We start from the raw sequence: 48,289 nt of genomic DNA, 5'->3' as shown, positions 1-48,289 counted from the left end.
GTATATTGTTTATTATAACTGGGAAAGACCACACCAGGGAATTAATGGTAAAAAACCGGCGGAAATGGCAAATATAAATAACAAAAAATAACTCTAGTTCATTACCGAATTACTAAACCTTTACAGCGATGACGAAAGCGTAAGAATATGAAAAATTACATTAAAGCAGATGAGTGGAATATTATCGAAGAAGGCTTTGATCCACATTTAAATAAAATTTCAGAAAGTATTTTCAGTCTGGGCAACGGCCGTATGGGGCAGCGTGCCAATTTTGAAGAAACCTATACCGGAGAAACCTTACCCGGAAACTATGTTGCAGGCGTTTACTACCCCGACAAAACCCGTGTGGGATGGTGGAAAAATGGTTACCCCGAATATTTTGCAAAAGTTTTAAATGCAGCAAACTGGATAGGTATTGGAGTGAAAATTGATGACGAGATCCTTGATTTGGCAACTGCCGGAGTAAGCGATTTTAAACGTGTGCTGAATATGCACGCCGGATATTTAGAGCGTAGTTTTACTGCGAAATTAAAAAGCGGTAAAACCCTGAAAGTTAAATCAACACGTTTTTGCAGCATAGCCGATGATGAAGTTGGGGCCATCCGTTACAGCATTACGCCGCTGGGTTTTGATGGTAAATTAACTTTAACACCTTTTATTGATGGTGATGTTAAAAATCAGGACAGTAACTACGATGAAAAATTCTGGGATCTGGTTGCTGATGAAATTTCAGGAACTGAGGCTTACATCAAACTAAGAACAAAGAAAACCGAATTTGAAGTTTGCACCGGAAGCAATATAGAACTGTATAAAAATGCAGAAAAATCAGACTTTAATCCGGAAGCTGTGCGCAAAGAGAAATTCGTCGGACAAACTTTTTCGGTAGATGTTAAAGCTAATGAAGAAATCACTCTGGTTAAAATTGCGGCTAATTTATCTTCCGAAAATTATCCAAAAGAATCACTTTTAAAAGAAACCAAATCGGTAATTTCCAAGGCCTCAGCCAAAGGTTTTGATACTTTATTAAAAGAGCAAACCGAAGCCTGGGCAACCAAATGGGAAGAAAGCGATATCATTATCGAAGGCGATGTTTCTGCCCAGCAGGCTATCCGTTTCAATATTTTTCAGCTTTTCCAAACCTACACCGGTAAAGATGACCGCTTAAATATTGGCCCGAAAGGTTTTACAGGTGAAAAATACGGAGGTTCTACCTATTGGGATACCGAAGCTTATTGTGTGCCTTTTTATCTGGCCACGGCCCCGCAGGAAGTAAGCAAAAACTTATTGGTTTATCGCCACAAACAATTGGGTAAAGCCATCGAAAATGCAGCGAAATTAGGTTTTAAAGATGGTGCAGCGCTTTATCCAATGGTAACGATGAACGGCGAAGAATGCCACAACGAGTGGGAAATCACTTTCGAAGAAATCCACCGTAACGGCGCCATTGCCTTTGCCATTTTTAATTACATCCGTTATACCGGCGATGAAAGCTACCTGTCTGATTTCGGTTTAGAGGTACTAATCAGTATTGCCCGTTTCTGGAAACAGCGCGTTAACTGGAGCAGCGATAAACAGCAATATGTAATGCTTGGCGTAACTGGTCCAAATGAATATGAAAATAACGTAAACAATAACTGGTACACCAATATTCTGGCCACGTGGTGCATGAAATATGCCACAGAAGCTGCTAAAATTGTAGAAACACAACAACCAGAAAAATATAACAGCCTGCTAAAAAGCTTAAACTTCGACCAAAAGGAATTTGCAGACTGGGCTGATATTATCGAAAAGATGTATTATCCGCAGGATGAAAAACTAGGCATTTTCTTACAACAGGATGGTTATTTAGACAAAGAACAGATTTTGGTTAAAGATTTACCTGCCAGCGAAAGACCGATTAACCAGAAATGGAGCTGGGACAGGATTTTACGTTCAAACTTTATTAAACAGGCTGATGTATTACAGGGATTATATTTCTTTGAAGAAGATTATGACCTCGAAACCCTGAAACGTAATTTCGATTTCTACGAGCCACGTACCGTACACGAAAGTTCTTTATCGCCCTGCGTACACAGCATTTTAGCTGCGAAGTTAAGCGACGAGGCCCGTGCTTACGAATTTTATTTACGTACCGCCCGTTTAGATCTCGATGATTATAACAACGATACCGAAGATGGTTTACACATTACCTCTATGGCCGGTACCTGGATGAGCGTGGTAGAAGGTTTTGCGGGCATGCGTGTGCGCGACGGTAAACTGCAGTTTAACCCGTTTTTGCCTGGCAAATGGAAATCGTTCTCCTTTACCATTGGGTTTAGAGGGGCAACCTTGAAAATCAATATCACTGAAAACGGTATCAGCATTAAAAACCATGCCGCTGTTGATTTAGAAATCGGGATCCGGAATCAGAACTATAAACTGGCCGGAAATGCCGAAATTGAAGTTAATAACGCCGAGTTGGTATGATTGTAGAGGTAAAATGTAAAATGGAAAATGTCACTTTCTCAACACTTCGTTATTGCGAGGAGGAACGACGAATCAATCTTAATGCGATTGTTTGCATGATGACAATTTTCTATTTATTTATTTCATCATCATCTTTTGCACAAAAACATCCCAAAATGAACGATAAACAGATCGTTATATACCAGTTACTGCCCCGTTTGTTCGGGAATAAAAATACCACCAATATCCCATATGGTACCATTGAGCAAAATGGTTCGGGTAAGTTTAACGATATTACCGATAAAGCACTCGATGGCATAAAAGCACTCCATGTAAACTATGTTTGGTACACAGGGGCTATTGCACACGCCAGTTTAACCGATTATTCTGCTTACGGAATCAAGGTTGATGACGCCGATGTGGTAAAAGGCAGGGCGGGTTCGCCTTATGCCATCCGCGATTATTATGATGTTGATCCCGATCTGGCAGTTGATGTTAAAAACAGGATGAAAGAGTTTGAAGCATTGGTTAAAAGAACACATGCCAAAAATTTAAAGGTGATTATTGATTTTGTTCCAAATCATGTTGCCAGGAGTTACCATTCTTATGTAAAGCCAAATGGCGTAACCGACTTTGGCGCACAGGATGATGTAACCAAAGCCTTTAGCACAAAAAATGATTATTATTATATCCCGGGTCAGGCTTTAACGGTTCCAACAAACGGACAAAAAACGCCGCTTTCAGCGCTTCAGGATGGTAAATTTGTGGAAAATCCTGCAAAAGCCACAGGTAATAATGTATTTTCTGCCCGGCCCAAATATGATGACTGGTACGAAACCATTAAGTTAAATTATGGGGTAGATTATCAAAACGGGGAGAAAACATATTTTGATCCTATTCCTCCGGTATGGCTTAAAATGCGTGATATTTTAATCTACTGGACGCGTAAAGGCGTTGATGGGTTTAGGTGCGATATGGCCGAAATGGTACCTATTGCATTCTGGAACTGGGTAATTCCGCAGGTTAAAACAGTAAATCCCGATCTGATTTTCCTGGGAGAAGCTTACAATCCGAAAGTGTACCAACAATATTTAGAAGAAGGTAAATTCGATTACCTGTATGATAAAGTAGGTTTATACGATGGCCTTAAAAAATTAATCAGAAATGAACCAACTGCAGATGTAGCAGCGATTAAACACGTGTGGCAGGTAGAAAGTGCTGGTTTTGGCAAACACATGTTACGCTTTTTAGAAAACCACGATGAAGAACGCATTGCATCGGCAGGATTTGCAGGTAAAGCTGAACTGGCTTTACCTGCAATGGTTGTTTCGGCAACATTGGGCGCTGGTCCGGTTATGCTTTATTTCGGACAGGAAGTCGGCGAACCGGGCAAAGGTCAGGAAGGTTTTGGCGGCGATGATAACCGCACCACAATTTTTGATTATTGGGGCGTTCCTGATCACCAGAAATGGATGAACGGCGGATTGTTCGATGGAGGAAAATTAAGCCCTTCCCAACAAAACTTAAGGGCTTACTATCAGCAATTGATAAAAGTAACTTCAACGAGTGATGCCGTAGTTAATGGCGAAATTTATGAGGTGCCACTTACCGGAAATATGAATAACCGCATGTATGCTTTTATCCGTTACTCTGGCAAACAGCGTTTATTGATAGTAGCCAATTTCGACCGGACAGAAACTTTAACCGCTAACATCGAAATCCCTGATCAGATTTTAAAAGTGAAAAATTCATCTCCGGTTACGGAACTGTTAACAGATAAAAAATTAAATATTCCCGCAGGAACAAGCATACCCGTAAACCTGGCGCCGGTTAGCGCTCAGGTGATTGAGTTTTAAAAGTCTTTGCTATGCGCCTGGCCCCACTCGTTTAGCGATAAAAAAAGGTGAACAGATGAATAGTATTTAAAATAATTTATTTAACCGAAAGAACGCTATACGCCCTGCGCTAAGCGCTTAAACCAAACAAAATGAGCTTAAAAACAATATTCGAGAACCCCAGATTAACACTCGCACAAATCATTAATATGAGCGTGGGGTTTTTCGGGATCCAGTTCGGTTGGGATTTACAAAGGGCCAATATGGGGCGTATTTACGAAAACCTGGGTGCTAATCCCGATCAGGTTCCATTGTTGTTTTTGGCAGCACCTTTAACCGGATTACTGGTACAGCCTGTAATTGGTTACCTGAGCGACCGCACCTGGCATCCAAAATGGGGGAGAAGAAGACCATATTTTATGATTGGTGCCATTGTGAGCAGTATTGCGCTCATTTTTATGCCGCATAGCAGTGCTTTATGGATGGCTGCGGGATTGCTCTGGATTTTGGATGTTTTCGGCAACATTGCCATGGAACCTTTCCGTGCCTTTGTTACCGATAAATTACCTGATAGTCAGGTTAATCGCGGTTTTATTATGCAAAGCATGATGATTGGTTTAGGTGGAAGCGTGGCTTCAGCATTGCCGTGGATCATGAACAATGTTTTCCATTTAACCAATACCGCAGAACAGGGAAATATTCCCGAAAATGTGAAGTTTTCGTTTTATATCGGCGCATTTTTCTTTTTCGCCGCGGTATTGTGGACGGTTTTTACCACCAAAGAATATCCGCCACAGGATGTTGATTTTAAAGAAAAAATAAAAGAAAGCAACAAAGGTTTTGGAGGTGGTGCCCGCGAAATTTTTCATGCTTTAAGGAACATGCCCAAAAGAATGCAAATCGTTTCTTTAGTACAGTTTTTCACCTGGCCGGGTTTATTTTTAATGTGGTTTTATTACACCACTGCCGTAGCGGTTAATGTTTTTGGCGGTAGAGATGCTGCAGATCCGGTTTATGCCCATGGTGCCGATTTTGGCAGTTTAACCCTGGCTTATTATAGTGTAATTACTTTCTTGTTCGCACTGGTTTTACCAAAAATTGCCGATGCGCTCGGACGTAAAACTACCCATGCACTTTGTTTAATCTGCGGCGCCATTGGTTTGATCAGTGTAGCCTGGGTGCACGACAAAAACATGCTTTACCTGTGTATGACTGGGGTTGGGATTGCCTGGGCCAGTATCCTTTCTATGCCTTATGCCATGTTGAGCGGTTCGTTACCAAAAGATAAAATCGGGATTTACATGGGCATTTTCAACTTCTTTATTGTACTGCCAGAAATCATTGCTTCATTAGGTTTTGGCTGGTTAATGCGTAATGTACTGAATAACGACAGGCTTTTAGCGGTGCAATTAGGTGGTGGTTTAATGATTCTGGCTGCTATAATCTGTTATGTTTTTATTCGGGAAACTAAAAATACAGATGACGCTTTAGCTTCGAAACTCGAAGTAGAAGAAAATCGATCAGTCTAAAACATTAACTCCATGGTCTGTGTCCTCCCAGGCCATTACCCATATTTCGGCCTGTGGCGACACGGATCGAGAACATACATATTTATTTTCAGTGCACGCTGTGAAAAACCCGGTGTTCTCTGTAGTAAAAAAACTCGCTCTGGTTCGTGTCGCCACGAAACAGTATAAGCTAAATCCTGAAATTTTAACCAAATGAAAAAAATAATCAACCGCGTTGCTTTGTGTCTGCACGAAACAAAAAGAGCCAAAACAATCATTTACCTGTTGCTATTGGTAACAGCGTTTAGTACCGCCTGTAAAAAAGCGTCTGATGGTGGTGTTGAGCCAACGCCAACCAACCAAAAAGCCGATTTACCTGCTGGCGCTAAAGATGGTGTCGTGTTTATCAATAACGGAACATCGGCCATTGTAACTTTGTATGCGCCTAATAAAACATCGGTTGCACTGATCGGAGAATTTAACACCTGGTCTGTAACTGCAACACCGATGAAAAATACCACCGATGGAAATTACTGGTGGGTACAAATTGATAACCTAAACCCGGCTAACGAATATGCCTATCAGTTTTATGTAGATGGAAACCTGAAAGTTGCCGATCCTTATTCTGAAAAAGTGCTCGATCCTGATAACGATCAATACATTTCGGCTGCAACTTACCCAAATTTAAAAATTTATCCCACAGGTAAAACCACAGGTATTGTTAGTGTAATGCAGGCCAATCAGCCCACTTATACCTGGAAAAATAACAGTTTTACCCGTCCGGATAGAAATAACCTGGTGATTTACGAATTACTGGTTCGCGATTTTACAACTGATCATAATTATGCTTCAACATTGGCCAAACTCGATTATTTAACCGGCCTGGGCATAAATGCCATCGAATTAATGCCGGTAAATGAGTTTGAAGGAAACTTGAGCTGGGGTTACAATCCGTCATTTTATTTTGCGCCAGATAAGTACTACGGTACTAAAACAGCTTTGCAAAATTTTATTGATGAATGCCATGGCCGGGGTATAGCGGTGATTATGGATATGGTACTGAACCATTCTTTCGGACAATCGCCGATGGTACAATTGTATTTTGATGGTTCAAAACCTACAGCGAATAGCCCGTGGTTTAATGTTGATGCCAAACATCCTTTTAATGTAGGTTATGATTTTAACCACGAAAGCCCGGCCACTAAAAAATTCTCGAAAGACGTAATGAAATTCTGGATGCTGCAGTACAAAATTGATGGCTTCCGTTTCGATCTTTCGAAAGGTTTTACCCAGAAAGCATCAACAGATGATGCGCAGTTCAGGTTATACGATGCCAGCCGTATCGCCATCTGGAAAGATTATAATGCTTTTATTAAAAGTGTGGATGCCAATAATTTTTATGTGATTTTAGAACATTTTGCCGAACAATCAGAAGAAAAGGTATTGGCCGACGATGGCATGATGCTATGGAACAACCTCAATTACAATATGAACGAGGCTACCATGGGCTGGCTGGATAATTCTAACTTTCAATGGGGCTTTTATGCCAATCATGGATTTACCAAATCTGACGGTTTGGTTACCTATGGCGAAAGTCACGACGAGGAGCGTTTAAACTTTAAGAATATCACTTATGGAAATGCTTCTGGCAGTTATGTAATTAAAGGAAACCTGGCCACCTCATTAAAAAGAGAAGAACTAGCTGCCGCCTTTTTATTCAGCATCCCCGGACCTAAAATGGTTTGGCAATTTGGAGAACTGGGTTACGATATCAACATCGATTTTAATGACAGAACGGGCGAAAAACCAATTAAATGGGATTATTACAGCGATCCGAGCCGCAAAGCATTGTACGATGCCTATGCAAAATTTATCCGGTTAAAAAAGAACAACAGCATTTTTAATTCAACCAGTTCAACCTATAACCTGGCAGGCGGAATTAAATACATCAAATTAACTGAAGGCAGCAATACCGTTGTGGTGGTGGGTAATTTTGATGTGGTAAATCAAACTGCCAATATCGATTTCGGATCGGCTGGTAGCTGGATCGATGCAGTAGGTACAGGTATTAATTTAAACACCAGCATTTATGCCCAAACTTTAGCCCCCGGAGAATACCATATTTTTAGTAAAACAGCTTTAAAGTAAATATTTAAACCCATCAGGTTTCCAAAACCAGCAAGGAGTCGTCATTGCGAGAAGGCTTTTTCAGCCGACAAAGCAATCTTACAGCGATCGCTATTAAAGCGTGCTTTAAGATTGCTTCATGCATCGCAATAACGACTTTTTTTATTTATTCAACCTTAGTTGATTATTCCATCTTTCGCTAACGCTCGTTTCTTAACGGGCATTAATTAGTTTATCGTTTGAAAACGAGCGCAAACATTTTTCCCTCGGTTCGTGTCGTCACGAACTGAAACTTAGTAATAATCTTATTGTTTTTAGTTAATATTGCGATAACAACTAACAACTTAATGGATAACAAATTAGCGCATCATTTATTATGGGAACGGTTACGGACTGGCGATAAAAATGCGTTTTTTGACCTCTATGCCGCACTATATTATCCTTTGGTTAATTTCGGGATCAGGGTTTGTGCTGATGCAGATACTGCCAGCGAAGCCACCGACCTGGTTTTTACCACCATTTGGGAAAAACACGAGAGCCTAACCCGCGTTGATAATGTTGAAGCCTACCTGCGCACCTTTTTAAAAAGGAAATTGCTGAGGATTCTCGAAAGAAAGCGCAAAATTAACGATGCGCTTTTTAATGCCGGCGCCGATGGCGATTGGATGGAAATGAGTTACGAAGAGTTTATAGTAAAGGTGCAGAGCGACGAGCTGGTAAAATATCAACTCAAAAATGCGCTGGAAAAACTCACTTTTAAGCAAAAACAACTGATCCATTTAAAATTTTTCGAGGGTTTAAGTTACGAGCAGATTGCAGAACAAAGCAATCAGACAATAAAAACTGCCTACAATACCATTTACGATGCGCTTAAAATCCTGCGGAAGGAATTTAACGCATAAAATCTTCGCGTTACATCATTTGGGGCCTGAGCAAAAGGATGACTTCGTAAATCTTATCGATCCGTCATCTCGATTGGAGCGTAGCGGAATAGAGAGATCTATAGGGGATCAACTGCAGTTGCGATATCTCTTTTTATGTTATTCAGAGTCTAATAGAAAGGTAACGACACTTTTTATCCGAAAACCAGCGGTCTGTTTTTCATCGGTGCTGTTGCCCTGCCATTTGCTATAGCCCTCATGAAAAATTCGGGGCTGTCGCTCCTGTCACGTTTATTTAACAAGGTCCTGTTCCGGCGATAGCCAAAAACCTTTAATAGTTCTGCTCACCCTGCAAGCTAAACCCGGGCACAGTGGAAAACCCACAGCCCGAAGTATGAGGGCGAGGATTTGTAACGCAGCACGGGGCAGGTGAAACCCAAAGGTGATACACTTGCTTTCCAGATCATGAAAAATTAGGTTTCCCATTAAGTGGGATAGAGATTACCTGTCACCCTGCGCGGAATCGAAGGGTAACCAGGAGCTATAGCGGATTAAAACGCCCAAAAAATAATCAGAAAACGCCCAAAGTTATTTCCGTGTTTAACCCCTTTTAAACTTCATAAATTTAGTTTAAACAAATTAAATTTCTTTATTTAAAGCTATTGCAGGGCATATGTTCGGTGATGTTAAAAGAAAGTTAAAATTTCCTTAGGAAAAAGTAAAGCTTTTGGGCACTGTTATATAAAAGGCAAAAAGAATGGTTGATAGAAGTAAATTCAATGCAGAAGATTTTCTTGTCGATAGCACTTTCCAGCAATACTGCGCCGGAACGGATAAGCTATGCATTGGATATTGGGAGAAGTATATTAATGCACACCCTGAGCAGGTGGAAGTAATTGCAGAGGCAAAAAAGCTTTATGCAATATTGAGCGGAAATAAACGTCCGCTGGCCAAGCAGGTAGAAAATTTTAAAGAACATATGTTTCCTGCCCCTGAAGAAAAGGTGGTAAAACTGCACCGTTATTTGTGGGTTAAAATTGCAGCAGCGGTAATTTTGGTGTTTGGTGCCGTTTTAATTTATAATACTTTTTATAAAAACAGTGGGGCAAATAAACCGGCTCAGATGGTTTATACTTTTGCCACAAAAAGCGGCGAGCGGAAAAAAATCATTTTACCGGATGGTACTTCGGTACTTTTAAACGCCAAAAGTGTTCTATCATTAACTAAAGATTTTAACGATAAATACAGAGAAGTTACTTTAACTGGTGAAGCTTTTTTTGATGTAAAGCACAATAAGGATAAACCTTTTAAAGTACATACCAGCGATTTTAACATCAATGTACTGGGTACTGCTTTTAATGTAAAAGCTTATCCGGATGAAATTAGTTCAGAAGCTACCTTAATCCGCGGTTTAATTACCATGGAAGGCGTAAACGGAAACGGCGGTGTAATTACTTTAAAGCCGAGCCAGAAGGTTACGTTTTACAAAGTAATGCCGCAGCAGCAAAAAAACAAACTGGTTAAGCCGATGGCGCCACAGCCCGAAATAACCATTAATCACTATACCAAAATTAAGGACAGTACTATTGTAGAAACGGCCTGGACACAGAACCGGATCGAAATTTACGACCAGAATTTTGATGAGATTAAAAATGTGCTCGAGAAATGGTATAATGTTGAAATCAGATTTACCGATCCGGCTTTGGAAAAATACCGTTTTACGGCAACCATTACCAACGAGAGTATAGAAGAGGTATTACACGCCTTAAAAGCAACTGAAAATAATTTTAAATATGAGATAAAGGGGAAACAGGTAATCATCTCAAAATAGGAAGAAAAAAGGACGGTGTTGGAGCACCGCCCTCTTGAATTTCTTTTTTGATCAATTAATGGCAGTTTATGCGCAAACAGATTGCTGCCAGGAACTTATGCAACCAAAAAAAACAAAAATATGATTTATTATTACTTACTGCAAGGGCGCCCCAAATATAAAGCGCTCCTAAAATTCATTATGCTAATGAAACTAGCCTGTATTATGGTGTTCATTACCTGCCTTAATGTTTCCGCATCGGTTTTTTCGCAGGAAAAAATTTCATTAGATGTTAAGAAAACAAAACTGGCCAGGGTTTTACAGATTATTGAGCAGCAAAGCAGTTACCATTTTGTTTACAGCTCGTCTTACGTTCCTGTTAATAAGGATGTAAGCATTACTGTAACCAATACTTTGGTTACCGATGTTTTGGCAGCCATTTTAAACAGAACAAACCTGAAATATTCTGTTTCTGATGGTGGCTTAATTGTCATTAGCAAAAATAAAGAGGTTCCTATTTCGGGAACGGTAAAAGATGCCCAGGGTGGCAGCTTACCAGGTGCCAGTGTAAGGGTTAAAGGAACGGGGATAGGTACCTCAACAGATATAAACGGAAAATTTGTTTTAAACGCACCTGAAAATGCAGTTCTGGTGGTTTCTTATGCCGGTTTTCAGACCAAAGAAGTAGCCATTGGTTCACAAACTACCATTAATATTGTTTTAACTGAAGATACCAAACAGCTTACCGATGTGGTAGTAACGGCTTTGGGTATTAAAAAAGAAAGAAGGGCTTTAGGTTATTCGGTTACGCAGATTGGTGGCGAAACCTTAACCCAGGCGAGAGAAAATAATGTGGCTAACTCTTTGGTAGGTAAAGTAGCTGGTTTAGATATCAGCTCAACATCTGGTGGTGCTGGTGCCGCAACAAGCGTAACCATTCGTGGGGTATCAAGCTTAAGCCAAACCAACCAGCCTTTATATGTTATTAACGGTGTGCCAATGGAAAATAAACCGGTAGGTTTAAATAACTTAAATGCTAATGGCAATTCGGGTAGTCAGTACGATAATGCTCCAGATTTAGGAGATGCGGTCGGAAACTTGAATCCAGATGATATTGAAAGTATTTCAGTATTAAAAGGCGCTGCCGCTGCGGCCCTATATGGATACCGTGCTAAGGCAGGCGTAATTTTAATTACTACGAAAAGCGGAAAAGGCAACAGCATCGAATTTAATACCAATTATGTTGCAGAACAGGTAATGGACAGAACCAACTGGCAATATGTTTACGGACAAGGCGCCAACGGAGTAAAACCAACTGATGCTGCTGCTGCAGCACAGGTAGGAGGATCAAGCTGGGGTGCAAAATTAGACGGATCTAATGTGGTTCAGTTTGATGGTGTAAGCAGGCCATATTCTGCGCAGAAAAATAATATCGAAGATTTTTACCGCACGGGAGGCACATGGTCTAACACGGTTGCTTTAAACAAGAGTTTTGATGGGGGTACTATCCGTTTATCTGCAAATGATGTTCATAACAATTCTGTTGTGCCAAACTCTGGCTTAAACAGGCAGTCTTTTAACCTGGTAGGTACTTTTAACCCAATTAAACGCTTAACCATTGATGCCCGCATGAACTATATTTTAGAGCAGGCCAAAAACAGGCCAATGGTTTCGGATGGTGCAGGTAATGCCAACTATAACGTAGCTTTTTTACCAACCAGTGTAAGTGTAAAAGATCTCGATCCATGGAAAGATGCCAATGGAAATGAAATCCAGTATAATAAAGGCAATGCATATGCAACTAATCCATGGTTTGCGGCAAACGAATTTGTAAATGATACCAAACGCGACCGTTTGATCAGTTCTTTTAACGCCCGCTATACTTTCGATAACGGTTTATTTTTACAGGGACGTGCTGGTCGCGATGGTTATAACGATACGTATAAAAATGTAGTTCCATCTGGTACAGCGTATTATGCGCCTGGTAAAATTGTAGAACAAGCCACTAAATTTGCTGATATCAATGTGGATGTATTAATCGGAAAGCCTTTTAAAGTAGATGAAGATTTCTCTGTTACACCAAATATAGGTGGTAGTTACCGCAGAACAAGTATAACTCAAACCACAAACAGTGGTTCTGATTTTGCCGTGTTTGGGGTTTATAATATTCTAAATGCTAAAAATAAATCGGTGGCTTATGTGGCATCCGAAGCTGAAACACAATCGGTGTACGGTACGCTTGAACTTGCCTATAAAGATATTTTATATTTAACCGGTAGTGGCCGTACTGATTGGTTTTCTACCCTGGCCACTCCTGGTAAAGATAATAAGTTAAATGTGATTTATCCTTCCATTAGCGGTTCATTTGTTTTCTCTGAACTTTGGAAACCATCATTCTTAAGCTTTGGTAAAGTTAGGGCAGGTTATGCTGTAGTTGGTCAGGCTACCGACCCTTATCAAACCTTGCTGACTTATAGTTTAAGAAGCGAAGTTTTAAACGGACTGCCATTGGGCACCATTTCGAACGTAAATATTCCAAATTCTGCCTTAAAAGCTTCAAAAGCATCAGAATTGGAAATAGGAACCGAAATGCGCTTTTTCGGCGATCGTTTAAATCTTGATTTTACCTGGTATAAAAAAATATCTAAAGATGAAATCACTTTTGTAACCACTTCTACCTCTACTGGTTTTAGTGGTGCGGTTTTGAACTCTGGTAAAATCGAAAATAAAGGGGTAGAGCTGCTATTATCTGGCCAGGTGGTAAAGAACCAGGATTTTGTATGGACTTCTTCTTTAAACGGATCATATAACGATAATAAAGTGATCTCGCTTGCTGATGGGGTTACCTCAAACCTGATTGCTACTTCAAGATCGGGCGTAGGCTTTTTACAGAACATTCCGGGTAAAGCTGCGTCTCAGGTAATGGCTTACGATTATAAGTATGATGCATCAGGAAATATTATGCTGGGTGCAAATAATGCCCCGCAGCGTGGCGACCTGGTTGCCTATGGTTCTGCTTACAATAAATGGTTTGCAGGCTGGAACAACGAGTTTAATTATAAAGGTGCAACCCTATCTTTCCTAATTGATGGTAAATGGGGGGGTAAGGTATTCTCTGCAACTGATTATTATGGTTATGTTTTTGGTTTACACCAGGCTACGCTCGAAAACCGCGAAGCATTGGGTAACACGGCCGCAACTTACTATCAGCTATCAGCAGATAATGTGTCTAATAAATTTGTGCAGGATGCAAGTTTCATCAAGTTCAGGCAAATGACTTTGGGTTATAATTTCCCTGCAAAAATGTTCAACAACAAAATACATGGTTTAAATGTAAGCCTTGTAGGCAGGAACCTGTTTATCCTGATGAAAAAAACGGATAATATCGACCCTGAATCGAGTTATAACGCAACTTTTCCAGGACTGGAACTGGGTGGTGTACCACCGGTTAGAACGTTTGGTATAAACCTTAGTGTGAAGCTTTAAATTTTAAACAGACAGAACAATGAAAACGAACATATTAAAAAAATATAGCCTGTTATTTTGTAGCGGCATGTTAATGATCTCGGCTTGTACCAAAAATTTCGAGGATATTAATACCAACCCATCTGCTTACGGCGCAGCAACATTTGATCCTAATTATACCCTAACCACTGCACAACTTACTTATACAGGCAGTATAGATTTTGCTTACGATACCTGGAGGGGAAATTTAATTTATTCTTCTACCATGATGCAGGGACTTTCTACCGTGGTGAGTTATTGGGCAGGAGATAAATATTTACTGAACGAAGGTTATACCGCAGCTTACTGGGGCAGTACTACAGTAGGTGCTTATGTAGAACAGGTTAAGCCGATTGTAGATATTGTAGAGTTTACAAAAGGTGTTCCGAAATATAATAATGTACGCCAGGTTGCCCGCTTATGGAAAGCATTGATTTTTGAGCGCATTACCGACCTGTATGGCGATGCACCTTACTCAGAAGCTGGACAAGGCTATTATACCGGCAATCTTGCACCAAAATATGATAAACAACAGGCCATTTATACCGATTTATTAAAAGAAGTAGAAGAGGCTACAAATGCATTGGATGTTAATGGCGATAAAGTAACCGGAGATGCCATTTACAAAGGTGACATTAATAAATGGAAGCGCTTTGGAAACACTTTGCTGTTGCGCATTGCTATGCGTTTAACCAAAGTTGATGAAAATACGGCTAAGGCCTACGCTCAGAAGGTAATCGGTAAAACAATGATCAGTAATGATGATAATGCTTTTGTAAAACATGATGTCTCAGGTGCGAGGGTAACTCAAAATCGTAATAGCCAGGTATTGGCAGGCGATGGAGGGCAGGAAAATTATTATGTGAAATGGTCGCAGACTTTTATCAATAAATTAAAAACAGCAAACGATCCACGATTAGGAAAAGTTGCCGTTACCGGACTTTTTCTTGATGAAAACAGCAAAGCCCAAAATCCTAATTACAGTGCTGATCCGCTTGTGCAGAAAGGAATGCCTAACGGGAAAGATTTAAGCGGGATTGCTGGAAGGGATGTGAGGCAGGATGCCTCTTATACCACGTTTCCGGCTTATTCTTCACCAAATCCGGCAATGATTAAAAAGGACGGTGTAACTTTTATTTTAACCTATGCCGAAAGCGAACTTTTATTGGCAGAAGCTGCGCAAAGATGGGCAATAGGTGGTTCTGCTGCTAACCATTACGCCAGTGGATTGTCAGCTGGTATTACTTTCTTATCGCAGTATGATGCAAGCTTAGCCATTTCGGGTACTGTTGCTGATGCTTATGCTGCAGCCAATCCATACATTGCAGCAAACGGTTTAGAAATGATCAATACTCAATATTGGTTACATACCTGTACTATGCTCGATTTTTATGAAACATGGTCTAACTGGCGCAGATCTGGGTTTCCGGCTTTAACCCCGGTAGTTTATCCAGGCAATGCTACTAATGGTACTATTCCACGCCGTTTCCCATACCCGGTAGAAGAAGCGGCTAAAAATAACGCCAATTACAAAGCAGCCTCTTCAGCTGTACCTGGTGGCGATAACCTCACCGGCAGGGTTTGGTGGGATAAATAATATATAAATCATCCCGGTTTATCATTCAGCCGACAATGCATTATTGCGTTGTCGGCTTTTTTATCTGATCTGATTTTGGGCAAACGTTTGCGCAGCATTTTTGGTAAAAAGCTGATAACTAAAATTTTAACTTAGCTACTGCGGTGGCACCCCAAACAAAATCCATTGTATAAATCTCAACCTGTTTAAACCAGTTAAATGAAAAATCAATTACCTTATTGATGGCAGTATTCGCTTTTATCATTTGCATTTTTAGCAGTTTTACACCTGCTCATGTTAAAGTTGCTCCAAAAAAATGGTTAGCTGATTACTTAATATAGGTCTACTGCTTTATTTGCAGCAGTTTTTTGCAGAACCGGCATTGCCAAAAGCTTTGCTGGTTTTTTATGTTCTACAAGTAATCCATTTTGATTAAGGCTCAATATTTTTGGGGTTAAATTTCTACATTTTGTAGATGATTTTCCCCGAATCGAATTGCAGGTAAATTCATTCTTTTGTTTTCTTTCAAAAAAATGGAATTTCTTTATGAATAAAAATAGCAGCGCTAAATGATTCTGGAACTATATTTTGTCGTACACCCAAAATATCAGTAATGGAATAAACAGAAATTTTATTGCTGGTATTGTATTTGGATTAAGTTCTAAAAAAACTTTAACTAAATATTTAACCTATGAAAATCTTTAAAAAAGCAGCTTTGGTCATTCTTACCTCAGCTGTAATCGTTAATTTGAGCAGCTGTAAAAAAAATGCTGTTGATGATCAACAGGAAAATCAGTTGTCATTACAAAATAAACAGTCTGCTTTAGCATCAGGCACCAGCCTGGAGAACCTTATTGCCTATAAAAAAAGTGATCACCAGATAACCGCGGGGTTTTATCGTACCTGGCGTGATAGGGTAGTAAGTGGAAATGCGAATGATCCGGTTATGACTGAATTGCCTGATAGCCTGGATGTAGTGATTGTATTTACGAATTACACCCCAAGCGATTCGCCCTACTGGACAAAACTAAAGGATGTTTATATTCCATACCTGCATGCGAGAGGAACAAAAGTGATTATTACGGGCTCTTTAACCATGCCGGCAGGTGCCGGTCAGAATGCTGCCGGTTACGCTGCCGCAGCCAAAAAAATAATGGATGAAACGGTTAATAAATATGGTTTAGACGGCTTCGACATCGATATTGAGCATAATGTTACAGGTGCCGAATTAACAGAGAAAACGGGAATTTATACAGCCCTATCCGCCTACCTGGGGCCAAAATCAGGAACAGGGAAACTGCTCACCTATGATACCAATCAGGATGGCAATACTCCGTTTTTTAAAAATGTATGTGGGATGATCGATTATGTATGGCTTCAGGCTTATGGCAGTGGCTCGTCTACATTACAAAATACCTGGAATACCTTTTCACCTAATATCCCGTCGAAAAAATTTGTGCCCGGGTTTTCTTTTTATGAGGAAAACGGATATCCGGGTAATTATTGGGATGATGTTCTCTATCCCCAAAATGGTACAGGCAGGGCATATGATTATGCAAGGTGGCAGCCAACCGGAGGCAGCAAAAAAGGTGGAGTGGTTAGCTATGCAATTGATAGAGATGCTGCACTTACTTCGCCACATGATAATACAATTGTTCACCCTAATTTTAAGGTTACCAAAGATCTGATTAAAATAATGAATCCGTAAATACTGGACATAAGTTAGATCAGAAGACTTTTTAAAATAGTGTGAACCTTATGCCTGCCTTGCCCAAAAAGCAAGGCAGTCTTTTTTATGGTAACATTTCTAATCAGTTTTTTTGATTAACGGCGCATTAATTTGATATTTATGCACCAAACTAACTTTCAAATGAAATTCAGATTTATACTCACCACATTTTTGTGTGCCACATTGTTTGTACATGCACAACAGGCACCGAAAAAGAATCAATCGAAAGAAACCGTAACCACTACACAGGTTACCGTTAAAGATGAACCCAAATCATCAGGCAATGAGCGAACCATCAAGGTAGAGAGTTCGGTTGTAACCAACCACTCGGTAACCATTGATGGAAAAGCTGTTCCTTACAAAGCTACCACAGGTACACTTCCGGTTTGGGATGAAGATGGTAAACCCATTGCCGGCTTATTTTATACCTATTACGAGCGTAGCGATGTACAAAACCGGGATAAGCGCCCTTTGGTGATTTCTTTTAATGGCGGACCAGGTTCTGCTTCCGTTTGGATGCACATTGCCTATACCGGCCCGGTGGTGCTGAATATCGACGACGAAGGTTATCCTGTACAACCTTATGGTTATAAAGAAAATCCATATTCTATTTTAGATGTTGCCGATGTAGTTTACATCGATCCCGTTAATACCGGTTATTCGAGGGCGGTGAGCAAAGATATCCCGACTAATAAATTTTTTGGCGTACGTGCCGATATTAAATACCTGGCCGAGTGGATCAATACTTTTGTAACCCGTAATAACCGCTGGGCCTCGCCAAAATTTTTAATTGGCGAAAGTTATGGCACCACCCGTGTTTCGGGTTTGGCTTTGGAGCTGCAGAACAATCAATGGATGTATTTAAACGGTGTGGTACTCGTATCGCCAACTGAGCTGGGTATTGAGCGTAGTGGCCCCGTTGATGCGGCGCTGCGTTTGCCTTATTTTGCAGCCACTGCCTGGTACCACAAAGCTCTGGCAGCCGATTTAGAGGGCAAAGATTTAACCGCAATGTTGCCCGAAGTAGAAAGTTTTACCATCAACGAGCTGATTCCGGCCATTTCGCAGGGCGGAATGTTAAGCACCGATAAAAAGAAAGCCATAGCAACAAAAATGGCCCGTTATTCTGGCCTTTCAGAAAAAGTGATTTTAGATTACAACCTCAACGTACCTACCGATTTCTTCTGGAAAGAATTGTTAAGGGACAAAGGTTTTACTGTTGGCCGTTTAGATTCGCGCTACCGTGGCATCGATAAAATGGGCGCAGGTGAAGGACCTGATTATAATGCTGAATTGACTTCGTGGCTGCACTCCTTTACGCCGGCCATTAATATGTACATCCGTAACGAACTTAATTATAAAACCGATTTAAAATATAACATGTTCGGTTCGGTATATCCCTGGGATAAAACCGGTGATCAGACAGGGGATAACCTCCGTCAGGCCATGGCGCAAAACCCATACCTGCATTTATTAGTCCAATCTGGCTATTATGATGGCGCCTGCGATTATTTTAATGCCAAATACAGCATGTGGCAGTTAGATGCTGCGGGTAAACTTCAGGATAGAATGAGCTGGGAAGGTTACCGCAGCGGGCACATGATGTACCTGCGTAAAGATGACCTGAAAACGGCGAATAACCATATCCGCGAGTTTATTAAAAAAGCATTGCCAAAAGCAGGCGAGGCTGCTAAATTTTAAAAAAATCGGTCGTCGTTTCGATTGAAGTGCTACTAAATGAAGAAATCTCTAGCGATTTCAGGTAAATCGTTAAAGATTTCATCACCAGGCTAATTATTGTAAATGCTTTAAAATAATTTTTATTTTTTTTTGGAGCGCAGATGCTGTACAATGATTAATTGTTCGTCCTGCTTTACATTACAAGTCCTCTCCCGATGAAAAACCGGGATTGCGGGCTTTTCATTTCAATCAGGGCTAAGGGGATTGGTCTGCGGCACGGAGATCCTGCATGGTTGCCAGATATTTTTCTTTTAGCGAAAAATGAAACGATCCTATGGAACGACACAAAAAATAAAATATTATTTTTTTTCTACCTGGTAAGCGTCCCGATGGGACGCCTTATCTAACGATAGTTGAACCGGCTAAATAATATTGGCAGATGGAACGTAAAGTTTTATAACACAGAGCGTCCCATCGGGACGATTCCCGGATAGTAGCCAATTATGATCGGCGTTTACGTTCCGTAGGAACGTTTGGTGTAATCAGGCGGTGGCACGGAAACCCTTCATAGTAGCAGGAACTGTTGTAATCTAAACCCGACTTAGTGGATGCTCCCGATTTTTCATCGGAGCAGGAACGATGGCGGGAGAGCACCCAACCCAAGCACCATTGCATTTGCTTTCCAAAAAAAAGAAGTAAATCACATTTGTAACGCTCTTTTATCAGCCTTGCTAAAATGATTTATCCTCTCTAAAACGCAAACAAAAAAACTGTTCGCTACAAACTAAAAATAATTACTTATTTTTGTGGTTCAATTATGCAGCAGATAAAAACATCATTCGATTTTGAAAAACCTATTGCCGATTTAGTTCAGCAGATAGAAAAGGTTAAGCAAGTTGCCGAAAAAACCAAGGTAGATATGTCTGCCACGTTAGACGAGCTTGATGGTAAATTAAATGAAACTACCAATAACTTATATAAAAATTTAACCGGTTGGAACAAGGTTCAGATGAGCCGTCACCCTGATCGTCCGCAAACCCTCGATTATATTAACATGATTTGTGATGATTTCATCGAAATGCATGGCGATAGAACGGTAAAGGATGATAAGGCGATTATTGGTGGTTTTGCTTCCATTAACGGTCAAACGGTTATGGTTATTGGTCACCAGAAAGGTAAAAATACCAAAGAGCGTCAGTTCCGTAATTTTGGGATGGCTAACCCTGAAGGTTACCGTAAAGCGTTACGTTTAATGCGTTTGGCAGAGAAATTTAATAAACCTGTGGTTTCTTTTATCGATACAATGGGCGCTTACCCGGGTTTAGAGGCAGAAGAACGTGGACAAGGTGAAGCGATTGCCAGAAACCTGTTGGAAATGTCGGTATTGCGTGTGCCAATCATTTGTATTGTTGTTGGCGAAGGTGCCTCTGGTGGTGCTTTGGGTATTGGTATCGGCGATAAAGTGTATATGCTGGAGCATACCTGGTATTCGGTTATCTCTCCTGAATCGTGCTCATCTATCTTATGGAGAAGCTGGGATTTTAAAGAGAAAGCCGCAGAATGCCTTAAGTTAACCTCTGACGATATGTTTGGCAATAAACTGATTGATGGCATTATCCCTGAGCCGCTTGGTGGTGCACACCAGGATCCGGAATTGATGGGCAAAACGTTGAAAGAGTATATTGTTAAAGATTTAACCGCTCTTGGTAAATTAAAAACCGATAAACTGATCGAACAAAGAATTGACAAATTCTGTGCGATGGGCGTTGTAAACGAATAATCATTTTAAAAATAAAATTGGAAATCCTGTTCGGTAATGCTGAACAGGATTTTTTTGTGGGTTGCTCACGCTCGCTTCTAACGAGCGTGTAAATAGGATTCCGTATTTTACGGTTTAATTAATGGGCTATCTGTTTTACGATAAAATCGTAAGGCTATTGCTGCACTCGTTAGAAACGAGCGCAAGCATTTATCAAGCTTGCTCTCGTTAGAAACGAGCGCAAGCGCAATAGGTTTGGACAATAAAAAAGCAGCTACAAATTAATGCAGCTGCTTTATAATCTATTTCAATATCCGCTTATTGCTGCGGACCCTGTTGCGGGAAGAAAGCTGATAAACGGCTCTCTAAAGCATTAAATGTTTTCTGTAGTTTATCACTCAGTTTATCCTGACCAGCAGCTTTACTGGTTTTAATCATCCTATCCAGGTAATATAAACCAGTTTGAATATTCTGCGATCCGGTTAAACCTTTCGATTGAGAAATATCAGCTAAGTAGGTTAATTCTTTGTTGATATACTCTCCGGATTTATCCATGATATCATTCGCTCTTGCCGTTTCGCCCAATTTATATAAGTTTTCGGCCATGTAGAATTTCACTACAACAGTACGGATACCGAAGAATTTATCAGTTGGCATTACCGCAAAATATTTGTCTACAACTTTTTTCGCTTCATCAGTTTTACCATCTTTAATCAGGCTGCCGGTTAAGCTGCTGAAAATGTTGGTGAAGATAAAAGTATCATCAGATGATTGTGGATCTAAGTATTTGGCAGTTTTCATATTGCCCCATTTAAACTTGGTCATCACATTATTGTACATCGCAGGCGTATTTAACTGCTCTGGTCTCTCTTCTGACGCTGTTGTATCAGCTTTTAACGGCAATAAACGCAAGGCTAAACCTTCGCTGTACAAATATTTATCTAAACCATTATATTGCTCAGAAGGCACGGTAGATGCGAAATAAATAGGACGTTTCCAGTTATTGTGGGCAAGGATATCGAACATGGCCAACGTACCTTTGGTTACATAACCTTTGTTAAACTTCCAGTCCATTTCTGTTGCTATTTTCGAAGCATCAGCTGCCGGCACCGTTCCTGTGCTCACCACTTGTTGCGGATCTATTGTAATTTTTAGATTTTTAGTCGGCAGGAAGTTCGATTTTGTTCCATCCTGCATCGGTACCTTATCACTATCGTCGTTTGATAACAATAAATCAACTACGTTTTTAAGTTCGATACTGCCTGCAATTTTATAATCATCGTACGGCATTACATCCCTTTCGCCCTGTACATACTGCTCAGGTTTCATGGTGATAGGCAATGGTGCCGACTCGTTTTGTTTTTGTCTTAAACCATTGATGTACCAATCCGTATCGAACAAACTTAAGTTTACAATACGCACATCCGGACGTACATTTTCAACCTCCTGGATATACCAAAGCGGGTAAGTATCGTTATCACCATAGGTAAATAAGATGGCGTTTGGCGCACAAGATTGAAGATAATCCAATGCAATATCATGTGGAACCAGTTTGGTAGAACGATCGTGGTCATCCCAGCCCTGCTCAGCCATAATTACCGGAGCGGCCAGTAAACCGATTACCGTGGCACCAATGGCACCCGTGGTTGGGGTTAATTTTTTAAATAACCATTCCTTTATGGCGAGCGCCCCAAGACCGATCCATATGGCAAAGGCATAGAACGAACCTACATATGCATAATCCCTTTCGCGTGGCTCTAATGGTTTCTGATTTAAATACAATACAATCGCAATACCGGTAAAGAAGAACAATAAAGCCACCACACCAGCATCTTTCTGGTTGCGTTTGAAATGCCAAAGCGCACCGATTATTCCCATAATTAATGGTAAAAAGAAGAAGCGGTTATAAGCTTTATTATCAAAAGTTGAAGGCGGTAAGTGACTTTGATCGCCCCTCAACATAGTATCAATTGGTTTAATACCGCTGATCCATTCCCCTTCAAAACCACTTCCCTGACCTTGCTCATCGTTCTGGCGACCAACAAAATTCCAGAAGAAATAACGCATGTACATGTAACCGATCTGGTAACTGGCCAAAAAGCCCACATTATCAACCAGGTTAGGGTTTTTTGAATCATCCAGGTGCATCCATTCTTTGTAAAAACTTGCATGCCTTGCATCATCGCTGTACATACGTGGCAGTAACGTATTGTTGTTGTACTCGTAGTCGGTTTTTTTACCCGCTACTTCGTATTTGTCTTTACCTTTTCTCCAGATGGTTTTTCCTTCCGTTACCCCTGTTCTTTCAGAGTTATAATTTGGTCCGTAAGCCAGTGGCCTGTCGCCATATTGTTCGCGGTTTAAGTAGCTAAGAAAAGAGAAAGCATCTTTAGGAGCACTGTTATTTAAGTTTGGATCTGCCTTCGCACGGATGATGATCATCGAGAAAGATGCATAACCGAAAATGATTAATACCACAGAAAGTAAACCTAAATTCAATAATTTCTTTTGGTGTTTAATCGAATAACGGATGCCCCAAACCATTCCACCTATTAATAATATAGCGAAAAATAAAACTCCGGTTCCAAAACCTAAACCTAAAGTATTTACAAAGAAAAGATCGAAATAAGCACCGAACGAAACCAGGTATTGGATAATTCCATATTGAATTACCGCTAAAATTAAGATACCAACAATAAGTGTTTTGAAAATCCCTGCTGTTGTTGCCTTATCTGTTCTTTTAAAGTAATAGATAAAAGCAAGCGCGGGAATAGTTAATAAGTTTAACAAGTGGATACCGATTGATAAACCCATGATATAGGCAATAAACAATAACCAGCGATCGGCACGTGGCTCATCGGCATGTGCTTCCCATTTAAGGATGGCCCAGAAAACGATAGCAGTAAATAACGACGATTGCGCATAAACCTCTGATTCTACAGCCGAGAACCAGAAACTATCAGAAAAAGTATAAGCTAAAGCACCAACGGCACCGGCACCCATAATGCTGATCAGTTTGCCTGTAGTCAGTTCTTCGCCAGCTTTTAATATTGTTTTTTTAGCCAGTGCAGTGATTGTCCAAAATAAGAATAAGATAGTCGCTCCGCTTGAAACAGCCGAACCCACGTTCATCCAGTAAGCAATTTTGGTTAAATCTCCTGTTGCGAAAATAGAGAAGAAACGCTGGATCATTAAGAATAAAGGTGCACCCGGCTGGTGTACAACCTGCATCCTGAATGCCGATGCGATAAATTCGCCGCAGTCCCAGAAACTTGCAGAAGGCTCTAAGGTTAAAACGTAAGTTAGTGTAGCAATTAAAAAGCAGATCCAGCCTACTATATTATTAACTTTTGAATAATTCATTGGTTTGTTTAATGATATTAAAAATTGTTTTCACATAAAAATGCTGCCGAAATTAACTATTCTAGTCGATAAAACAGGTAAATTTTTAGATTGATTTAACAATTTTTAACGGCCTAAGCCAGTTAACATAAAGGATTTAAAGCGATTTGGAAAATAAAGACCCATAAGCAAAAATCTTAAAATCTGCCTATGGGTTAAAATTTAGAATGTTTTTGAGTTAACCGTTTGCATAAGGTGCGAAACGCGCAAACAAATCATTATATTGTTTTTCGAGGCTTTTGCTCAACCCGGCTTGCTTAAATACCTCTGTTAATTTTACCATCTGACCTAAATAACCAAGGTAAAAACGTACGTCCTGCTCAGAAGTTAACTGGTTTTTACTTTCCGAAACATCGGCTAGGTGGGTCAGTTCTTTCCCAACATAATCAGCTGTTTTTTTAATCATTGCATTGGCATGGTTTAAGTCGTTTAAGCGGTATAGACTTTCGGTAAAATAATAGGTGCTCATTACCTGGCGCATGCTGTAAAATTTAGCTGGGATTACTTCAAGGTATTTATCTGCCACTTTTTTACTTTCCGCCATCTTACCTTCGTTGATCATGCCGTTTAACAAACCGTTAAACATATTCGAGAGCATGGTTACATCATCAGCCGATTGCCTGTCTAAATGGTTGGCATTTTTAATGTTGCCATAACCATAAACATTCATGAGGTTATTGTACAGAGGTTTAATATTAATGCGTTCATAATCTTCCGTGATGGCTGTATCGGGTTTCAAAGGAAGCAGCCTTTTGTTCAAACCTTCCGAATAAAGGTATTTGTTCAATCCTAAATACTGCTCATCAGGCATGGCACCAGTAAAATAAATCGGCCGCTCCCAGTTATTGTGAACTAAAATATCAAATAAAGCAAGCGTTCCCTTGGTTACGTAATTTTGATTGAAAGTCCATTCCATACTATTTGCAATTTTCCCCGCATCTTCTTTGGGTACAGTACCGGTATCTAAAACCTGTTGCGGACTTACGGCAAGTTTCAGGTTTTTAGTCGGCAATACATTGTACTTGGAACCATCGTTCATGGTTACCTTATCATCGTCATTATCGGAGAGGAGAATATCTAAAATCTGCTGTAATTCAACGCGTTGGGCAATTTTATAATCCTGATAATACATAATGTCTCTCGTACCCTCAACATATTGTTCAGGTTTTAAGGTGATGGGCAATGGAGCTGATTCGTTTTGCTTTTTCCGCATGCCATCAATGTACCAATCGGCAGTAAATAGGCTCAGGTTTACCACGCGTACGTCCGGACGCACATTTTCTACCTCCTGCGCATACCAAACCGGATAGGTGTCGTTATCACCATAAGTGAATAAAATGGCGTTGGGCGCACATGATTTTAGGTAATTTACCGACATATCTCTGGCTACATGACTTTGAGAACGATCGTGATCATCCCAGCCCTGGTTGGCCATTATTATTGGCGCACCAAATAATGCAATAACCGATGCAAAAATACCCGCCCGTGCCGGTGTTAAATTTCTAAACACCCATTCCTTCAATCCGAATACACCTAAGCCAATCCATATCGCAAAGGCGTAAAATGAGCCTACATAGGCATAATCCCTTTCGCGGGGCTCAATAGGAACAGAATTTAAGTAAACAACAATCGCAATTCCGGTAAAAATGAATAACAAACCGATAATGCCGGCATCTTTCTGGTTGCGTTTAAAATGCCAAACGGCTCCGATGAGGCCGATAATTAAAGGTAAAAAGAAAAACCTGTTATAAGCTTTGTTCTCCACAATAGAGGGGGGAAGGTTTTTTTGACTGCCCAATATGATCGCATCAACCGGTTTAATGCCGCTAAGCCAGTTGCCGTCTTTTCCGCCAAATTGCCCGTCTTCATTGTCCTGCCTTCCAACAAAATTCCACATAAAATAACGCATATACATTTGTCCGGCCTGGAAAGAGAACAGATATTTTAAATTATCTGCCAGCGTAGGTTTATGTTCCTCATCAAAACCCATATAGTTTTTATAAAACCGTACATGCTCGGGTTTATCGCTGTACATCCTTGGCATTAAAGTTTTATCGGCAAAAACATAGGCCGATTTTGTTCCGGCAGATTCATATTTTTTATCCCCTTTGCGGAAGATTTTACCTGTTTCCTTAATGTCGGTTTTTTCTGAATTGTAATTCTCGCCATAAAGTAAAGGCCTGTCGCCATATTGGTCGCGGCCTAAATACCTCGAAAGTGAGAATACATTATCTACATTGTAATTGTTGAGATTGGGTTTGGCCTGCGCCCTGATTACCAACAGTGCAAAAGAGCTGTAACCGAACAAAAGCAATACGGTGAATAGCAAAATCAGGTTTAAAGCCCTTTTATTTTTAAGGATAGAATAACGGATACCATAAACTAAGCCTCCGATTAATAAAACAGCAAAAAATAATATTCCTGTGCCGAAACCCAGGTTCATGGTGTTTACAAAAAAGTAATCGAAACTCGCGGCAAGCGATACTACATATTGAATAATGCCAAATTGCACCACCGCTAAAGCTGCAACAGAAACAAAAAATATTTTTACAATGCTTTGCCAGGTAGGGCTTGGGTTCTTTTTAAAATAATAAACAAATATTAATGCAGGGATGGTAAGCAGGTTTAAAATATGCACACCGATAGAAAGCCCCATAATATAAGCTACAAAAAGTAACCACCGGTCTGCTTTTGGTTCATCGGCCTGCGATTCCCATTTTAAGATGCCCCAAAATACAATAGCACTGCAAAGCGACGACATGGCGTAAACCTCAGCCTCTACCGCCGAAAACCAGAAGCTATCAGAAAAGGCATAAGCCAGCGCACCAACCACACCTGCACCCATAATGCCGATGATCTGTTGCTTGCTGATTTCTTCGCCTTTTTTAACCACTGTTTTCTTCGCCAGGGCAGTAATGGTCCAGAATAAAAACAAAATAGTACCCGCACTGGCAAGTGCCGAAGCAATATTTACGAAGTAGGCTACTTTGGTTTTATCGCCAAATGCCAATGTTGAGAATAATCTTTGGATCATGGAGACGATAGGGGCGCCAGGCTGGTGCACTACCTCCATTCGGAAGGCTGAGGAGATAAATTCGCCACAGTCCCAGAAACTTACGGATTGATCTAAAGTTAAAATGTACGTGAGTGCGGCAACGGTAAAACACAGCCAGCCTCCAATGGTGTTGATCCTTGAGTAATTCATAGTAAAAATTTAGTCTTTGATAATAAATGATTTAAGTGGTTCGCAGTAAAAAAAGTCGTAGAAAAAAATAAAATGTTGCATCAGATATGATCATTTTTTTATCTTTGCATCGCAAACAAAGAACAGCAGGAAAGAAATTAAAAATATTTTAAAATCACTCTTGCATAATTAAAATAAGGTTCCTACATTTGCATTCCCTTTCGAGGAGAATATCCTTGATAAATTTTGTCCGATAGTATAAGGGTAGTACAACGGTTTTTGGTACCGTTTGTCTTGGTTCGAATCCAGGTCGGACAACAGAAATTTAACGTCGGATCATGTTTAAATCTACATGATCCGATTTTTTTTAACCGTAAACTACACACGGACCATGCCATTGCAGTTTAACCCGGTAAAACTTTTTTCCGGAACAGGTTCTAAGGGATTATCACTGAAAATTGCCGAACACTACGGCAAGCCACTTGGTAGCGTAACCATCCACAAATTTAGCGATGGAGAGTTTCAACCTTCCTTTGATGAGTCGATCCGTGGTAGCGATGTTTTTCTAATCCAGTCTACTTATCAGCCCAGCGATAACTTAATGGAACTTTTGCTAATGGTTGATGCCGCTAAAAGAGCATCTGCACATTACATTACAGCAGTGGTTCCTTATTATGGTTTGGCCCGTCAGGACAGAAAAGACAAACCGCGTGTAGCAATCGGCGCCAAACTGGTGGCCAATTTATTAAAGTCGGCAGGTATTCACCGCATCATGACGATGGATTTACATGCTGCACAGATACAGGGTTTCTTCGATATTCCGGTTGATCACTTAGATGGATCGGTAATTTTTGTTCCCTATATCAAAAGCTTAGGCTTAAAAAACTTAACCATTGCATCGCCAGATATGGGCGGTTCGTACAGGGCGCGTACTTTTGCCAAGTTTTTTAATGCAGAGGTAATTATTTGCGATAAACGCCGTAAACGTGCCAACGAAATTGAATCAATGTCGATTATTGGTGATGTTACCGGACAGGATGTAGTATTGATAGATGATATCTGCGATACTGCCGGAACCTTATCAAAAGCTGCTGCCCTGATTATGGAAAATGGTGCTGCAAGTGTAAGAGCCGTTTGTACACATGCCGTATTATCAGGCAAAGCAATAGAAACCGTAGAAAATTCGGTGTTAACTGAGCTGATAGTAACCGATACAATCCCGTTAAAACAGGAAAGTTCGAAAATAAGGGTTTTAAGTACCGCAAGTTTATTTGCAAGGGCAATTGCCAATGTAAATGAGCATGGATCAATTAGCGATCTGTTTAGGGTATAGTTGGGTTAACTGTAGAAACTGGTTAATCGGTTAATTGTAGATTTATTTTCAGTTAACCAATTTGAACAATTAACCAGTTAAACATAAAAAAGAGTTTAAATAAGGTTGAAGGTAAAAAGTTAAAGGCTTAAAGTCTTGATACTCGATACTTAATACTTACTACTAATAATTAAATAAATAAAAAAATGAAAACAATCGCAATTAGCGGTTCTCCAAGAGAGAACGTAGGGAAACGCGATGCCAAGGAACTTCGTTACGAAGGTAAAGTTCCGGCGGTATTGTATGGTGGAAAAGAGCAACAACACTTAGCTGTGGTTATTGCTGATTTAAGAGATGTTATTTATACCCCGGAAGTTAATTTTGTGGAAATCGATGTAAACGGTACTAAAACTAAAGCTATCGTTAAAGATACTCAGTTTCACCCACTTACCGACGTATTAATGCACATCGATTTTCTTCAGTTATTCGACGAGAAAGAAATCGTTATGGAGATCCCGGTTAAATTAACAGGAACTTCTCCAGGTGTTAAAATGGGGGGTAAATTAATCCAGAAATTACGTAAACTACGTGTTAAAGCATTACCAGCTGATATGCCACAAAACGTAGAAGTAAGCTTAGAAAAATTAGAAGTAGGTAGCTTGTTCCGTGTTCGCGATCTTCAAGGTCAGAAATATGTGATCACTAACACTCCTGAAGATACTATCGTTTCTGTTGCAATGTCTAGAGCATTAAAACAAGCAGAAACTGAAGCTGCTAAAGGTAAAAAATAGTACACTGATATCACAGATTAATGTGATTACACAGATTTTAAAAGCGGTACAAAAGCAATTTTGTGCCGCTTTTTTTATTTATATGAGATTAAATCCGCTAATCGCCCCGCCATTCATTAAAAACTGTTTGAAAATGAATGAATTAAATTCGTGGTACGAACTCCCGACTTCGGACTCCTGACTTCGGACCTTTTTTTTATCTTTGCCCCATGAAATATCTTATAGTTGGCTTGGGGAATATCGGACCGGATTATGCACATACCCGACATAATATTGGTTTTGATATTGCCGATGAACTGGTTAAAGGTTTAGGTGGTAGTTTTGATAATATCCGCCTCGCATATTATTCGGAAGTGAGCTTTAAAGGTAAAAAACTGCATGTAATTAAGCCAACAACCTTTATGAACCTGAGCGGTAAGGCGGTTAACTATTGGATGAAAGAGCTGAAAATTGCGCCTGAGAACGTGCTGGTAATAGTAGATGACCTTGCTTTGCCATTGGGTAAGTTAAGATTGAAATTACAAGGCTCGAGTGCAGGCCACAATGGTTTAAAAAGCATTGAAGAAGTTTGCGGAGGACAAAATTATGCACGCCTACGTTTCGGCATCGGTAACGATTACCCGAAAGGACGACAGGTAGATTTTGTTTTAGGCTTATTTGATACAAACGAACAATTGGAACTGCCTGCTTTAATTGATAAAAGTGTAGAACTGATTAAAAGTTTCGTTACCATCGGGCCAGCGCATACTATGACGGCTTTTAATAAATAAGGTTGGTTAATCGGTTAACTGTTTAAATTGGTTAATTGTTCACGCTGTCATCCTGAGCTTAGCGGAGGATCTTTTCTCTGCATCATGCAGCCCTTATAGCATTACTGGCAGTGCCACCTAAACCCGATCGCAGTAGTTCCGATGCTTATCAATAAATTATGGTACCAGATTAATCAGCATCGGAAAAAACGGAGAGTGGGACTGCAGCAAACTAAATGCATCTGCACCTGATTTCCAAAAAAAGATGTTCTTTTTTGTGAGCCACCAAACATGGAATAGCACTCTAATCCATGGTCTGTGTCCTCACAGGGCATTGAAGACAATTTTTCTGCATCTTGCAACCCAAAATAGCATTACTATCCCTGCCACCTAAACCCGATCGCAGTGGTTCCGATGCTTATCAATAAATTACGGTACCAGATCAATCAGCATCGGAAAAAACGGAGAGCGGGACTGCAGCAAACTAAATGCATCTGCACCTGATTTCGAAAAAAAAAATGTTCTTCTTTTGTGAGCCACCAAACATAGAATGACACTCTAATCCATGGTCTGTGTCCTCACAGAGCATTTGAAGACAATTCTTCTGCATCCTGCAACCCAAAATAGCATTACTATCCCTGCCACCTAAACCCGATCGCAGTGGTTCCGATGCTTATCGATAAATTACGTTACCAGATTAATCATCGGAAAAAACGAAGAGCGGGACTGTAGCAAACTAAACGCATCTGCACGTGATTTCCAAAAAAAAACGGATGTTCTTAGTTGTCGTCATCTCGAGACTGAAGCGAAGTCCAGAATGTTCGGGAGAGAGATCTATCTTGACAGATTTAGCTCCGCTGAGCAATACGTGGTTCTCTACTTCGTTGCACTCCTATCGAAATTACGGATTCTGATAGCGTATCATTATCAGTAAATCCGAGATAACGAAAAGCCACTAAACAAAAAAAGACCATCTTTCGATGATCTTTTAATAAATATAGTTAGTTAATGATTATTTAACTTTTTCCTGAGCCCTTGCTATGTAAGCATCAATTAATTGCGCTTCTGCACTCTCCGGATATTGTGTTTTTACTTTAGTATAGGCTTCAACAGCGCCTTTAAAATCATTTTGACTTTCATTAACCAATCCTAATTTTTTTAAGAACATTGGCGAAGTAAATTTACTGGCTTTATCTGCTGCTTTTTTATAATAAGTTGCTGCTTGTTTAAAATCTTTCAATTCGCTGTAAGCATCACCCAATAAACCTAAAGCCAATGGATCTGCAACAGGACTACCTGTAGCGCTATATTTACTTAACGATTCGATCGCTTGTTTGTATTCGCCTTTACGTAAATAGATACCGCCTAAATAAAGGTTGGCTAAGTTTGCCGATTTGGTGTTATCGTATTCTTTTGCAATCTGCTCTAAGCCCGGGTAACCACCTTCGCCTTTTACTGCTTTGTTTGATAGTGAATCTACCCCAACAAATTGCTCTGCTTTGTACATTTTGCTGGCGGCTTCTTCAGCACGACCTTTTAAATACACGCCTTGATACCAAAGATATATTAAAACTAATAAAACTACAGCACCTGCAATAAACAGTAAGCTCTTATTATTCTCTTGTAAAAATGAACCTTTTTTAGTTGGTTGAATTGTCTGGTTATCTGTTGTAGACATGTTTGTTTAAAAAATTTAAGATTGCAAAAATACATTTTTCAATCAAAGTATCAATCTTTATTTTGAAGTATTTAATTAAACATTAGTTATTTAGGATAGGAAAGATTAAAATACCTTCAACAATTAACGCAGCAGGCTAATTAAGGTATTAAACCAGGTTTGGTTGTCGCTAAAAATCCCCGTATGGTTAATTACGAGGTACACGGTTTGGCTTTCGGAACGGCTAATGGTCGACCGGATCCTGATTGGTTGCCAGAACAAACCGAAGTTTTTTGCAGATGAGGCCGGGAAAACATCATCAAAGCCCATGTAAACTTCTTCTATATGGGATAATGGAAGTTCCAGTTGCTCATCGCCGGTAATAAAAAGACCATTTGATGCCAACAGGATATTACCTTCATGATTATGAAGCGGTTTTAAAAACGAGAATAAACCGGCAATTTTTTTGATCCAGCCTGAACTTTTTTCATTGGTCAGTTCGTGGTCGTAAGACCAGAGAACATTTCCCTCTAACATTTTTTGTGCTACCATCTAAATTTTTTCCTTGCTATGAAAGTACAATTTTTTTAAATGTAATTAACGTTAATTTTAAACAATGGATGTTAAGAGGTTAAAAAACGGTAAATTTGTGACATATTTATGTGGTTGAAAAACATTACCCTTCTAAATTTTAAGAACTATAGCGATGCAGATCTCCATTTCTCGGAAACTGTGAACGTTTTTACGGGTAACAACGGTTCGGGCAAAACCAATATGCTCGATGCCATCCATTACCTCTGTCTATGTAAAAGTTACTTTAACCCGATCGATAGTCAGCAGATAAAAACCAGCGAAGAGGTTTTTATGATCCAGGGTGATTTTGACCGCAACGAAAAAAACGAAAAAATCTCCTGTGGGGTAAAACGCAACCAGAAAAAACAGTTTAAACGAAATAAAAAGGAATACGATAAACTGGCCGATCATATCGGACTTTTCCCGGTGGTAATGGTTTCGCCTTATGATGTAAATCTGATTATGGAAGGGAGTGAGGAGCGGAGGAAGTTTATCGATAACGTAATTTCGCAAACCGATGCACATTACCTCGATCAGCTGATTACCTATAACCGCATCCTGTTAAACCGCAACGCTTTTTTAAAGCAGATTGCCCTTACCCGAAAATACGACCCAACCCTGCTCGAAATTTTAGATGAGCAACTGATTATTGCCGGGAATAAAATTTTTGCCATCCGTAAAGCTTTTATGGATGAATTTATTCCGTTGTTTAATCAGTATTATATCTACCTTACCGAAAATAAGGAAATTGTTGAGCTGAATTACCAGTCGCAGTTAAATGACGCTACTTTCGAAGAGCTGTTGAAAAAATCGGTAGAGAAAGACCGTGTATTGGAACGGACCACAACCGGGATCCATAAAGACGAACTCGCTTTTGTAATCAGCGATATGCCTTTAAAGAAGTTTGGTTCGCAGGGACAGCAGAAATCATTTCTAATTGCTTTAAAAATTGCCCAGTATGCTTACCTCGCGAGAAACAAAGGCTTTAAACCGCTGCTGTTACTGGATGATATTTTTGATAAACTAGACGATCACCGCGTTCAAAAACTGATGCAAATGGTTTCCCACCATGATTTTGGGCAGATATTTATTACAGATACCGGAAAAGAAAGGGTAAAATCAATTTTCGAAAAAATAGAAGTTGATGTAACTTTGTTTGAAGTTGATAACGGAACCATAGAAAATGCGTAAACCCAATGATGTTACCGTAAAAGATGCCATCAGCAAAATGCTGGATGTGTATCGTTTGCGCCGTAAATTTGATGAAACATCTATCTTGTCTATCTGGCCGGAGATTATGGGCACCGCCATAGCTAACCGGACGAAACAGATTTATATCCACGATAAAAAACTGTTTTTGCGCATAGAATCATCAGTAATCAAAAACGAACTGATTATGGTGCGCCAGGGCATTATTCAAAAGCTGAATGAGCATGCCGGGAGCGAGGTAATTACCGAAATGATATTTTTATAGGCAAAATAAAAAGGACATCAGTTTAAAACTCATGCCCTTTATATTTTAATGGGAATTAAACTCCCGACTAAGGATTGTAGACTCAGGATTAACTCCTTCCTCCGCCGAATATTTTGGATAAAATCCAGATTACCAGCGCAACCACTACTACAACTACAATTACGCCCACCCAAACGCCGGCTTTAAATATACCTTCTACTAGTTCACAACTACTTAAGGTAGTGCATAAAAATGCGATCAGTGCTAAAGGGAATGCTTTTTTCATATCTATGTTAATTTGTAATAGCTAACATCGAATATTAAAGAAAGTTTTAATTGTGGGGTTATTTAGCTCAATTCTAAAGAGATTTTTTGTGGTTAGGGGTTAACAACTAATCGACTCGGCAGATTTGCTTACTTCATTGCACTTCGCCCGAAATGACGGACAAAGGATTATTCAAAAAAAAAAATCGTCATCTCGACTATAACGTCCCGAATATTCGGGAGAGAGATCTGCCTGGATAGATTTCTCAACTTCGTTGCACTTCGCTCGAAATGACGAATAGAGTTTATTTTCCGTTAACCTTTAACAGCTCAACTTCGAAAATTAAAGTGCTGTAGGGTGGAATATCCGCCCCTGCACCGCGCTCGCCGTAAGCCAGGTTGTAAGGGATGAAAAATTTGTATTTAGAACCAGCCGGCATCAATTGTACGCCTTCTGTCCAGCCTTTAATTACCTGGTTTAAAGGGAAAGAAATCGGTTCGCCTCTGTCGTAAGAGCTGTCAAATTGTTTTCCGTTTAACAATGTGCCTTTGTAGTGTACCAATACCGAATCGGTAGCCTGTGGTTTAACGCCTGTACCAGCGGTTAAAACTTCATACTGTAAACCACTTGCAGTTGTTTGTACACCTGCACGTTTTTTGTTTTGTTCTAAGAAATCCTGTCCTTCTTTCATAATTGGTGCGTATTTAATTTTATTTGCTTCAGCTTCCGCTTTGTTTTTTACTGATGATGCCTTAGATAACGCTTCGTTGATGCATTGTTGTGCCTGTTGCTGAGTTAAAATTACCTTGCCACCTGTAAAAGCATCTTTTAAGCCTTTCAATAATACATCGTAATTTAAGGTAGATAAACCGGTTGTTTTTAAACCTGTACCGATAGAGGTACCAAAGGCATAACTGGTAGAATCCAGGGACGATTGTAAGCCAGCAGCTTTAACTGTTGATGTTTTGGTGGCTGTGGCCGGTTTTTTGGCAACAGGTTTTTTTGCTGCTGTTTTGGTTTGTGCGTAAGAGGCAACAGCGATACCCGATAAACATACCGCTAAGAAAATTCTTTTCATTATTTATTTTATAGTGTTGATTATTTTTAAGGCCGAAAGATACAAAATAGATAAAACAATAAAACCCCGAAATTTCGGGGTTTTAAATAAATATTGTGTTGGTGAAAATTAGAAACGCTCGTCTGCCTTGAAGAAGAAGTTACCTTCAATTTCTGCATTCTCGTCAGAATCTGAACCGTGAACGGCATTTGCATCGATAGATTTTGCATATTTCTGACGGATAGTTCCTTCTGCAGCTTCGGCAGGGTTAGTAGCACCGATCAGTTTTCTGAAATCTTCAATCGCATTGTCTTTTTCTAAAATAGCTGCAACAATTGGTCCTGAAGACATGAAGCTTACTAAATCTTTGTAAAACGGACGCTCAGCGTGTACTGCATAAAACTGACCAGCAGTTTCGTCGGTAAGTTTAGTATATTTTAATGCAATGATTTTAAAACCTGCATTGGTAATGTCGTTAATGATCGATCCGATGTGGCCGTTTGCTACTGCATCTGGCTTAATCATGGTAAAAGTTCTGTTAGTGCTCATTGTGCTTTTGATATCAAATTTTTTGCAAAAATACGTTTTAATTGATGAATAATCAATAACCATCAATTCAGGAAGGTAAAAATGCATTAAATCGTTAATCAGGCACGATAATTCAGGTTTTTAGCCACCGGCTGTCTGTGGTAAAATATACCAAATCGCCTAACTTAATCATGTTGCCCCATCATCCTGCAAATCCCAAAATCTTTTAATCCTATTCTATATGATCCTGTTAATCCTAAAATCCTTTAATCCTATTCTAAATTTACTTAGCTTTGCTGCTCGAAAAATATATGCTTACACTAACTGAATTAAAAACATTATTGGCTACGCCACAACGGATTGTGATCACTACGCATCATAAACCTGATGGCGATGCGATGGGTTCATCGCTGGGATTATATGGATATTTAATTCAGAAAGGCCACCATGTAAGGGTAATTACCCCAACCGATTATCCTACTTTTTTACATTGGATGCCGAACAATGGTGATGTAATTATCTTTACCGAGCAGCAGGAACAGGCGGCCAAACTGGTAGATGAAGCTTCAATCATTTTCTGCCTTGATTTTAATACTTTAAGCCGCATTAACGAACTGGGCGAACTGGTGAGGGCAGCAGGTGCTAAAAAAATCATGATCGATCATCACCTCGAACCGGAGGATTTTGACGATTACCGACATTGGGATATTAATGCCTGTGCAGCGGCACAATTGGTTTATGATTTTATTGTGAACCAGCTGGATGATCAGGCCGGGATTAATAAAGATGTAGCTTCTTGCTTGTACACGGGTATTATGACCGATTCCGGATCGTTCCGTTTCGAGTCTGCAACTTCTGAAGTGTACCGGATTGCCGCAAATCTGATCGATTTAGGTGCCGAGCACTGGAAAATCCATCAACTGGTATATGATAATGCCAGCGAAAACCGTTTACGCTTTTTAGGTTACTGCCTGTCAAACAAATTAGAGGTTTTAAGAGAATACAATACTGCTATAATTTCGGTTACAAATGAAGAATTAGCCCAATACCACAGTGTAACCGGCGATACAGAAGGGGTGGTAAATTACGCATTATCAATCAACGGAATCCGTTTGGCAGCTTTGATTATCGAACGTACCGATAAGGTTAAATTGTCGGTAAGGTCTACCGGAGATTTCCCTGCAAACGAAATCTGTAAAAAATATTTTAACGGTGGCGGACATAGAAATGCGGCCGGTGGCGCAGCAGAAAAACCCTTAGCTGATGTAGTTAACGAATTTAAATCGATATTAGCAGAATATAAAGAACAATTGATCGCCTGAGGGCAAGAAATAAACACTAAAACTTAAAAAAGTCAAATTAATAAATGAAAAAGGGAATTATTATTCTAGCAGCAGCTACTTTAGGCTTAGCGGCATGTAAACAAGAGAAAAAGGGAGCTGGTGGTTTATTATATACCATCCACCACTCGGCAGGTAACGAAAAAATCAAAGAAGGAGACATCGTTAAAATGAATTTTATCCAGAAAAACGATAAAGATTCAGTTTTATCAAGCACTTTTGATAGCGAAACTCCTGCTGTATTTCCTGCACAGAAAAAAATGTATGCTGGCGATATGAACGATGTATTAACCTTGTTCGGAGAAGGCGATAGCGCAACTTTTAAAGTGAACCTGGATACGATGGCTTTCCATAGCAAACAGCCAAAACCAGAGCAGTTTAAAAACGATAAATACATCACTTTCACTGTTAAAATTGAGAAAGTATTTAAGAAAAAAGCTGGCGAAGCTGATTCTACTTTCAACAAAAGAGCAACAGAATTTTTCCAGGCTGACTATAAAGCTTCTTCAGAGAAAAAGAAAGCTGCAGAACCTGCTAAACTTAAAGCTTATTTAGAAGATACAAAACTGGCAACCAAAACTACTGCAAGTGGTTTACACTACATCATCGAAACACCTGGTAGTGCAGAAAAGCCAGCTTTAGGCGATACCGTATTAATTGATTATACTGGTAGAGTAACTAAAAAAGGTAAAGATGGTAAATACAAAATCTTCGATACAAGCGACGAGAAACTGGCTAAAGCTGAAAACGAATTTAAAGCAGGCAAACCTTACGGACCTCAAAAAATGCCGGTTGGTGGTACTATCCCAGGATTTACCGAGGCTTTACAGTTAATTGGTAAAGGTGGTAAAATCAAAGTTATTATTCCTTCTAACCTAGGTTATGGCGAGCAAGGCGCACCACAAGTTGGTATTATGCCTTTCAGCCCGATTGCTTTTGATCTTGAAATTAAAGACATTATCAAAGGAAAACCAGCACCAGCAACTCCGGCTCCGGTAGCAGCAGCTCCAGTTAAAAAATAATTTTTCGAAAACATATTTCAAATCCTGCTTATTAAGTTAAGCAGGATTTTTTTTGCCTGATTTTTTTTTGACGCAGAACCAAGAAATAAAAACTTTGCAAAGATTCGTAAAAACTTATTATAGTCTATCTTTGTCTGATCTAATAAAATGGCCTAACATCCCTAAACGGATTAAAGGTTGATTTTTAATTAATATATTAAATGAAAAAAGGAATAATTATTCTCTTGGCAGCAGCATCAGGACTATCTGCCTGTAACAAATTCGAAAAGGGTGAAGGAGATATGACTTACAAGATCTATAAAAGTGACGGTAAGCCAAAAATTCAGGATGGCGATTATGTAAAATTAAACGGCGTACAAACCGTAGAAACCAATACCAATCCCGATTCGGTAATGGTGAATACTTACGATAATGAGCGGCCTGCTTTTTTTGCCATCAGTAAATCGATGTTTAAAGGTGATTTAGCTTCTGGCTTGAAGCTGCTTGGAGAAGGCGATAGCGCAGTTTTTAAACTAAACCTCGATTCGATGGAGAAATATTCCGGTCAGCCGAAACCAAAAGGTTTAAAATCGAATATTGCTTCTTTCACCATTAAAATTGAGAAAGTATTACATAAAGGAAAAGATCCTGATTCTATTTTTGAGGCAAAGAAAAGGCTTTTCTTTGAGGCAGAATACAAAGCTTTAAACGAGAAAAACAAAACGGTAGAACCGGCCAAAATAGCTAAATACGTAGAGGAGAATAACCTGAAAGTAACTACTGCGCCATCTGGTTTGCAGTATGTGATTACCGCGCCGGGAAATTCAGAAAGGGCAACTTTAACCGATACAGTGCTAATGGACTACACCGGTCAGTTTACCAATAAAAAGTCGAACGGAACATTAAATGTTTTCGATACTTCGGATGCTAAAATTGCAAAAGAAGCCGGAATTTTCTCAGAAAGCGTACAATATGTACCGCGCAGTTTACCCTTAGGGCAATTGCCACAAGGTGTTATTCAGGGTATTCAGCTGATTGGGGTAGGCGGTAAGATTAAACTGATTTTACCATCTAAATTAGGCTTTGGTGAAAATGGCGGCGGACCGATCAATCCGTTTACACCGTTGGTTTTCGATGTAGAACTAAAAGGCATTATTAAGCCAAATGCAGGCTTGCCATTAGCTAAATAGATTATTATTGATTAGACCTCGCGGGTTTTAAAACCTGCGAGGTCTTTTTTTATGCCTGTGCTTCCAGGTATTGTGCATAACAATAACCTTCTTCGCCATCCTTGGTTCTAACCAGCCACCACAAATCATTGCTTCTGTTAACCAAAGTAATCACTTCACCATGTGCCGCTTTACCTACAACGGGCTGATCGGTACCCGGGCCTTTGCGGATATTTAAATTACTGCTTTCTGTAATTACCTTTGCATGCGTTACGGCCGCATCAATGGCTACATTTACGTTCAGCACCAAATCGCCGGAAGTAAAGTTCGGATCAATCTGGTTGTACACTTCCCAAAGGTGGTCTTTGGTTGCGCCGTCGGCTGCAGTACCATCTACGTATAAAACGCCATCCTGTTCCCTTACCAATAAATCAGTTATACCTGCTGCACTTGCAGCATCGGTTAATGCCTTATATTTATCTGTTAATGCCATCACTAGAATTATTTAACGGTTAGTTTATTGTCGATTTTTTTAGGTTTTAACGCACTTAAATGTTGCATTAAGGTAATTAACGACGCCTTTTTAATTTCGCCGGTTAATAAAACCACACCATCTTTAACCGCTGCCTTCACCGTTGGGAAATCTTTTGTGGCATCGGCAACATTCTTAATTAAAACAGCATCATCTGCAATTACTACCGGTAAATCAGTTGGTTTAATGATTAAGTTATTGGTAACTGTTTTTACTCCTTTTTCGGCTTTTGCAATTTCTCCTGCTGTGGTTTTTATTGCCTCATCATCAACAACGCCGGTTAAGGTTACGTTCCCTTTGGTAACAGCTACCGTAATGCCAGCCGCTTCTTTGGCCTGAATTGCAGCCTGAATAGCCGCATCGTTTGGTTTACAACCCACACAAAACAGTGTAGCCGCAACAACCATGCTCATTAAAAATTTACTTGTTTTCATCCTTTTGGTTTTATAATTGATATTATTTGAATTTGCAAATCACAGAAACTGGGATAATTTCTTTTTTGCTATCGATAGGATGAATTCGATAAGGCTAATATAGGAAATGAGTTTAAATAGAAAAGAAAATCCGGTAGAAAATTTAAATAAATTTTAAATGCTGTATAGACCTCACAGGCTTAAACCGGGTTATTCATGTTTTTATAGGCCTCATTGAGGGCTGCATCGTTTAAAAACCTGCAAACTAAGAACTGCAAACTGAGAGCTGTAAACTGAGAACTGCAAACTGATTTGGGCGTTCCCCAAAGGGCGGGCTTTTCAGGGCTGCGCTTCGCTACGGTACCGATGAAGAACCGGTACTGAACCCTTACAATCCCTAACGCAAACCCAACTATTACGGAACAGACTTTGAAAATTTAAACCCAATCTTTAAAAGGTTTAACGGTAAGGTTAGAATTGTAATATTTTGCATCTTCGGTAACTTCATTGCTTACCCAATCCGGTAAATCAAAATGTTCATCTTCGCTTTCCAGCTCAATTTCGGCAACAATTAAGCCTTTGTTATCTCCTGAAAATACATCCACTTCCCAAAGTTTGCTGTTAAATGTAATTTCGTACCGTGTTTTAGAAAGTTCTGATTGCGAGAAATGATCTAATAATTCTGTGGCCTCACCAACCGGGATCTCGTATTCATATTCCAGCCTTGTGGCCCCAACGGTTTGGCCCTTTATCGTTAAAAACCCTTTGGTTTCCGTAGCCCTTACCCGTATGGTTTTATCTTTATCAGTAAGTAAATAACCCTGCCTGAAGAGTTTTCCTTCAGGTTTGTTAAGGTTATCCCACTTTTGCTGATCAATTAAGAATTTGCGTTCTATTTCTTTTCCCATTATTAATATTTTCGTCTTTCCCGCGAAAGCGGGAATCTTAATGCTGATTGTTTAACGGGCCCTTTTCTGTAAATCCGCAACAGGCATACTAATCAGTCTGCCGATGGGTTGTTTACCACGATAGGTAATTACACGCAACATACTGGCATCTTTCGGAACCTGCAGTGCAGTAGTATATTTTGGATAAAAACGATCTGGAGTAGAATTATCAAAACTGTAATAAATATCCAAACCATCAATCTCAGGCGTAAGCTCTATCATCAGTTGTTTATCAGCACTGCGTTTTACGGTAAAAATAGGATCGTAAATGGCCGGCGAATATTTGATCTCTGCTAAATCCAGGCGTTTAAAATGTTGTTGCGTACGATCAACAAAATTGGTCCAGTTTTTCTTTTCAATAGGGCTCCAGATGGATTCAGCAATAGCAAATGCACGTGGATAAACCATATATTCTACCTGGCGGAAGGTGAAAATCTGTTCCGTCCAAAGGTTTGCCTGCCCGCCGATAACATACTGCGCATTTACACCAGCCGGAACCGGGTTAAACTGATAAGCCTTGTTTAACCTTAACGAGGCATAAACTTTTGGTTCTGTAATCTGATCTGCCTGCATATAATCCAGGTAAGCAAAATCAGTAGGGCTCATTACTACATTATGTTTATCATTAGCGGCCTGAATACCGTATTTCATTCCCCGCCAGCTCATTACTGCAGCTGTTGGCGATACGCCACCTTCCAGAATCTCATCCCAGCCCATAAATTTTTTACCTTTCGAAATCACAATCTGTTCTACCCGTTTTTCAAAATAAGCCTGTACCTGCGGAATGGTTTTTAAACCTTCGCGCTGCATTAATGCCTTTACCTGATCGTTCTTTTCCCAAAAATTATGAGGCGCTTCATCACCGCCCATGTGGATGTATTCGAAAGGGAAAAGTTTGGCTACCTGCGTAAGTACTGAATCTAAAAAAACATAAACTTTTTCATTTGCAGGGCAAAGGGTATTATCAACCAGGGCTGTTGGCGGCGCACCACGGCTCCAATCCATAATTTTTTCGCCTGAGCGTACTTTATAATTTACCGCATCCGGTGTGCATGATAACTCCGGATAAGAAGCAATAATGGCTAAACTATGGCCCGGAACATCAATTTCGGGTAATATATTTACAAAACGATCCTGTGCATATTGTACCAGTTCTTTAATATCTTCCTGGGTATAAAAACCACCATAAGTACGGGGCTCATCAGGAGTTGGTGGCGTAAAATCGCCAAAGGTTCCTGTTTTTTTAACGCTCCAGGCACCAACTTCGGTTAATTTAGGCAAACCTTTAATTTCAATTCTCCACCCTTCATCATCCGCTAAGTGCAAATGCAGCAAGTTAAATTTATAACGTACCATGTCATCAATAAACTGTTTTACTTCCTGTTTGGTAAAAAAGTGACGGGCTACATCGAACATTAAACCGCGCCAGCCCAATTTCGGATAATCTGTTACATCCACACAAGGTGCTTTCCATTTCACGTCGTTAACCAGTTCTTTGCTCTCTATTTCGGCAGGAAAAAGCTGGATTAACGATTGTACGCCATAAAAAATACCTGCTGGCTGGTTTGCGGTAATTACCACTTGCGTAGGGTTAACATTTAGCTTGTAACCTTCTTTGCCGAGTTGAGTATCCTCCTGCGTGTTTAAAATCAGTTTAATGGTTGGGTGACTGGAATTACTCACCGTGCTTACAAATTTTCCTGTAGCAGTGGTAATACGATCTGATAAATAAGCAATAGATTGCTTTAACTCCCCGCTTTTAACCGCTTGAATAATTACATTTTCGGGTAAGGTAAAGGTTCCGGTTTTTTTTACCAATGAAACAGGTTCCGGAATAATGGCAATTGGTGTTTGCGCTACAGCGCTTTCAGCATCGCCGGTTTCAGTTTCTGTAACAATAGATTGAGCGAATGTATTGGCTGTAAAGAAGCAGCAGGAGATAATCAGAAATAACTTTTTCATTAAAATAATTAAAACGGGTTAACCGGATAAGTATAATCCGCAATTTATTAAAAAAGATTTAATTTGAGCAATTGGCAGAGTGCAATGAGAAAGGGGCGTGGAGAATAGAAGACTAATTATCAAACTTTTTTTGGCCTTCTCTTCTTAATAATATGGTTTGGACAACGCTATATAGAATTCTGGTATTCCAGTTATCTAGGTAGCTGTAACCTTTATTGATAAGTGATGGGGCTTGTTTCGAAAATATGGCAAAATAGGTTTGGTAATCTTTGGTACCTACATCATCCCAGGGCAATGATTTTTCTTCTTCTTTAATGAAGCTTGCGGATTTAATTTTAATGCCAAACTCATCAAATTTCACATTAGCCAAAGTAAATGGTATTTTTTGCTTGAAAAGCTCCAGATATTGATCAACTAAACCATCGAAATAACTTCGCCATAATTGGTTTAATATTTCTATATATTGGTTAAATAGGGAGATTTTATTTATGCCATAATAAGAACCGAAACTTATTTTAATCGTTTCCCCATCTCCATTTTTAATAAATAGTTGATACTTTCTCCCAACCGTAAATTCAAATCCTCTAATCCATTCGATGCCAAACCTGTATTGTAGTGGCTCTCCCTGGGATAAATCGCTTATTGTCGAAACCGATAGTTTTTGATTGCCAAATGATATGAATTGTGGGGTAAATAATAATTCTTTGGGATGCCGGTTAAAAAAACGTTGCTTAATTAACCAGCTATTTTTAGTGTGCGCTGGAGTAGTCATGATTTAGATTTTATTAATGGAATAACAGGAGTTTTTACTCGGCTGACTCTACCTTTTTTCGATTAAATCTCTTTATTATTGTGGTTAATGAACCTTTAGCTCCTGAAATAATTTTTAGGATGGTCGCATCATTATACCTTTCATAGTTTTTGCGGATATCTTCTATCTATCGGAATCATTGTGTTTTACTCTTGTAAAGCGTATCTGCCAGCTTAATCGCCTGATCGATGTTCTGTCTTAAATTTAAAATAGATTTTTGGTTTGGCAGGTTTTCTTTCTGGTATTTTTTGATCAATGGGAATGTTCTGGAGACTTTTAATGCCAGTTCCAGGTCGTTTAAAGAAACCATTTTGGCATTTATCGTTTTAACCAGTTTTCGATGCGATGAAACCTTGTCGTTATATTCTTCGAGATTTTTGGCTATTAGTGTGGTTAAACTTTTTCTTAACAGAGAATCTTTGATCTTTTTTAAATGGTAATTGGCAGATGTGAAGTACTCCTGGTTTTTTCCATCATAAATATCAAATTTCTTTAACGAATCAGTTTTTTCATCCCTGATTTCATTGATACTTTCTGCCAATTTCTTTAGCGCAGAATCTTTACTTACTGCATCAGCATATAAATTTTCTATTAAATCCCCACTGCCTCTTTTCGAAATAATATTGTACGATTTGTCGTCCTGTAGTGCTGCAGGTGTTTCTTTATTATTGGTTTGTGTTTCAGCATCATTACACGAAAATGCCGTACAGAGTACGATACCGTAAATCATGTTTTTTTTCATGGAGTGTTAAATATTTAGTAATATTTAATGATACAAATAAAGGTTCACTTATAAAAACTGCTTCAGCCATTCCATTGCTTTTTTATCATCTGTAAAAGATTTCATGGGGATAGGCGGAATCTGGAACTTGAAAAGAATCTTCATAATCAATTGCGCCAAACCAGGTTTCGAAACCATGGCCATTGCAGTATAAATTTGGGGCAGTTGCTCTGTCGAGAATTTTCTTGTTTCTTTATCCGGAACCGGCGAATTTTTTAAATAAATTAACAGTGGAACTTTTTTATTTCCCGTGATTTTCTTCACCAGTGCAACATTGGCCGAAATATTTTCTACGGTACGTAAAATACTTTTACTGTACGAAATCAGTATTCCATCATCAGTTAATAAATAATCGGCAATTTCGCCTTCAATGAGCTGTTTATCTTCCATATTAATTATAATATAGCTGGATTTTTTGACATGATATTAAATTCGTTTATCAAAGAAGCGTGGTCAAATTATCTTTTCTAAACTGGTAGTAATTTCTTCAGTTACCGGGTTAATGATTTGCATATTCTTTGTTTTTGCAACAGATCTTCACAGATAAACACCGATTTAAAATGTAATAATCATAAGAATCTGTGTTAACCCTTTTTAGCTGTGGTTAATATTTAACTTTATCGCACGAATAAATGCCTCGTGTATATTTTTACTAAACGGACTTTGCTGATCTTTTAAACGCTCGGGATGCCATTGTACAAATAATAAAAACGATTTTCCTTCTGGTTCCAATCGTTCCATAGCTTCAGTAACCCCGTCAGGAGAGATTGCGCTTACTACAAGCCCTTTTCCAGTTCTATCAGTGCTTTGATGGTGGTTACTGTTTACCAGGCCTTTGTCAGTATTAACAATCTGGTTAAGCCATGAAGAAGGATTCACCAAAATTTCGTGATAGCGGTCTGATTTATCGTGCATTTTTGAATGATCAAATTTGCCCCAGGTTGCGATATCGGGGATTAAAGTGCCGCCAAAAAATACATTCCCAACCTGTATGCCACGGCATATGCCTAAAACCGGAATTGAATGGGCTTCGGTATAGGTTAAAACCTGAAATTCAAATTCATCACGTTTTTCATCGATATCATCCTCGTAGCAATAATGATAATATTCGGGATGGTTATAAAATCTTGGGTGTACGTCTTCACCTCCGGTTAAAACGATACCGTCGCACTTTTTAATCTCGTCGAAATTGTTAAGCTTGTATCCGAGCTGGATTACTTCTACATTTTTGTTGTAAGATAATACCCAGTCACGGTAAATGGCGTACTTGCTGCAGTCGGTAACACCAATAATTATTTTATCAGACATAGTCTTTTAAGTTTTGCTACAGGTTTTCACAGCTGAACCGGATTCTGCGCATAGTAGCCTGTCGAAGGATCACTTAAATATGCTTTAAGGTGTTTCGACAGGCTCAAAAATGGCAGCGCCTAAAGTGAAATCGCTAATGATACAGCCGCTAAGCTTTACTCAGCACCACGGTTTTTATTCACAATCTGGCTGTCTCTCGTATTTTTCTGCACCGTAATGGCACCAAACAGAGAGAGTAGAAATGCAAAAGCATAGAAACCCTTTTCGCTGGGCAATAAAGTGGCATTCCACAAACCAATTACCAGTAAGGTGATGGTTAACAGCGTAGAAAACCAGCTGATGCCGTAATAAATTTCAGTAACCGGAATTCCTTCCAGTTTATCGCGAACAGCTTTTTGTAAAGAGATTACGGCAAAAAGGCCGAACATCAATACCGTAAAATAATATCCTTTTTCGTTGAGAAGCATATCCGAACGCCACAGGCCTACAATAAAGCCGATCATTCCGATACCTAATGCCATCCAGGCCGCAGCCACGAATGCATTCGATGGTTTTTGATTCATTGTTTTGAGATTTAATTTAATTCAATAGAAAACGTTAAAGATTTCTTAATGTTATTATTTGTCTAATATATACATTGCTTGCAAATAAGGACTAATTTAAATCGGTCCGTTTTACTTTAACCTATTTTGACAGATTGGATAAAAACATTATCTGTGCTTTAGGGTTAATCATTTTAAACACTTTATCTTAGTAAGATGCGAACGTTGCTAACTTCTGCCCAAATGCGCAGTGCCGATCAGTTTACCATTGCAAACAAACCAATTGCTTCAATTGATCTGATGGAGAAAGCCGCCAGGGCCTTTGTACAAAGTTTTTTGAGAGATGAGTTTGATCCCACTAAAAGTGTTGCTATTTTTTGCGGCAAGGGAAATAATGGCGGCGATGGATTGGCTGCTGCCCATTTGCTGCTGGCTAATGGTTATCAGAATATAAAAGTGTATATCATCAACTTCAGTAACAAGCAAAGCGACGATTTTGCCATTAACCTGCAACGGATAGACGAATCGCGCTGCAAAAAAGTATTTATTAACCAGCCTTCCGAGCTGAAAAGCCTTAAAGCAGATTTAGTGATCGATGCCATTTTAGGTTCTGGTTTAAATAAAGCGCTGGCTGGCGATTATGAAGAGCTGGTGCAGTTTATTAACAAACAACATAAAAAGGTGTATGCTGTTGATGTACCTACAGGTTTTTTTGCTGAAGGAAAATTGCCTGAAGTATATAATGGCATCAAAGCCTATAAAACAATCTCCTTTCAACGTCCAAAAATTAACTTTTTCTTTCCCGAATCTGCAGCTGCAACCGAAAAATTTGAAGTAGTAGAAATTGATTTGGATGAAGGGTTTATTCAAAAACAGGATGCTGCTTTTCAGTTGATTGAAGAAAGTGATATTCAAAATATCCTTCGCCCGCGGAAATTGTTTAGCCATAAAGGAACCTATGGTCATGCATTAATTATCGCCGGGAATACCAATACCATGGGGGCCGCTCTGCTTTCGTCAATGGCTTGTTTGCATGCCGGTGCAGGTTTAACTACGGCTTGTATTCCGCAGGGTGGTTTAATTGCGTTAAATACGACCTTGCCCGAGGTGATGGCATTGCCCAGAGATGAATACACCAGAATTGAAGACCTTAAAAAATACCAGGCCATAGCCATCGGACCGGGTTTAGGAACAGATCCTGAAAATGAAAAATTACTCGAAAGTTTAATTCTGTCTAAACAACCTTTAATAATTGATGCGGATGCCTTGAATATATTGGGCGAAAAACGCGATCTGATCGATAAACTTGCCCCAAACACCATTCTTACCCCCCATATAAAAGAGTTCGATCGGTTATTTGGCGAACATGAAAGCTGGTGGGACAGGGTGCAATCGGCCAGAGAACAGGCAAAAAAATTAAAGATTATTATCATACTTAAAAACCAATATACTTTCATTTGTCTTCCAACGGGCAAAGTATTGATTAACCCGACTGGTAATCCGGCGATGGCGCAAGGGGGGATGGGCGATATTTTAACTGGAATTATTGCAGGCTTTGTGGCGCAGCGATATACAGCTGAAGATGCTGCCATTTTAGCCTGTTACATTCATGGGAAAGCTGGTGATGATCTGGCTCATGAGCACTTTGTGGTTACCGC

General features: G+C 39.5%; 37 protein-coding genes (1 of these 37 running past the window's edge). 20 read left to right on the top strand and 17 right to left on the bottom strand.

What is annotated here, in order from left to right; all coding sequences use genetic code 11:
• Positions 1 to 147 precede the first annotated feature (147 nt).
• From ABD769_RS22150 to ABD769_RS22115, 8 genes are all read left to right on the top strand, one after another.
• Complete coding sequence (locus ABD769_RS22150) at positions 148 to 2,466, top strand: glycoside hydrolase family 65 protein (protein ID WP_344853536.1); 2,319 nt, start codon at positions 148 to 150, stop codon at positions 2,464 to 2,466.
• Between the two features lie 155 nt (positions 2,467 to 2,621).
• The gene (locus tag ABD769_RS22145) at positions 2,622 to 4,301 is read left to right on the top strand and encodes an alpha-amylase family protein (RefSeq protein ID WP_344853535.1); all 1,680 of its coding nucleotides are present in this window, start codon (positions 2,622 to 2,624) and stop codon (positions 4,299 to 4,301) included.
• Between the two features lie 131 nt (positions 4,302 to 4,432).
• Entirely contained in the window at positions 4,433 to 5,809 is a 1,377-nt protein-coding gene (locus tag ABD769_RS22140) for an MFS transporter (protein WP_344853534.1), read from the top strand.
• A 192-nt stretch (positions 5,810 to 6,001) separates the two neighbouring features.
• Positions 6,002 to 7,936: an alpha-amylase family glycosyl hydrolase gene (locus tag ABD769_RS22135; protein WP_344853533.1), complete on the top strand. Its 1,935-nt coding sequence runs from the start codon at positions 6,002 to 6,004 to the stop codon at positions 7,934 to 7,936.
• A 326-nt stretch (positions 7,937 to 8,262) separates the two neighbouring features.
• Positions 8,263 to 8,817: an RNA polymerase sigma factor gene (locus tag ABD769_RS22130; RefSeq protein ID WP_344853532.1), complete on the top strand. Its 555-nt coding sequence runs from the start codon at positions 8,263 to 8,265 to the stop codon at positions 8,815 to 8,817.
• Positions 8,818 to 9,553: 736 nt separating this feature from the next.
• The gene (locus ABD769_RS22125; RefSeq protein ID WP_344853531.1) at positions 9,554 to 10,627 is read left to right on the top strand and encodes a FecR family protein; all 1,074 of its coding nucleotides are present in this window, start codon (positions 9,554 to 9,556) and stop codon (positions 10,625 to 10,627) included.
• 186 nt (positions 10,628 to 10,813) lie between these two features.
• The gene (locus tag ABD769_RS22120; protein ID WP_344853530.1) at positions 10,814 to 14,092 is read left to right on the top strand and encodes a SusC/RagA family TonB-linked outer membrane protein; all 3,279 of its coding nucleotides are present in this window, start codon (positions 10,814 to 10,816) and stop codon (positions 14,090 to 14,092) included.
• 19 nt (positions 14,093 to 14,111) lie between these two features.
• The gene (locus ABD769_RS22115) at positions 14,112 to 15,707 is read left to right on the top strand and encodes a SusD/RagB family nutrient-binding outer membrane lipoprotein (protein WP_344853529.1); all 1,596 of its coding nucleotides are present in this window, start codon (positions 14,112 to 14,114) and stop codon (positions 15,705 to 15,707) included.
• A gap of 118 nt (positions 15,708 to 15,825) precedes the next feature.
• Here ABD769_RS22115 and ABD769_RS22110 read toward each other — a convergent pair whose 3' ends face one another.
• Positions 15,826 to 15,957 carry a hypothetical protein gene (locus tag ABD769_RS22110; protein WP_344853528.1) on the bottom strand — a complete coding sequence of 44 codons (132 nt, stop codon included), beginning with the start codon at positions 15,955 to 15,957 and terminating at the stop codon, positions 15,826 to 15,828.
• 420 nt (positions 15,958 to 16,377) lie between these two features.
• On the opposite strand from ABD769_RS22110, the gene ABD769_RS22105 reads away from it, so the two are divergent.
• The 3 genes from ABD769_RS22105 (at position 16,378) to ABD769_RS22095 (ending at position 20,875) form a co-directional block, all read left to right on the top strand.
• The gene (locus ABD769_RS22105; RefSeq protein WP_344853527.1) at positions 16,378 to 17,394 is read left to right on the top strand and encodes an EndoS/ChiA family endoglycosidase; all 1,017 of its coding nucleotides are present in this window, start codon (positions 16,378 to 16,380) and stop codon (positions 17,392 to 17,394) included.
• Between the two features lie 162 nt (positions 17,395 to 17,556).
• Entirely contained in the window at positions 17,557 to 19,116 is a 1,560-nt protein-coding gene (locus tag ABD769_RS22100) for a S10 family peptidase (RefSeq protein WP_344853526.1), read from the top strand.
• A 796-nt stretch (positions 19,117 to 19,912) separates the two neighbouring features.
• Positions 19,913 to 20,875: an acetyl-CoA carboxylase carboxyltransferase subunit alpha gene (locus ABD769_RS22095; RefSeq protein ID WP_344853525.1), complete on the top strand. Its 963-nt coding sequence runs from the start codon at positions 19,913 to 19,915 to the stop codon at positions 20,873 to 20,875.
• A gap of 297 nt (positions 20,876 to 21,172) precedes the next feature.
• On the opposite strand, the gene ABD769_RS22090 is transcribed toward ABD769_RS22095, so the two are convergent.
• The gene (locus ABD769_RS22090; RefSeq protein ID WP_344853524.1) at positions 21,173 to 24,217 is read right to left on the bottom strand and encodes a glycosyltransferase family 117 protein; all 3,045 of its coding nucleotides are present in this window, start codon (positions 24,215 to 24,217) and stop codon (positions 21,173 to 21,175) included.
• 217 nt (positions 24,218 to 24,434) lie between these two features.
• Positions 24,435 to 27,461, bottom strand: coding sequence for a glycosyltransferase family 117 protein (locus ABD769_RS22085; protein ID WP_344853523.1), 3,027 nt, complete (start codon positions 27,459 to 27,461; stop codon positions 24,435 to 24,437).
• Between the two features lie 370 nt (positions 27,462 to 27,831).
• On the opposite strand from ABD769_RS22085, the gene ABD769_RS22080 reads away from it, so the two are divergent.
• The 3 genes from ABD769_RS22080 to pth all read left to right on the top strand — a co-directional run bounded on the left by ABD769_RS22080 (position 27,832) and on the right by pth (position 30,313).
• The gene (locus ABD769_RS22080) at positions 27,832 to 28,773 is read left to right on the top strand and encodes a ribose-phosphate pyrophosphokinase (protein WP_344853538.1); all 942 of its coding nucleotides are present in this window, start codon (positions 27,832 to 27,834) and stop codon (positions 28,771 to 28,773) included.
• A gap of 185 nt (positions 28,774 to 28,958) precedes the next feature.
• A complete protein-coding gene (locus ABD769_RS22075) occupies positions 28,959 to 29,543 on the top strand; it encodes a 50S ribosomal protein L25/general stress protein Ctc (RefSeq protein WP_344853522.1) in 585 nt (194 codons plus the stop codon).
• A 209-nt stretch (positions 29,544 to 29,752) separates the two neighbouring features.
• Entirely contained in the window at positions 29,753 to 30,313 is a 561-nt protein-coding gene (gene pth / locus ABD769_RS22070; RefSeq protein ID WP_344853521.1) for an aminoacyl-tRNA hydrolase, read from the top strand.
• Positions 30,314 to 31,304: 991 nt separating this feature from the next.
• On the opposite strand, the gene ABD769_RS22065 is transcribed toward pth, so the two are convergent.
• Positions 31,305 to 31,970 carry a tetratricopeptide repeat protein gene (locus ABD769_RS22065; protein ID WP_344853520.1) on the bottom strand — a complete coding sequence of 222 codons (666 nt, stop codon included), beginning with the start codon at positions 31,968 to 31,970 and terminating at the stop codon, positions 31,305 to 31,307.
• A gap of 123 nt (positions 31,971 to 32,093) precedes the next feature.
• Positions 32,094 to 32,486 carry a hypothetical protein gene (locus tag ABD769_RS22060; protein ID WP_344853519.1) on the bottom strand — a complete coding sequence of 131 codons (393 nt, stop codon included), beginning with the start codon at positions 32,484 to 32,486 and terminating at the stop codon, positions 32,094 to 32,096.
• A 123-nt stretch (positions 32,487 to 32,609) separates the two neighbouring features.
• Here ABD769_RS22060 and recF point away from each other — a divergent pair, with 123 nt between their 5' ends.
• On the top strand, positions 32,610 to 33,713 hold the full coding sequence (gene recF / locus ABD769_RS22055) for a DNA replication/repair protein RecF (protein WP_344853518.1): 1,104 nt from the start codon (positions 32,610 to 32,612) through the stop codon (positions 33,711 to 33,713).
• Positions 33,706 to 33,996: a DciA family protein gene (locus ABD769_RS22050; protein ID WP_344853517.1), complete on the top strand. Its 291-nt coding sequence runs from the start codon at positions 33,706 to 33,708 to the stop codon at positions 33,994 to 33,996. Before recF ends, ABD769_RS22050 begins: the two co-directional genes overlap by 8 nt.
• Before the next feature lie 88 nt (positions 33,997 to 34,084).
• Here the strand turns inward: ABD769_RS22050 and ABD769_RS22045 are convergent, their stop codons facing one another.
• The 3 genes from ABD769_RS22045 to ABD769_RS22035 all read right to left on the bottom strand — a co-directional run bounded on the left by ABD769_RS22045 (position 34,085) and on the right by ABD769_RS22035 (position 35,846).
• Positions 34,085 to 34,261, bottom strand: coding sequence for a hypothetical protein (locus ABD769_RS22045; protein WP_315424920.1), 177 nt, complete (start codon positions 34,259 to 34,261; stop codon positions 34,085 to 34,087).
• 283 nt (positions 34,262 to 34,544) lie between these two features.
• Positions 34,545 to 35,318: a BamJ family beta-barrel-assembly machinery protein gene (gene bamJ / locus ABD769_RS22040; RefSeq protein WP_344853516.1), complete on the bottom strand. Its 774-nt coding sequence runs from the start codon at positions 35,316 to 35,318 to the stop codon at positions 34,545 to 34,547.
• A gap of 108 nt (positions 35,319 to 35,426) precedes the next feature.
• Positions 35,427 to 35,846, bottom strand: a complete 420-nt coding sequence (locus ABD769_RS22035; RefSeq protein WP_025144153.1) for a nucleoside-diphosphate kinase — start codon at positions 35,844 to 35,846, stop codon at positions 35,427 to 35,429.
• Positions 35,847 to 36,136: 290 nt separating this feature from the next.
• Here ABD769_RS22035 and ABD769_RS22030 point away from each other — a divergent pair, with 290 nt between their 5' ends.
• The 3 genes from ABD769_RS22030 to ABD769_RS22020 all read left to right on the top strand — a co-directional run bounded on the left by ABD769_RS22030 (position 36,137) and on the right by ABD769_RS22020 (position 39,356).
• Positions 36,137 to 37,147: a DHH family phosphoesterase gene (locus ABD769_RS22030; protein ID WP_344853515.1), complete on the top strand. Its 1,011-nt coding sequence runs from the start codon at positions 36,137 to 36,139 to the stop codon at positions 37,145 to 37,147.
• Between the two features lie 44 nt (positions 37,148 to 37,191).
• Positions 37,192 to 38,187 carry an FKBP-type peptidyl-prolyl cis-trans isomerase gene (locus ABD769_RS22025; RefSeq protein ID WP_344853514.1) on the top strand — a complete coding sequence of 332 codons (996 nt, stop codon included), beginning with the start codon at positions 37,192 to 37,194 and terminating at the stop codon, positions 38,185 to 38,187.
• A 200-nt stretch (positions 38,188 to 38,387) separates the two neighbouring features.
• The gene (locus ABD769_RS22020) at positions 38,388 to 39,356 is read left to right on the top strand and encodes an FKBP-type peptidyl-prolyl cis-trans isomerase (protein ID WP_344853513.1); all 969 of its coding nucleotides are present in this window, start codon (positions 38,388 to 38,390) and stop codon (positions 39,354 to 39,356) included.
• Between the two features lie 49 nt (positions 39,357 to 39,405).
• Here the strand turns inward: ABD769_RS22020 and ABD769_RS22015 are convergent, their stop codons facing one another.
• From ABD769_RS22015 to yiaA, 9 genes are all read right to left on the bottom strand, one after another.
• Positions 39,406 to 39,828: an SH3 domain-containing protein gene (locus tag ABD769_RS22015; RefSeq protein ID WP_344853512.1), complete on the bottom strand. Its 423-nt coding sequence runs from the start codon at positions 39,826 to 39,828 to the stop codon at positions 39,406 to 39,408.
• Positions 39,829 to 39,836: 8 nt separating this feature from the next.
• The gene (locus tag ABD769_RS22010; protein ID WP_344853511.1) at positions 39,837 to 40,301 is read right to left on the bottom strand and encodes a BON domain-containing protein; all 465 of its coding nucleotides are present in this window, start codon (positions 40,299 to 40,301) and stop codon (positions 39,837 to 39,839) included.
• 416 nt (positions 40,302 to 40,717) lie between these two features.
• Positions 40,718 to 41,188, bottom strand: a complete 471-nt coding sequence (locus tag ABD769_RS22005; RefSeq protein WP_344853510.1) for a CYTH domain-containing protein — start codon at positions 41,186 to 41,188, stop codon at positions 40,718 to 40,720.
• A gap of 51 nt (positions 41,189 to 41,239) precedes the next feature.
• Complete coding sequence (locus ABD769_RS22000; RefSeq protein WP_344853509.1) at positions 41,240 to 43,189, bottom strand: beta-N-acetylhexosaminidase; 1,950 nt, start codon at positions 43,187 to 43,189, stop codon at positions 41,240 to 41,242.
• Between the two features lie 112 nt (positions 43,190 to 43,301).
• The gene (locus ABD769_RS21995) at positions 43,302 to 43,961 is read right to left on the bottom strand and encodes a hypothetical protein (RefSeq protein ID WP_344853508.1); all 660 of its coding nucleotides are present in this window, start codon (positions 43,959 to 43,961) and stop codon (positions 43,302 to 43,304) included.
• A 175-nt stretch (positions 43,962 to 44,136) separates the two neighbouring features.
• Positions 44,137 to 44,742 (bottom strand): hypothetical protein, encoded by a 606-nt coding sequence (locus tag ABD769_RS21990; protein WP_344853507.1) that lies wholly within the window; start codon positions 44,740 to 44,742, stop codon positions 44,137 to 44,139.
• Between the two features lie 48 nt (positions 44,743 to 44,790).
• Positions 44,791 to 45,171 (bottom strand): DUF7793 family protein, encoded by a 381-nt coding sequence (locus tag ABD769_RS21985; protein ID WP_344853506.1) that lies wholly within the window; start codon positions 45,169 to 45,171, stop codon positions 44,791 to 44,793.
• 204 nt (positions 45,172 to 45,375) lie between these two features.
• Positions 45,376 to 46,089: a gamma-glutamyl-gamma-aminobutyrate hydrolase family protein gene (locus tag ABD769_RS21980; RefSeq protein ID WP_344853505.1), complete on the bottom strand. Its 714-nt coding sequence runs from the start codon at positions 46,087 to 46,089 to the stop codon at positions 45,376 to 45,378.
• 155 nt (positions 46,090 to 46,244) lie between these two features.
• The gene (gene yiaA, locus ABD769_RS21975) at positions 46,245 to 46,652 is read right to left on the bottom strand and encodes an inner membrane protein YiaA (RefSeq protein ID WP_344853504.1); all 408 of its coding nucleotides are present in this window, start codon (positions 46,650 to 46,652) and stop codon (positions 46,245 to 46,247) included.
• Between the two features lie 195 nt (positions 46,653 to 46,847).
• Here yiaA and ABD769_RS21970 point away from each other — a divergent pair, with 195 nt between their 5' ends.
• Positions 46,848 to 48,289: the 5' portion of an NAD(P)H-hydrate dehydratase gene (locus ABD769_RS21970; RefSeq protein ID WP_344853503.1), read on the top strand. The gene runs 55 nt beyond the window's last position; only the first 1,442 of its 1,497 coding nucleotides appear in the window; its start codon is at positions 46,848 to 46,850; the stop codon falls past the right edge of the window.

The sequence above is a fragment of the Pedobacter jeongneungensis genome (assembly GCF_039538295.1).
In the GTDB taxonomy this organism is placed as follows: domain Bacteria; phylum Bacteroidota; class Bacteroidia; order Sphingobacteriales; family Sphingobacteriaceae; genus Pedobacter; species Pedobacter jeongneungensis.
This window is presented reverse-complemented; position numbering and strand designations above follow the sequence as displayed.

Bases quoted from the DNA above. Each gene is read 5' to 3' on its own strand.
- ABD769_RS22150 (WP_344853536.1), top strand. From the start codon at position 148: ATGAAAAATTACATTAAAGCAGATGAGTGGAATATTATCGAAGAAGGC.
- ABD769_RS22145 (WP_344853535.1), top strand. From the start codon at position 2,622: ATGAACGATAAACAGATCGTTATATACCAGTTACTGCCCCGTTTGTTC.
- ABD769_RS22140 (WP_344853534.1), top strand. From the start codon at position 4,433: ATGAGCTTAAAAACAATATTCGAGAACCCCAGATTAACACTCGCACAA.
- ABD769_RS22135 (WP_344853533.1), top strand. From the start codon at position 6,002: ATGAAAAAAATAATCAACCGCGTTGCTTTGTGTCTGCACGAAACAAAA.
- ABD769_RS22130 (WP_344853532.1), top strand. From the start codon at position 8,263: ATGGATAACAAATTAGCGCATCATTTATTATGGGAACGGTTACGGACT.
- ABD769_RS22125 (WP_344853531.1), top strand. From the start codon at position 9,554: ATGGTTGATAGAAGTAAATTCAATGCAGAAGATTTTCTTGTCGATAGC.
- ABD769_RS22120 (WP_344853530.1), top strand. From the start codon at position 10,814: ATGAAACTAGCCTGTATTATGGTGTTCATTACCTGCCTTAATGTTTCC.
- ABD769_RS22115 (WP_344853529.1), top strand. From the start codon at position 14,112: ATGAAAACGAACATATTAAAAAAATATAGCCTGTTATTTTGTAGCGGC.
- ABD769_RS22110 (WP_344853528.1), bottom strand. From the start codon at position 15,957: ATGCAAATGATAAAAGCGAATACTGCCATCAATAAGGTAATTGATTTT.
- ABD769_RS22105 (WP_344853527.1), top strand. From the start codon at position 16,378: ATGAAAATCTTTAAAAAAGCAGCTTTGGTCATTCTTACCTCAGCTGTA.
- ABD769_RS22100 (WP_344853526.1), top strand. From the start codon at position 17,557: ATGAAATTCAGATTTATACTCACCACATTTTTGTGTGCCACATTGTTT.
- ABD769_RS22095 (WP_344853525.1), top strand. From the start codon at position 19,913: ATGCAGCAGATAAAAACATCATTCGATTTTGAAAAACCTATTGCCGAT.
- ABD769_RS22090 (WP_344853524.1), bottom strand. From the start codon at position 24,217: ATGAATTATTCAAAAGTTAATAATATAGTAGGCTGGATCTGCTTTTTA.
- ABD769_RS22085 (WP_344853523.1), bottom strand. From the start codon at position 27,461: ATGAATTACTCAAGGATCAACACCATTGGAGGCTGGCTGTGTTTTACC.
- ABD769_RS22080 (WP_344853538.1), top strand. From the start codon at position 27,832: ATGCCATTGCAGTTTAACCCGGTAAAACTTTTTTCCGGAACAGGTTCT.
- ABD769_RS22075 (WP_344853522.1), top strand. From the start codon at position 28,959: ATGAAAACAATCGCAATTAGCGGTTCTCCAAGAGAGAACGTAGGGAAA.
- pth (WP_344853521.1), top strand. From the start codon at position 29,753: ATGAAATATCTTATAGTTGGCTTGGGGAATATCGGACCGGATTATGCA.
- ABD769_RS22065 (WP_344853520.1), bottom strand. From the start codon at position 31,970: ATGTCTACAACAGATAACCAGACAATTCAACCAACTAAAAAAGGTTCA.
- ABD769_RS22060 (WP_344853519.1), bottom strand. From the start codon at position 32,486: ATGTTAGAGGGAAATGTTCTCTGGTCTTACGACCACGAACTGACCAAT.
- recF (WP_344853518.1), top strand. From the start codon at position 32,610: ATGTGGTTGAAAAACATTACCCTTCTAAATTTTAAGAACTATAGCGAT.
- ABD769_RS22050 (WP_344853517.1), top strand. From the start codon at position 33,706: ATGCGTAAACCCAATGATGTTACCGTAAAAGATGCCATCAGCAAAATG.
- ABD769_RS22045 (WP_315424920.1), bottom strand. From the start codon at position 34,261: ATGAAAAAAGCATTCCCTTTAGCACTGATCGCATTTTTATGCACTACC.
- bamJ (WP_344853516.1), bottom strand. From the start codon at position 35,318: ATGAAAAGAATTTTCTTAGCGGTATGTTTATCGGGTATCGCTGTTGCC.
- ABD769_RS22035 (WP_025144153.1), bottom strand. From the start codon at position 35,846: ATGAGCACTAACAGAACTTTTACCATGATTAAGCCAGATGCAGTAGCA.
- ABD769_RS22030 (WP_344853515.1), top strand. From the start codon at position 36,137: ATGCTTACACTAACTGAATTAAAAACATTATTGGCTACGCCACAACGG.
- ABD769_RS22025 (WP_344853514.1), top strand. From the start codon at position 37,192: ATGAAAAAGGGAATTATTATTCTAGCAGCAGCTACTTTAGGCTTAGCG.
- ABD769_RS22020 (WP_344853513.1), top strand. From the start codon at position 38,388: ATGAAAAAAGGAATAATTATTCTCTTGGCAGCAGCATCAGGACTATCT.
- ABD769_RS22015 (WP_344853512.1), bottom strand. From the start codon at position 39,828: ATGGCATTAACAGATAAATATAAGGCATTAACCGATGCTGCAAGTGCA.
- ABD769_RS22010 (WP_344853511.1), bottom strand. From the start codon at position 40,301: ATGAAAACAAGTAAATTTTTAATGAGCATGGTTGTTGCGGCTACACTG.
- ABD769_RS22005 (WP_344853510.1), bottom strand. From the start codon at position 41,188: ATGGGAAAAGAAATAGAACGCAAATTCTTAATTGATCAGCAAAAGTGG.
- ABD769_RS22000 (WP_344853509.1), bottom strand. From the start codon at position 43,189: ATGAAAAAGTTATTTCTGATTATCTCCTGCTGCTTCTTTACAGCCAAT.
- ABD769_RS21995 (WP_344853508.1), bottom strand. From the start codon at position 43,961: ATGACTACTCCAGCGCACACTAAAAATAGCTGGTTAATTAAGCAACGT.
- ABD769_RS21990 (WP_344853507.1), bottom strand. From the start codon at position 44,742: ATGAAAAAAAACATGATTTACGGTATCGTACTCTGTACGGCATTTTCG.
- ABD769_RS21985 (WP_344853506.1), bottom strand. From the start codon at position 45,171: ATGGAAGATAAACAGCTCATTGAAGGCGAAATTGCCGATTATTTATTA.
- ABD769_RS21980 (WP_344853505.1), bottom strand. From the start codon at position 46,089: ATGTCTGATAAAATAATTATTGGTGTTACCGACTGCAGCAAGTACGCC.
- yiaA (WP_344853504.1), bottom strand. From the start codon at position 46,652: ATGAATCAAAAACCATCGAATGCATTCGTGGCTGCGGCCTGGATGGCA.